This is a genomic window from Pseudomonas sp. MDT1-85 (assembly GCF_054898065.1).
The window spans coordinates 3,085,420-3,143,090 of sequence record NZ_CM142715.1; the positions used below are offsets into that span (position 1 = coordinate 3,085,420).

General features: G+C 58.9%; 43 protein-coding genes and 2 pseudogenes (2 of these 45 only partly in view). 17 read left to right on the top strand and 28 right to left on the bottom strand.

Annotation, left to right across the window (positions count from 1 at the left end; translation table 11 throughout):
• Positions 1-1,934: the 3' portion of a 1,4-alpha-glucan branching protein GlgB gene (gene glgB / locus ACYZT2_RS13920; protein ID WP_461972966.1), read on the top strand. 298 nt of this gene lie to the left of the window's left edge; 1,934 of the gene's 2,232 nt are visible here — the last part of the coding sequence; its start codon lies off the left edge, out of view; its stop codon occupies positions 1,932-1,934.
• Positions 1,935-2,065: 131 nt separating this feature from the next.
• Here glgB and ACYZT2_RS13925 read toward each other — a convergent pair whose 3' ends face one another.
• The 14 genes from ACYZT2_RS13925 to ACYZT2_RS13990 all read right to left on the bottom strand — a co-directional run bounded on the left by ACYZT2_RS13925 (position 2,066) and on the right by ACYZT2_RS13990 (position 22,589).
• Positions 2,066-3,133, bottom strand: a complete 1,068-nt coding sequence (locus tag ACYZT2_RS13925; RefSeq protein ID WP_461964762.1) for an autotransporter domain-containing protein — start codon at positions 3,131-3,133, stop codon at positions 2,066-2,068.
• 428 nt (positions 3,134-3,561) lie between these two features.
• Positions 3,562-4,362, bottom strand: a complete 801-nt coding sequence (locus ACYZT2_RS13930; RefSeq protein ID WP_461964764.1) for an endonuclease/exonuclease/phosphatase family protein — start codon at positions 4,360-4,362, stop codon at positions 3,562-3,564.
• 302 nt (positions 4,363-4,664) lie between these two features.
• The gene (locus ACYZT2_RS13935; protein ID WP_461964766.1) at positions 4,665-5,423 is read right to left on the bottom strand and encodes a PIG-L deacetylase family protein; all 759 of its coding nucleotides are present in this window, start codon (positions 5,421-5,423) and stop codon (positions 4,665-4,667) included.
• A 352-nt stretch (positions 5,424-5,775) separates the two neighbouring features.
• Positions 5,776-7,935, bottom strand: a complete 2,160-nt coding sequence (glgX, locus tag ACYZT2_RS13940) for a glycogen debranching protein GlgX (RefSeq protein WP_461964768.1) — start codon at positions 7,933-7,935, stop codon at positions 5,776-5,778.
• Between the two features lie 128 nt (positions 7,936-8,063).
• On the bottom strand, positions 8,064-8,393 hold the full coding sequence (locus tag ACYZT2_RS13945) for a DUF2934 domain-containing protein (protein WP_461964770.1): 330 nt from the start codon (positions 8,391-8,393) through the stop codon (positions 8,064-8,066).
• 21 nt (positions 8,394-8,414) lie between these two features.
• Positions 8,415-11,210: a malto-oligosyltrehalose synthase gene (locus ACYZT2_RS13950; RefSeq protein ID WP_461964772.1), complete on the bottom strand. Its 2,796-nt coding sequence runs from the start codon at positions 11,208-11,210 to the stop codon at positions 8,415-8,417.
• Positions 11,207-13,285, bottom strand: coding sequence for a 4-alpha-glucanotransferase (gene malQ / locus ACYZT2_RS13955; protein ID WP_461964774.1), 2,079 nt, complete (start codon positions 13,283-13,285; stop codon positions 11,207-11,209). Before malQ ends, ACYZT2_RS13950 begins: the two co-directional genes overlap by 4 nt.
• Positions 13,282-15,078 (bottom strand): malto-oligosyltrehalose trehalohydrolase, encoded by a 1,797-nt coding sequence (gene treZ / locus ACYZT2_RS13960; protein ID WP_461964776.1) that lies wholly within the window; start codon positions 15,076-15,078, stop codon positions 13,282-13,284. The genes malQ and treZ overlap by 4 nt, the downstream gene beginning before the upstream one ends.
• A 13-nt stretch (positions 15,079-15,091) precedes the next feature.
• Positions 15,092-16,678: a glycogen synthase GlgA gene (gene glgA / locus ACYZT2_RS13965; protein ID WP_461964778.1), complete on the bottom strand. Its 1,587-nt coding sequence runs from the start codon at positions 16,676-16,678 to the stop codon at positions 15,092-15,094.
• Positions 16,679-17,274: 596 nt separating this feature from the next.
• Complete coding sequence (locus ACYZT2_RS13970; protein ID WP_461964780.1) at positions 17,275-18,222, bottom strand: D-2-hydroxyacid dehydrogenase family protein; 948 nt, start codon at positions 18,220-18,222, stop codon at positions 17,275-17,277.
• 13 nt (positions 18,223-18,235) lie between these two features.
• Entirely contained in the window at positions 18,236-19,273 is a 1,038-nt protein-coding gene (locus tag ACYZT2_RS13975; RefSeq protein WP_461964782.1) for an alpha/beta fold hydrolase, read from the bottom strand.
• Positions 19,274-19,558: 285 nt separating this feature from the next.
• On the bottom strand, positions 19,559-19,993 hold the full coding sequence (locus tag ACYZT2_RS13980) for a YqaA family protein (RefSeq protein ID WP_461964784.1): 435 nt from the start codon (positions 19,991-19,993) through the stop codon (positions 19,559-19,561).
• Positions 19,993-20,439, bottom strand: coding sequence for a DUF411 domain-containing protein (locus ACYZT2_RS13985; RefSeq protein ID WP_461964786.1), 447 nt, complete (start codon positions 20,437-20,439; stop codon positions 19,993-19,995). Before ACYZT2_RS13985 ends, ACYZT2_RS13980 begins: the two co-directional genes overlap by 1 nt.
• 155 nt (positions 20,440-20,594) lie before the next feature.
• The gene (locus ACYZT2_RS13990; protein WP_461964788.1) at positions 20,595-22,589 is read right to left on the bottom strand and encodes a methyl-accepting chemotaxis protein; all 1,995 of its coding nucleotides are present in this window, start codon (positions 22,587-22,589) and stop codon (positions 20,595-20,597) included.
• A 436-nt stretch (positions 22,590-23,025) separates the two neighbouring features.
• Between ACYZT2_RS13990 and ACYZT2_RS13995 the strand changes: the two genes are divergently transcribed.
• Positions 23,026-23,553 (top strand): hypothetical protein, encoded by a 528-nt coding sequence (locus ACYZT2_RS13995; RefSeq protein ID WP_461964790.1) that lies wholly within the window; start codon positions 23,026-23,028, stop codon positions 23,551-23,553.
• A 48-nt stretch (positions 23,554-23,601) separates the two neighbouring features.
• On the opposite strand, the gene ACYZT2_RS14000 is transcribed toward ACYZT2_RS13995, so the two are convergent.
• Positions 23,602-24,597, bottom strand: coding sequence for an aldo/keto reductase (locus tag ACYZT2_RS14000; RefSeq protein ID WP_461964792.1), 996 nt, complete (start codon positions 24,595-24,597; stop codon positions 23,602-23,604).
• 117 nt (positions 24,598-24,714) lie between these two features.
• Here ACYZT2_RS14000 and ACYZT2_RS14005 point away from each other — a divergent pair, with 117 nt between their 5' ends.
• On the top strand, positions 24,715-25,641 hold the full coding sequence (locus ACYZT2_RS14005) for a LysR family transcriptional regulator (RefSeq protein WP_461964794.1): 927 nt from the start codon (positions 24,715-24,717) through the stop codon (positions 25,639-25,641).
• Here ACYZT2_RS14005 and ACYZT2_RS14010 read toward each other — a convergent pair.
• From ACYZT2_RS14010 to ACYZT2_RS14030, 5 genes are read right to left on the bottom strand one after another with little or no spacing between them, the layout of a single operon-like run.
• Positions 25,630-26,592, bottom strand: a complete 963-nt coding sequence (locus ACYZT2_RS14010; RefSeq protein ID WP_461964796.1) for a GNAT family N-acetyltransferase — start codon at positions 26,590-26,592, stop codon at positions 25,630-25,632. The two genes, ACYZT2_RS14005 and ACYZT2_RS14010, sit on opposite strands and share 12 nt — an antisense overlap.
• Positions 26,592-27,881 (bottom strand): phenylacetate--CoA ligase family protein, encoded by a 1,290-nt coding sequence (locus ACYZT2_RS14015; RefSeq protein WP_461964798.1) that lies wholly within the window; start codon positions 27,879-27,881, stop codon positions 26,592-26,594. The genes ACYZT2_RS14010 and ACYZT2_RS14015 overlap by 1 nt, the downstream gene beginning before the upstream one ends.
• Before the next feature lie 60 nt (positions 27,882-27,941).
• Positions 27,942-30,344 (bottom strand): aldehyde dehydrogenase family protein, encoded by a 2,403-nt coding sequence (locus ACYZT2_RS14020; protein WP_461964800.1) that lies wholly within the window; start codon positions 30,342-30,344, stop codon positions 27,942-27,944.
• A gap of 1 nt (position 30,345) precedes the next feature.
• Positions 30,346-31,476, bottom strand: a complete 1,131-nt coding sequence (locus tag ACYZT2_RS14025) for a LuxE/PaaK family acyltransferase (RefSeq protein WP_461964802.1) — start codon at positions 31,474-31,476, stop codon at positions 30,346-30,348.
• 21 nt (positions 31,477-31,497) lie between these two features.
• Positions 31,498-32,739 (bottom strand): MFS transporter, encoded by a 1,242-nt coding sequence (locus ACYZT2_RS14030; protein ID WP_461964804.1) that lies wholly within the window; start codon positions 32,737-32,739, stop codon positions 31,498-31,500.
• A gap of 601 nt (positions 32,740-33,340) precedes the next feature.
• Here ACYZT2_RS14030 and ACYZT2_RS14035 point away from each other — a divergent pair.
• The gene (locus ACYZT2_RS14035) at positions 33,341-33,529 is read left to right on the top strand and encodes a hypothetical protein (protein ID WP_461964806.1); all 189 of its coding nucleotides are present in this window, start codon (positions 33,341-33,343) and stop codon (positions 33,527-33,529) included.
• Here ACYZT2_RS14035 and ACYZT2_RS14040 read toward each other — a convergent pair.
• Positions 33,519-33,920, bottom strand: a complete 402-nt coding sequence (locus ACYZT2_RS14040; RefSeq protein WP_461964808.1) for a fe2+ zn2+ uptake regulation protein — start codon at positions 33,918-33,920, stop codon at positions 33,519-33,521. The two genes, ACYZT2_RS14035 and ACYZT2_RS14040, sit on opposite strands and share 11 nt — an antisense overlap.
• A gap of 234 nt (positions 33,921-34,154) precedes the next feature.
• On the opposite strand from ACYZT2_RS14040, the gene pvdQ reads away from it, so the two are divergent.
• Positions 34,155-36,500 (top strand): bifunctional acylase PvdQ, encoded by a 2,346-nt coding sequence (pvdQ, locus tag ACYZT2_RS14045; RefSeq protein ID WP_461964810.1) that lies wholly within the window; start codon positions 34,155-34,157, stop codon positions 36,498-36,500.
• 55 nt (positions 36,501-36,555) lie between these two features.
• On the opposite strand, the gene ACYZT2_RS14050 is transcribed toward pvdQ, so the two are convergent.
• The gene (locus ACYZT2_RS14050) at positions 36,556-37,557 is read right to left on the bottom strand and encodes a FecR family protein (protein WP_461964812.1); all 1,002 of its coding nucleotides are present in this window, start codon (positions 37,555-37,557) and stop codon (positions 36,556-36,558) included.
• 217 nt (positions 37,558-37,774) lie between these two features.
• Positions 37,775-42,583 carry a dermonecrotic toxin domain-containing protein gene (locus ACYZT2_RS14055; RefSeq protein WP_461964814.1) on the bottom strand — a complete coding sequence of 1,603 codons (4,809 nt, stop codon included), beginning with the start codon at positions 42,581-42,583 and terminating at the stop codon, positions 37,775-37,777.
• A 304-nt stretch (positions 42,584-42,887) separates the two neighbouring features.
• Between ACYZT2_RS14055 and ACYZT2_RS14060 the strand changes: the two genes are divergently transcribed.
• Positions 42,888-43,928, top strand: coding sequence for an Ldh family oxidoreductase (locus ACYZT2_RS14060; protein WP_461964816.1), 1,041 nt, complete (start codon positions 42,888-42,890; stop codon positions 43,926-43,928).
• Positions 43,929-44,033: 105 nt separating this feature from the next.
• Here the strand turns inward: ACYZT2_RS14060 and ACYZT2_RS14065 are convergent, their stop codons facing one another.
• Complete coding sequence (locus tag ACYZT2_RS14065; protein WP_461964818.1) at positions 44,034-44,351, bottom strand: ElaB/YgaM/YqjD family protein; 318 nt, start codon at positions 44,349-44,351, stop codon at positions 44,034-44,036.
• A 166-nt stretch (positions 44,352-44,517) separates the two neighbouring features.
• On the opposite strand from ACYZT2_RS14065, the gene ACYZT2_RS14070 reads away from it, so the two are divergent.
• The 3 genes and pseudogenes from ACYZT2_RS14070 to ACYZT2_RS14080 all read left to right on the top strand — a co-directional run bounded on the left by ACYZT2_RS14070 (position 44,518) and on the right by ACYZT2_RS14080 (position 46,930).
• Positions 44,518-44,769 (top strand): hypothetical protein, encoded by a 252-nt coding sequence (locus ACYZT2_RS14070; RefSeq protein ID WP_007897387.1) that lies wholly within the window; start codon positions 44,518-44,520, stop codon positions 44,767-44,769.
• 139 nt (positions 44,770-44,908) lie between these two features.
• A pseudogene (locus tag ACYZT2_RS14075) lies at positions 44,909-45,274 on the top strand (nitrilase-related carbon-nitrogen hydrolase); the annotation flags it as partial.
• Between the two features lie 78 nt (positions 45,275-45,352).
• Positions 45,353-46,930, top strand: a complete 1,578-nt coding sequence (locus ACYZT2_RS14080; RefSeq protein WP_461964821.1) for an alkaline phosphatase D family protein — start codon at positions 45,353-45,355, stop codon at positions 46,928-46,930.
• 3 nt (positions 46,931-46,933) lie between these two features.
• Here the strand turns inward: ACYZT2_RS14080 and ACYZT2_RS14085 are convergent, their stop codons facing one another.
• The 3 genes and pseudogenes from ACYZT2_RS14085 to ACYZT2_RS14095 all read right to left on the bottom strand — a co-directional run bounded on the left by ACYZT2_RS14085 (position 46,934) and on the right by ACYZT2_RS14095 (position 48,727).
• A complete protein-coding gene (locus tag ACYZT2_RS14085; protein ID WP_461964823.1) occupies positions 46,934-47,419 on the bottom strand; it encodes an LEA/WHy family protein in 486 nt (161 codons plus the stop codon).
• Positions 47,420-47,474: 55 nt separating this feature from the next.
• Positions 47,475-47,717 (bottom strand): annotated as a pseudogene (locus tag ACYZT2_RS14090) (xanthine permease XanP); the annotation flags it as partial.
• Between the two features lie 116 nt (positions 47,718-47,833).
• Positions 47,834-48,727, bottom strand: coding sequence for a LysR family transcriptional regulator (locus ACYZT2_RS14095; RefSeq protein WP_461964825.1), 894 nt, complete (start codon positions 48,725-48,727; stop codon positions 47,834-47,836).
• Between the two features lie 101 nt (positions 48,728-48,828).
• Here ACYZT2_RS14095 and ACYZT2_RS14100 point away from each other — a divergent pair, with 101 nt between their 5' ends.
• From ACYZT2_RS14100 to ACYZT2_RS14135, 8 genes are all read left to right on the top strand, one after another.
• Positions 48,829-49,920, top strand: a complete 1,092-nt coding sequence (locus ACYZT2_RS14100) for a polyamine ABC transporter substrate-binding protein (protein ID WP_461964827.1) — start codon at positions 48,829-48,831, stop codon at positions 49,918-49,920.
• A gap of 21 nt (positions 49,921-49,941) precedes the next feature.
• Positions 49,942-50,901 (top strand): agmatinase, encoded by a 960-nt coding sequence (gene speB / locus ACYZT2_RS14105; RefSeq protein WP_461964829.1) that lies wholly within the window; start codon positions 49,942-49,944, stop codon positions 50,899-50,901.
• 114 nt (positions 50,902-51,015) lie between these two features.
• The gene (locus tag ACYZT2_RS14110; protein ID WP_461964831.1) at positions 51,016-51,732 is read left to right on the top strand and encodes a helix-turn-helix transcriptional regulator; all 717 of its coding nucleotides are present in this window, start codon (positions 51,016-51,018) and stop codon (positions 51,730-51,732) included.
• Positions 51,733-51,784: 52 nt separating this feature from the next.
• Positions 51,785-52,126: a nuclear transport factor 2 family protein gene (locus ACYZT2_RS14115; protein WP_461964833.1), complete on the top strand. Its 342-nt coding sequence runs from the start codon at positions 51,785-51,787 to the stop codon at positions 52,124-52,126.
• A 152-nt stretch (positions 52,127-52,278) separates the two neighbouring features.
• On the top strand, positions 52,279-53,397 hold the full coding sequence (gene zapE / locus ACYZT2_RS14120) for a cell division protein ZapE (protein WP_461964835.1): 1,119 nt from the start codon (positions 52,279-52,281) through the stop codon (positions 53,395-53,397).
• A gap of 18 nt (positions 53,398-53,415) precedes the next feature.
• Positions 53,416-53,997: a DinB family protein gene (locus tag ACYZT2_RS14125; RefSeq protein WP_461964837.1), complete on the top strand. Its 582-nt coding sequence runs from the start codon at positions 53,416-53,418 to the stop codon at positions 53,995-53,997.
• A 116-nt stretch (positions 53,998-54,113) separates the two neighbouring features.
• Positions 54,114-54,605 carry a GNAT family N-acetyltransferase gene (locus ACYZT2_RS14130; RefSeq protein ID WP_461964839.1) on the top strand — a complete coding sequence of 164 codons (492 nt, stop codon included), beginning with the start codon at positions 54,114-54,116 and terminating at the stop codon, positions 54,603-54,605.
• A gap of 177 nt (positions 54,606-54,782) precedes the next feature.
• A complete protein-coding gene (locus ACYZT2_RS14135) occupies positions 54,783-55,841 on the top strand; it encodes an IS110 family RNA-guided transposase (protein WP_461973063.1) in 1,059 nt (352 codons plus the stop codon).
• A 420-nt stretch (positions 55,842-56,261) separates the two neighbouring features.
• On the opposite strand, the gene ACYZT2_RS14140 is transcribed toward ACYZT2_RS14135, so the two are convergent.
• Positions 56,262-57,671, bottom strand: the 3' portion of a protein-coding gene (locus ACYZT2_RS14140) for a phosphoethanolamine transferase CptA (RefSeq protein ID WP_461964841.1). The gene runs 336 nt beyond the window's last position; 1,410 of the gene's 1,746 nt are visible here — the last part of the coding sequence; the start codon falls outside the window, past its right edge — the gene reads right to left on this strand; the stop codon is at positions 56,262-56,264.

Consider the following 57,671-nt stretch of genomic DNA (forward strand, 5'->3'; position numbering starts at 1 on the left):
GTGGCGAGCAACTCGCCGAGGACCCTTACAGCTTTGGCCCGTTACTCGGCGAGATGGATTTGTACCTGTTCGCCGAGGGCAATCACCGGGACTTGAGCAGTTGCCTCGGCGCGCAGATGAAGACGGTCGATGGCGTCGAGGGTGTGCGCTTCGCCGTGTGGGCGCCGAATGCCAGAAGGGTCTCAGTGGTTGGCGATTTCAACGTTTGGGACGGTCGTCGGCATCCGATGCGTCTGCGTCACCCTACCGGTGTCTGGGAGTTGTTCATTCCGCGCCTGCAAGCGGGGGAGCTCTACAAATACGAAATCCTTGGCGCCCACGGTATTTTGCCGCTCAAGGCCGACCCGATGGCCCTCGCCACCGCTCTGCCGCCGGACACTGCATCGAAAGTCGCCTCACCGCTGAAGATAGAATGGCAGGACCACGCCTGGATGCGGTCGCGGGGCGAGCGTCAGCGAACCAGCGCACCGCTGTCGATTTACGAATTGCATGCCGGTTCCTGGCAATGTGAGCTGGATGACTTGGGCGAGGTCGCCCGTCAGTACACCTGGCATGAGTTGGGCGAGCGGCTGATTCCTTATGTGAAGGAACTGGGTTTCACCCACATCGAACTGATGCCGATCATGGAGCATCCGTTCGGTGGCTCCTGGGGTTATCAACTGCTGTCGCAATTCGCCCCGAGCGCTCGTTACGGCACGCCGGATGACTTCGCCGCGTTCGTCAATGCCTGTCACCAGGCCGAGATCGGCGTGATCCTCGATTGGGTGCCGGCGCATTTCCCCACCGATACTCACGGCCTGGCGCAGTTCGACGGCACCGCATTGTATGAGTACGGCAACCCGCAGGAAGGTTTTCACCAGGACTGGGACACGCTGATCTACAACCTGGGCCGCACCGAGGTGCATGGCTATATGCTGGCGTCGGCGCTGCACTGGCTCCGGCATTTCCACGTCGATGGCTTGCGCGTGGATGCGGTGGCGTCGATGCTGTATCGCGATTATTCGCGCAAGGCCGGCGAGTGGGTGCCCAACCGTCATGGCGGTCGGGAGAATCTGGAGGCCATTGATTTTCTGCGTCATCTCAATGACGTGGTGGCCCTGGAAACGCCGGGCGCGCTGGTCATTGCCGAAGAATCCACGGCGTGGCCAGGTGTCAGCCAGAGCACGCAGCAGGGTGGGCTGGGTTTTGCCTATAAGTGGAACATGGGCTGGATGCACGATTCGCTGCATTACATCCAGCAGGATCCGGTGTACCGCGCCCATCATCACAACGAGCTGAGTTTCGGCCTGATGTATGCCTGGTCCGAACGCTTCATCCTGCCGATTTCTCACGACGAAGTGGTGCATGGCAAGCATTCGCTGATCGACAAGATGCCCGGCGATCGCTGGCAGAAGTTTGCCAACCTGCGGGCTTATCTGAGTTTCATGTGGACGCATCCCGGCAAGAAGCTGTTGTTCATGGGCTGCGAATTTGGTCAGTGGCGTGAATGGAATCACGATCAGCAACTGGACTGGTATTTACTGCAATACCCGGAACACCAGGGTGTGCGCAAACTGGTCGGTGACCTGAATCGGTTGTATCGAGAAGAACCGGCGCTGCACGATCAGGACGATGCGCCGCAAGGCTTCCAGTGGTTGATCGGCGACGATGCGGTCAACAGCGTCTACGCCTGGCTGCGCTGGAGCAAGGACGGAAGGCCAGTGTTGGTGGTGGCCAACTTCACCCCGGTGCCGCGACAGGCCTACCGCATCGGCGTGCCGTTTGCCGGGCGTTGGGTCGAATTGATCAACAGCGATGCCGACACTTATGCCGGGTCCAACTACGGTAACGGCGGTGGAGTGTTCACCGACGAAGAACCGAGCCATGGGCAGGCCCTCTCCCTGGAATTGAATCTGCCGCCGTTGGCAGTGTTGATTCTGCGTCCGGAGGGCTGATCTAAAACCGCGTCGCTCCTATCGCGAGCAGGCTCGCTCCCACATTGGATTGTCGTCGTATACAAGACCAATGTGGGAGCGAGCCTGCTCGCGATGGCGTCAGAATTCACAACACATCCCTTCAGTCCTCGTTACCACCGCATCCGCACCCCAAGGCTGCCAATCAACCCGTTCAAATCATTGTCATCCACATCGCTGCTGTAATCGGCGCTGACATACAGGCTGACCAAAGGCGTCACTCTGGCCACCAAACCCAGACCCACGTCCACCGTCGAGGATTTGCGACTGCTGCTGATTTTGTCGACCTGATCCAGGCTCACGGTATTGCCGGTGTACACGGTGTGCCACACGTTGGTGCGCACATACGGTTCGACGGGCAGGCCGTTAATATCGTAGCTGCCTTTCAAGCGCGCACCGACCCGGCCGCTCCAGGACGACATGTCACTGGATGAGCCGTTGCCGGAGCCCGCATAGGGCGTATCCAGCGTAATGCGTTGATTGATCAACTGCGCCTGGGGTTCGATCACCCAGTTATTACCCAGACCAATCGGGAAACCACCTTCCACCGACAATATCACCGCGCTGCCTTCGGCGGCTTGTCGCGCGCCCTGGTCATTGCGGCTGTAACCGTTGACCCGGCCACCGCTGGCGCTCAAGTCTACGTGCCAGCCTTGTGGGCCGGTCAGGCTCCAGTAGGCGCCGAGACTCTGGCCTTCAAGGTTGAGCATGTCATGGCCGGGATCGGCGAGGGCGCGGCTGGTCAGCAGGCCGTTGTCATTGCCCTGCAGTTGGGTGGTGCCGCCGATCAGTCCGACCCGTTGGGTATGGCCGCTGTTGCTTTGTACGGTCAGCAACGCCGGGCCTTTGAATGCGCTGGCGCCGGGGATGGTAGAACCTTGGGCCAGATAGTCGGTTTGGGCCTGTCGGGAGGTCTTTCCATAGACGTGGTCCCATTCCGAAGGCGCGGCGTCTTCGACCGTCAGGTGTGAGTTTTGTAAGTCGGGATTAACGCGTGAACGGCCGGGATACGTGGCGGAGCCGGCGGGCAAGGTAAGGGTCGGCAGTGCCTGGTTGTACCAGAGTGTTGGTTCATCCTCGACAGACGAGGCCTGCACCTCCATGGATGAGCACAGCAGGAGTGAACTCGTGACCGTGCAAAAAGTGATTTTGATCTCGTGTGAGGTGAATGAAGTTCTCATGGGGGTCTACCTTGCAATCGCATGCGTATCTCGCTTTGGCGTCTCTCCTACCCCGAATGAGGGGCGACCGAATGGATTGAGGCAAGGTCAGACCCGCCCGTTTTTACAGGAGTCTGGGGGCTTGCCCCTGATGGATTTCCGGGGGTAGTAAGCACTAGCTAAGAAGACTGTTGGCGCTGCGTCAAGAAAGTGGCCGATAAGCGGTATGGCTATTTTACGTGCTGTAAGTGACTGAATTTTGGCGCGTATATAAGTCGTTGTTTGTGCGAAAAATCATCCCGAAAGGCGCGGGCCAGACGCGTTGGGTAGGGGGCTATCGGTTGGTTGACGGAGAATCCGGAGCAGGATAAACAAACGGCGTCGGTGCGCCATTGCTGTCATTTTTTCTGTCGGCGTTAGCAATTCTCGGCGACTGTCGCTTGACGGTGTTACAAGCGCACTTCCACCGCCAGCGGCAAATGGTCCGAGAGATGCGTCCAGGGTTTGTGGCCGAGTATTCGCGGTTCATGACTGCTGGCATTACGCAGGTAGATCCGGTCCAGGCGCAGCAGGGGAAAACGCGCCGGGTAAGTTTTCGCCGGCCGGCCATGATGGCGCTCGAAGGCTTCATGCAGGTAATGGCGCCGGGCGAGGGCGGCGTTACCTTGCAACTGCCAGTCGTTGAAATCGCCGGCAATAATCACCGGGGCGTCATCGGGCAGCGATTCGAGCAACAGGCAGAGCAACTGCAACTGCAGTTGTCGATGGCTTTCCAACAAGCTCAGGTGCACGCAAATGGCATGCACTTCGGCATGCCCCGGCACATCCAGCACGCAGTGCAACAACCCGCGTCGCTCGGGGCCGGTGATCGAGACATCGAGGTTGCGAAATTCGCGGATCGGGTATTTCGACAGCAGGGCATTGCCGTGGTGGCCGTCGGGGTAGACCGCGTTGCGACCGTAAGCGAAGTCGCTCCACATGCTGTCGGCCAGGAACTCGTATTGCGAAGTTTGGGGCCAATCGTTGTAACGGGAAGAATGCCGGTCGTGCTCACCAACCACTTCCTGCAGAAACACCAGGTCCGCCGACGTGCTGCGTACCGCTTCACGCAATTCCGGGAGGATGAAACGCCGGTTAAGGGCGGTGAAGCCTTTATGGGTATTGACCGTCAGCACTCTGAGTCGATGGATCGCCGGGGTCGTGTTCGATGGCATTGATTCGACGGCCTGTCGTTCGGCATCGCTGGTCACGTTCACTCCTCTGAATCAAGCTGATGTATGCATGCGACTGATGCATGGGCGAGCAGTTCAGCGTGATTCGTCTTGTAACAACACATTCACCGCAACTTGGTAGCAGCGTTCGGCTGTAGCAGCTGTCGAGCCTGCGAGGCTGCGTTCGGCTGCGCAGCAGTCGTAAAATCAGGCGACGCGGTGTGTCAGGCAAACCACAGATGCTAGATTGACGACTGCTGCGCAGCCGAACGCAGCCTCGCAGGCTCGACAGCTGCTACAGCGGTCTCGCAGGCAGTTGCTACTGAATGGTTGCCGGGGTTTCAGACAAACACAATTTCATACGGCAATCGCATGCGCTCCAGAATCACCGGGGGCAGCAGTGGGGCGATGCCGATTGCCGGCTCGCCGTCGAGTTGGCTGGCGTAGGCGTAGGTGGCGTGGCTTTTGCGCGCGACGGTCCAGGTGTCGAGGCGTACCTTGCGAGCGCGATGCCAAGGGATCAGCCCGTGATCACGTGCCGGCCAGTGCCAGGCCCAAACCGGTATTTCGTTGAGCGTCGCACCCACCAGGGCTGCTGCCTTGGCGCTGGCACGGCCGACGGCGTCGTGGTCGACGTTGCCGTCTTCGCGCCAGGTGGTGAACACCACGTCACCAGGGCGCAGGTAGCGGAGGATGAATTGGGTCAGTTCAGACTCCCGCTCGGCCAGACCGCTGTCGGTGAAGCCGGCGCGAATCCACTTCAGACTGTGCATCGGCAGTCCGAGCCGGCGCAAGGCTTCGACGCTTTCCTGGGGGCGGAATACGCTCAGGCGTTTCTCCGACCATTGTCGCGACCCCGGATGACTGGCGCTACCGTCGGTGATCGAGATCAATTGCAGAGGATGACCGAGGGCGCACAGCAACTGCAGCAGGCCGCCGCAGGTCACCACTTCATCGCCGGGATGCGGCGCGATGACGACTACGCGAGCGCTGGCCGGGACCAGCGTTTCGGTGTTGATGACAGGGATGTTGTCCCGCTGCGGGGCGTTGTTCCAGATTTGCGCGGGCAAACTGTTTTCACTGATGGAAACCGATTTCATAGGCGCTACTTCCTTGTTCTGTCTTGCCCTCAGTCATGTGCGTTACTTGCAGGGGAACAAGCCTGGCAGACCCGTAAAGGCGGGAGTAAATAGCAATTGCAGCGCTCCGAACCCTGGATTGCCGCGGGCAGAGTATTGCTCACGGATCGCTATTCGTCGCCTCAGCCTTTGGTCTGATACGGATTTTTTAATCCAAGCTGTGTCAGGTGTCGCAAATAGTCACCGAAACCTTCGAAGGCAAGCACAATCCCTGTAGGAGCGAGGCTTGCCCGCGAAGGCGGTGTGTCAGATAACGATGATGTCGACTGGCAAACCGCCTTCGCGGGCAAGCCTCGCTCCTACAGGGGGCCTTTCACTCGTCTTCTTCGCGCTGCAATTCGAACAGCAACAGCGAACGGCCGGTGACCGAATATTCGTGACCGAACTCGAAACGCTCCTGGCCACGAATCGAGGGTTGATTGGTATCGATCATGCACGTCCAGAAACCGCCGTCAGGCACTTCCGGCAGCAGGAAGTTGACGATGTCGTGGTGGGCGTTGACCACCAGCAGCAGGGTCGCGTCGGCGCCCTTGCGGCGAATACCGGTTTCCTGGGCGCGGCCATCGAGCAGCATGCCCAGGCAACGACCGTGGCCTTCCTCCCATTGTTCGGTAGACATTTCGCTGCCGTCCGGGGCCAGCCAGGTCACATCCTTGACGCCGATGTCTTCGTTGTAATTGCCCACCAGGAAGCGCCCTCGACGCAGAATCGGATAGGCCAGGCGCAATCTGATCAGGCGTTTGACGAACTTCAGCAGAGCCTTACCGTCTTCGCTCAAGTCCCAATTGACCCAACCGATCTCGCTGTCCTGACAGTAAGCATTGTTGTTGCCTTCCTGGGTGCGGGCGAACTCATCGCCGGCCACCAGCATCGGCGTGCCCTGGGACAGCAGCAACGTGGCGAAGAAGTTGCGCATCTGCCGCTGGCGCAGCGCATTGATCTCGGGATCGTCGGTGGGGCCTTCGACACCGTGGTTCCAGGACAGGTTGTTGTTGCTGCCGTCCTGATTATTCTCGTCATTGGCTTCGTTGTGCTTGTCGTTGTACGACACTAGATCGTTGAGGGTGAAACCGTCATGGGCGGTGATGAAGTTCAGCGAGGCATATGGTCGGCGCCCACGTTGGTTGAACATCTCGCCGGAGGCGGTCATGCGGCTGGCGAAGTCGGCGAGTTGGCCGTCGTCACCTTTCCAGAACGCGCGCACGGTGTCGCGGAATTTGTCGTTCCATTCGACCCAGCCCGGCGGGAAATTCCCGACTTGATAGCCGCCAGGGCCACAATCCCACGGTTCGGAAATCATCTTCACCTGGCGCAGCACCGGGTCTTGACGGCAGGCCACGAGAAAGCTGTGGCGCTCGTCGAAGCCATCGTGGTAGCGGCCGAGAATGGTCGCCAGATCAAAGCGGAAACCGTCTACGTGCATTTCCGTGGCCCAGTAACGCAGAGAGTCGGTGACCATTTGCAGCACACACGGGTGACTCAGGTCCAGAGTGTTGCCGGTCCCGGAGTCGTTGATGTAGTAGCGCTTGTCGTCGGGCATCAAGCGGTAGTAAGAGGCGTTGTCGATGCCGCGCATCGACAGGGTCGGGCCTTGTTCGTTGCCCTCGGCGGTGTGGTTGTAGACCACGTCGAGGATTACTTCCAGATTGGCCTCGTGCAGGTGCGCGACCATCTCCTTGAACTCGGCGATCTTGCCGCTGGCCAGGTAGCGCGGGTCCGGGGCAAAGAACGCGATGCTGTTGTAACCCCAGTAATTGGTCATGCCTTTGTGCAACAGATGCTGGTCATTGACGAAGGCATGAATCGGCAGCAATTCCACGGTCGACACGCCGAGCTTGCGGATGTGTTCGAGCACGTCATCGACCATTAACCCGGCGAAGGTGCCGCGCAGGTTCTCGGGAACGGCGGGGTGACGCATGCTGATACCGCGTACGTGAGTCTCATAAATGATGGTTTTGTCCCACGGCACACTGACCCGATGGTCATGACCCCAGGTGTGAGCCGGGTCGATCACTTTGCATTTGGGCACGAAGGGCGCGCTGTCCCGTTCATCGAAACTGAGGTCGGCGTCAGGGTGGCCGATGGTGTAGCCGAACAACGCTTCGGACCATTTCAATCGGCCGACCAATTGCTTGGCGTAAGGATCGATCAGCAGCTTGTTGGGGTTGAAACGATGACCGTTGGCCAGGTCGTAAGGACCGTACACACGATAGCCGTAGATCAACCCGGGATGGGCGTCGGGCAAGTAGCCGTGGTAGATCTCGTCGGTGTATTCCGGCAACTCGATACGCTCGAGTTCCACCTCGCCGGCATCGTCGAAGATGCACAGTTCGACCTTGGTTGCGTTAGCCGAAAACAGCGCGAAATTGACCCCCAGGCCATCCCAGGTCGCGCCTAGCGGGAAGGGCAAGCCTTCACGGATTCGCGAAGCCTCGGCACGAAGTTCGGGCGCGGTTTTCTTTGGACTGCTCATAGTTGCTCCTGCATGGGGTGACGGTACTCGACTGCGATGAACCGTGGCTCTGTTTTTTTTCGAGGGCGAGCGCGCCCTCGGTGGCGCGGGATACGCCACAAATCAAGCGAGGCAAGGCGATAAACGCGTCAGGTCGTTGGCGGTTTGCGCGCGGCGCGTGGCTTTTTCTCGACGTTTTTTTCGCCAAGCGGGGTCACTGTCGAAGCAGAGGGTTTGGCTTTGGCCCTGGTTTTGGGTTCGACGCCTTTGGCATTGAGCTTGCCGTCGGGCTTGCCGACCGCGGACTTGGCGCCGAGGCTTTTGCTGCCAGCTTTCGATGACTTGCCGGGCGCCAGTGCTTCGGCTTCGGCCAGTTTGCAGGCCATCTCCCAATGGCGTTTTTCCTGGCCCACGGGTTTTCCTTCGGATTCCCAGATCTGATAGGCAAATTCGCGGATGCGTTTATCGTCGGTACTCATCGCAATGCTCCTGAACTGAACTCAAGCTTGGGTCGTTTGGATAAAGAGATTGACCGGGAAATCCCCCAGCGCGGCGCTGATCATCAGCTCCCTGTGTTTTGTGACTATGACGCTCGCAAAAAGCCCCTTCAGATTTTCTTCAGGGGCGGCGAACGTCAATTTGATTCGGGTATCGCCCCAGAGCGGCGCGTCAACCTGTGGTTGGGCACTGTTTTCCAGCAGTTCGGCACAGCGTATCGGTACTATCACGATAGCCCGTTTTCCCTGCCATTCACGAGCAAACGCCAGTACCCGGTGAGCCTGGCTGCCGAGGACTTCAAGGGTTTGATAACTCCCTTGTTGAAACAGCCCGGCATGCTCGGCACGCCGGTGTAACGCCTTGGCGATCAGGCTTTGCTTGATGCGCCCGTCACGCCAGTTCGCCAACAGATCGGGCAGGTCCAACTGTATGTGCATGGCCTGCTGACGGCTGGCGTAATCCACCGGCCGGCGGTTGTCCGGATCGACCAGCGTGAAGTCCCAGAACTCGTTGCCCTGATAAAGATCCGGTACCCCCGGCACGGTCATTCGCAGCAAGCTTTGCGCCAAGCCATTCAACGCGCCGGGGGCGGCGATGCTCTGCGCCGCAGCACCGATGGCCGTGCGCAGTCGCTCGCCTTCGGGGCTGAGCAGCAGGCGTTCGAGAAACCCATGGGTCGCCTGTTCATACCCCTCGTTTGGCGCGCTCCAGCTGCTTTGCAACTTGGCTTCGCGCAGGGCTTTTTGTTGCCACTGCCAAAGGCGTTGGGCGTAGTCCTCGAGCGCCACCTGATCATCGCTGCGCAGCGCCATCGGCCAACTGCCGAGGATCGCTTGATAGAGAATCAGCTCGTCACCCGCCGAAGGCGCGCCGGGTTCAATGCGCAACTCAGCGGCCAGGGTTCGCCAGTGTTCGACCTGTTCGGCGTACCAGGCGCTACGCTCGCTCAACACCGCCAGCCGCGCGCGGGTGTCTTCGCCGCGTTTGTGGTCGTGGGTCGCGGTGGCCAGCAGGTTGTCGGGGAACTCGGCGAGGCGATTGACGCAGGCAGCATGGAAGTCAACCACCGGTGCGCTGAATTGCTCGGTGTTGTAGCCGACATCGTTGCGCGACAGCAGCACCGCCGAGCGATAAAGCGCGGTGTCTTCCACCGCTTTGGCCGCCGCCGGTGAGGTCAGTTGCTGGAAGCGCACGCAGGCATGCTTGAGCAGTTTGCGTGGACGGCCCACCGGGTGCTTGCGCCAGGGTTGGCCACCGAGCCAGCCGGACAGGCAATCGAGCACCGGCCAATCGGCCTCGCCAAGGGTTTGCCGGGCACCGTCCATGGCCTGCTGGAAAAACACTTCGTCTTGGGCGGCGCGGCCCAGCGGGCTGATGTAAGTGCGATACACCGGGAAATGTACGATCAGTTTCTGCAAGGCCCGACGGATCGCCCCGAGGGTCAGGTCCCGTGTCATCAAATCGTCCCGGGCCACTTGCAACAGGGCGTGCGCGACACTTTCGAAATCGCCGGCGAGGGAGCCGTTGAGAATCTGCTGGCGCGCCAGTTGCGCTTCCTGACGGAAATCAGCGGGCCGTTCGCTGTGCCGGCTCCAGAGTTCACCCAAGGTCTGGGCGCCCTCGGGGTCGTGTTGCAGCAACGACAACTGGTTCATGAATTCGTAACCGGTACTGCCATCGACGGACCAGTCGCGGTGCAGGGTTTCGCCTTCGCCGAGGATCTTCTCGACGTAGATCGGCAGGTGCCGCTGCGGTGCCAGGCTATCGACTCGGCGGCGCAATTTTCGGCAGTAACCGCGCGGGTCGGCGAGGCCATCGATGTGATCGATGCGCAGCCCGTCGACAAGACCTTCGGCCACCAGTTCGAAGATTTTTGCATGGGTCGCCTCGAACACCGCCGGGCGTTCGACCCGCAGGCCGCCCAGTTCATTGATATCGAAAAAGCGCCGCCAGTTGATGTCGTCCGCCGCGGTGCGCCAACTGGCCAGGCGATAACTCTGGCGTTCGAGCAAGTTATGCAGACGCTGGAAACCCTCGGGGGTGAGCGAGTCGTAGGTGCCGAGGGTGTGCTGGATCGCCTGAAGAATGGCCGGATCGCTGGCGAGTTCATGCAGCTCGGTTTTCAGTGGAATCGCCAGGCTGTGCGCGTCGGTCTGGTAACTCAAGGTACTGAAACGGTCTGCCAGGGATTTTAGCTGCTCGACCTGCTCGGCATTCAATTGATCACCGGCCTTGAGCAGTTCGCCGTAGTCTGTGGGGCAAATCGGGAAGTGATGTTCGTAGTGCTCGACATAAAAGGCGCCGCGCCGGGCATCGAAACGCAAGGGCAGGGTGCCGTCCTGCAAGGCGATACCGTAATCGCTGCCCAAAAAAGGCAGCAGCAATTGGCCTTCCATCAAGGGGTCGGGCGAGTGCCATTGAATGTCGAAGAACTCGCCGTAAGGGCTCAGCCGCCCCCATTCCAGCAAGTCGAGCCACCAGGGGTTGTCGCCACCGCCGACGGCCATGTGGTTGGAGACGATGTCGAGGATCAGCCCCATATTGTGTTCGCGCAATGCACCGACCAAACGGCGCAAGGCAGCTTCGCCGCCCAGTTCAGGGTTGACGGTGGTCGGGTCCACCACGTCGTAGCCATGCATGGAGCCTGCGCGGGCGGCGAGCAGCGGCGAGGCATAGACGTGGCTGATGCCCAGACTGGCGAAGTACGGCACCAGCGGCACCGCCTGATCCAGGGTGAAACCTTTATGAAATTGCAGCCGCAGAGTCGCCCGCAGCGGTTGGTTGAACGGTTGATTCATTGGTCACGCTCGGCCGCCTGAAGTCGCGCACAGGCGAGCAGTTCCAGGCGCCGGGCGGCGTCCGGATCATCGAGCAGGGCTTCGCTGGCGCCGGGTAGCCTGCGCGACCAGTTGGGATGGGTGTCGGTGGTGCCGGGCAGGTTGGCCTGCTGTTCGATACCCAAGGAATCTTCCATGGGCAGCAATACCAGCGGCGCGCGGGTATGACCAAGGAACCGGATGGCGGCGTCGAGCACCTGATCGGTTTCGTGGGACTCTTCGCGGAAATTCTGCGGGTCCTCGCTTAATACCCGACGCAAGCCTTCGCGCTCGCGCTCACGGTGTTGGCGCCATTCGATTTCCCCCGGGGCGTCGACCAGATTCAAGCGCGCGCTCCAGTCGATATCGCGGCCATGCCACCAGCCATTGAGCGTCGGCAGGTCATGGGTGCTGGTGGTTGCCAGGGCATTGTCCGGCCACTCGAGAATCGACTTGAAGTGAGTATTGTCCTGTTCGAACAGCAGCACGCGCATGCCGAGAATCGAGCGCGCGATGAGTTTTTCACGCAGACCCTCGGGCACGGTGCCGAGGTCTTCGCCAAGGACGATGGCCTGATGCCGATGGGATTCGAGGGTCAGCAGGCGCAGCAGGTCGTCCACCGGGTAATAAAGGTAGGCACCGTCGCTGGGCGGCGCGTCGTTGGGGATCACCCACAGTCGTTGCAGGCCCATGACGTGATCAATCCGCAGGCCGCCGGCATGGGCGAAATTGGCCCGCAGCATTTCGATGAACGCGCGAAAGCCATTACGCACCAGACCTTCGGGGGAGAACGCGGAAATGCCCCAGCCCTGGCCGGAACGGTTGAGGATGTCCGGTGGCGCACCCACGGTCAGTGAGGCGAGCAATTCGTCCTGACGACTCCAGGCCTGACTGCCGCCGCCGTCGGCGCCAACGGCCAGGTCGGCGATCAGGCCAATGCCCATGCCGGCACTGCGAGCGGCGGTCTGAGCGCGCTCCAGGCTGCGCGCAATCAGCCATTGGCAGAACGCGTAGTAGCCGATTCGGGTCGAGTTTTCTTCGGCAAAATGCGCCAGAGCGGTGCTGCGCGGGTCACGCCATTGTTCGGGCCACTCGCGCCAGTCGAGGCTTTCACCGCGCCGCGCACGGGCTTCCTGGATCGCTTCGAAGCGGCAATGATTTTCCAGCGCTTCGCCACCGGCATGGCGGAAACTGCTGAAGTCTGGGTGCAAGGGATGTTCACCGTGGGTGAACCCTTCGTACAAGGCTTCGAGCAAACGGTGCTTGGCTTCGGCGGCGGTGGGCCAGTCGATCAGCGGCAGTGCTTCGAGGTGCTTGAGCTCAGCGGCAAGACCGGTGGCATCGATCGCGGTGCGCAGGGCTCGTTCACCGAGAATCGCACCGGGCGCCGCGTACAGGCTATTGAGGAACAAACGGCTGGACGGCGAGTAAGGGCTGTAGCGCTGGGTGTCGCCGCTGAACATCGCATGCAGCGGGCTGATCGCCAATGCTTCGGCGCCCCGTTCGCCGGCCACCCGGGCCAGATCTTCGAGGGCCTGGGTATCGCCGAAACCGCCATCGCCGGGACGGCGCAGCGAGTACAACTGCACGCTCAGGCCCCAGGCGCGCGGGTTTTCACTGTCAACGGCGTCGCCGACGCTGTAGCAGCGCTGGGGTGCTACCGCCAGGGTGAAGGATTGATCGTCGATGCTGACGTGCTGATAACCCACCGGCACCAGGCCGGGCAACACAGCGTTGTCATCGAGCTTCAAGTTAATCCGTGAGCCGTCTTCGAGATGGATCTCACACGGGGTTTGCGGTTCGAAGTAGTGGGACAGATCAAGGCCAACGCCCACGTCGCAGGTCAGCAGCGGTGGCAGATGCCGGGTTTGTTGCACCTGCTGCAATTGCAGCAGGCTGGCGTCGATCTCCTGGGCGGTGCTGGCGGGATGGCCAAGTCCGCTGAGCACCGAGCGCAATACCGCCGGGGTCACTTTCTGTGGACGGCCATTGGCGTCGATCCAGTCGACGGCCAAGCCTGCTCGGCTGGCCAGTATTTCCAGTTGCGCATTGCTCATGGGCGCTCTCCATCCGGGGGTAGCAAAGGGGCTGCGGCCGTGAGGCTGACGAGCGCGCAATACGGGGCAAGTGTGCCCTGATTCAACAGACCGGCCGATTGTGGCGGGTGTTCGAACAGCAATGTCGCGTCGGCCTGTGGGGTGTGGACCACAGGCGCATCGCTGAGGTTCAGGTCAATGCGCAACTGACTGCCATCGCCCAGCCGCCAGCGCGCCGTCACCGCGCCCTCGGCCAGTACCTGCGCGCCCATCGGCTGGGCGCCGGGCAGGTGCGGGATGATGTGTTGATGGCGGATCTGCAGCAGTTGGCGATACAGGTCGTAAATCGGCGATTGGCGGCTGGCGGTCAGTGTTGGCCGTGAAGCTTCGAAGGTCTGCGTCGCGTTCGGGTCGGGAATCTGCTCGCGTTTGTGCGGATCGGCAAAGGCGCTGAACGCCGCGAATTCATTGCGTCGTCCTTCGCGCACCCGTTCCGCCAGTTCACCGTGGTGGCTGGTGAAAAACAGGAACGGTTGCTCGGCGGCGAATTCGTCGCCCATGAACATCAGCGGGATCATCGGCGACAACAGCAGCAACGCGGTGGCGGCGTAAAGGGCATCAGGATGGGCCAACTGATGCAGGCGCTCGCCAAAGGCGCGATTGCCGATCTGGTCATGGTTCTGCAGAAAAAGCACGAACGCCGTGGGCGGCAAGTGACCGCTCGGCTCACCGCGCGGCGTACCGTGGCGGGTGATGTGGCCCTGAAACACGAAGCCCTGACTCAGGCAGCGGGCGAGCTGTTCGGTGGGCTGCTCGGCATAGTCGGCGTAATAGGCGTCGGTTTCACCCGTGAGCAGAACGTGCAGGGCGTTATGGCCGTCGTCGTTCCACTGTGCGTCGAAACCTTGCCCCAGCAGGCTGGCCTGGTTGTGCTCGTTTTCCGCCATGAGCCACACGTGCCGCGCCGGATCGGTTTGCCGCCGCACCCGTTGCGCCAACTCTTGAAGAAAGTCCGGGTCTTCGATGGCATGCACCGCGTCCAGGCGCAGGCCGTCGAAGCGGTACTCCAGCAACCACATCAGCGCGTTGTCGATAAAGAAGTCGCGCACCTCGCGCCGCCGGAAGTCGATCGCCGCGCCCCATGGGGTGTGTTTGTCTTCGCGGAAAAAACCTTTGGCGTAGCGATGCAGGTAATTGCCGTCCGGGCCGAAGTGGTTGTAGACCACGTCGAGAATCACCGCCAAACCATGGCCGTGGGCCGTGTCGATCAGGTGTTTGAGTTGTTCGGGCGAGCCGTAGGAAGCTTGGGGCGCGTAAAGCAGAACCCCGTCATAGCCCCAGTTACGTTCGCCGGGGAACTGCGCCAGCGGCATCAGTTCGATGGCGGTAACACCCAGCTCGACCAGGTGCGCCAGGTGTTGCTCGACCTCGCTGAAGCCGCCGAGTGCACCGACGTGCAGTTCGTAGATCACCGCCTCATTCCACGGCCGACCCTGCCACGCGCTGTGTTGCCACCGATAGGCGAGGGGATCGACCACCACACTGTGGCTGTCGATATCGCCCGCCTGGGCGCGGGAGGCCGGGTCCGGCACCGTAAGCTCGCCATCGATGTTGTAGCGGTAGCGGGTACCCGCGCGGCAGCGGGTCTTGATCGCAAACCAGCCATCGGCCTGAGGCAGCAGTGGCAGGGATTGTCCATCTTCCAGTTCGAGACTGACGAAAAACGCATCTGGCGCCCACAAGGCAAAACGCGTGTGTTCTGCGTCCAGCATGATTGCGCCGTGGGGCCAGGTCTCAAGGGTCCGTAACGGCATCGTTGAAAGCCTCTTACTGTTTGCCCGATTTTCCCAGCGTTTTAGCCACCAGTTGTTCGTAGAGTTCGGCGTAGGGTTCGACGGCCTTGCACCAGTTGAAAGGCGCAGTCATGGCCCGGCAACGCATGGCGTTGAGCAGGCCGGGGAAGGCGAACACTTTGAATGCGCGGCTCAGGGCTTCGCGATAACTCTCTGCGGTGGATTCATCGAAGAGGAAACCGGTCACGCCATTTTCAATGGTGTCCGCCAAACCGCCGGTATTGCGGGCCACCGGCAATGAACCGAAGCGCTGGGCGTACATCTGGCTCAAGCCGCAAGGCTCATAACGCGAAGGCATCAGCAGGAAATCACTGCCGGCAAACATCCTGCGGGCGTCGGTTTCATTGAAGCCGATGCGCACGCCGATTTGCCCGGGGAAGCGCAACGCCAGTTCACGCATGGCTTGTTCTTCTTCCGGTTCGCCGCGGCCGATGATCGCGATCTGCCCGCCGTTGGCGACAATGTAATCGGCCACCGCTTCGGTCAAGTCCAGGCCTTTCTGGTAGACCAGGCGCGAAACCACGGCGAACAGCGGACCTTCAGAGTCTTCGAGGTCGAACAGCCTGCGAACGTGCGCGGCATTCACGGCTTTACCGTCCCAGTCGCCGATGCCGAACGGGTGGAACAGGTGCGGATCGGTGGCCGCGTCCCAGCTTTCATCGATGCCATTGGGAATCCCGCTGAGCAGACCTTGCTGGGTCTTGGCGGCGAGAAAACCGTCAAGGCCGCAGCCGAAGGCCGGTGTGGTGATTTCCTGGGCATAGGTCGCGCTGACCGTGGTGATGTGGCTTGCGTAGGCCATGCCGGCCTTGAGAAACGACATCTTGCCGTAAAATTCCATGCCTTCCTGTTGCAAGGCATGCATGGGGATACCGAGTTCCGGGCACGAGCCAAGGCTGGTAACACCTTGGTACGCCAGGTTGTGGATGGTGAACAGGGTCGGGGTGCGCTGGCCGCGCCAGTGCATATAGGCGGGGGCCAGGCCAGCCGGCCAGTCGTGGGCGTGCACCAGGTCCGGGCACCAGTGAATTTGGGCGAGGTTGGCGGCGATATCGGCTGCTGCGAGGCCCAGGCGGGCGAAACGAATATGGTTGTCCGGCCAGTCGCGGCCGTTGTTGGCGCCGTAGGGCGAACCCTCACGCTCGTACAATTCAGGGCAGATCAACACGTAAATGACCAAGCCGTCGGGCATGTCCATGCGCCCGATCTTGCAGGGCGGCAACGCTGCGTGCCCGCCCAGTTCACCGATGATATGAATCGGGTTTTCGCTGTTCATCACTTGCGAATAACCGGGGATCAGCACACGCACATCATGCAGGTGCGCCATGGCTCGCGGCAGTGCGGCGGAAACGTCGCCAAGACCTCCGGTCTTCACCAGATCGGCAATTTCCGAGGTAACGAACAGGACTTTCTTTTTGTTGGGGGTCTGGCTGGCTGCCGGTGTCGGCGTCTTGGGGATCGGCATATTGATTGATTTGGCATTGAGGACACCGACGGTGCTCGTTTCCCCGACCTGCTGATGAGCACGTTCTCCCTGGATATCTAAAGCCGCACTGATCATATGAATCTCCCGTGTTGTTGATCTAATTCTAGGTCTGGCACAAACGGTGTTCGTGGCCAAATCCTGTGGCCGGGCGCAAACGCGCTACGCATCGGTGAGCAAGTGCTGCCCATGCGCTGGAGCAGAATGGGTGAAGTGGCTGTTGCAAGGAATGCACCAGTCGCTGTGGCCCTACCTTTAACCTGACACGAGGCCCGCGCCAAAAGTTTCGATTATTTTCACCGAATGACCAGCCGGTTTTACTCCGCGAAAAGGAGTCTAGGCCAGAACTTAGAGCGGGGGCGGCCAACGGGTGAAATTGTTCGACAATCGGTCAAAAGAGGGTGCAGGCATGGGGTTTTGCGAGGAGGCGCACCGACGAAGGGCAGGTTTCGTTTTTGGGGTGGGTCAAATCGGGACCGGGAAGTCCCAATGATTGGGCGGAACGTGGATTGCACTATTTAGGTGCGCTGGGTTTCGGGAGTTGTAGTGGGGTTGAGGGCCTCATCGCGAGCAGGCTCGCTCCCACATTTGGACCTGCTTCGTCACACATCCTGTGTACACCCGAGATCCAATGTGGGAGCGAGGCTTGCTCGCGAAGAACGATAACGCGGTCTTTAGGTGAGAATCCGAATCGGCTCCCCAGCCGCCCAGGCCTGTATGTCCTCGATCATTTGCGAAAAGAACAATTGGTAGTTCTGCCGGCTGACATACCCGACATGAGGCGTGGCCAGCACATTGTCCAGCGTTCTGAAAGGATGATGGCGGGGCAACGGCTCGTGCTCGAACACATCCAGCGCCGCGCCCGCCAGGCGTTTTTTCTGAAGAGCCTTGATCAACGCCGACTCATCGACAATCGGCCCGCGGGCGGTATTGATCAGCCATGCCGTGGGTTTCATCCAGTCCAGTGCCTGAGCGTCCACCAGCCCTCGGCTGCGCTCGCTGAGCACCAGATGGACCGATAGCACATCGGCCTGCTCGAACAATTCCTGCTTGCTGACATAGGTGACGTCGACTTCGGCAGCCCGTTCGGCGGTCAGGTTTTCGCTCCAGGCAATCACCCGCATGCCGAATACCTGGCCGAACCGGGCAACCCGTTGACCGATGCTGCCCAGACCGAGGATCGCCAAGGTCTTGCCCTGCAGGTCGCCGCCCAACCCTTGTTGCCAAAAGCCTGCGCGCAAGGCATTGGCTTCGGCCACCAGGTTGCGGGTCGCGGCCATGATCAGCGCCCAGGTCAGTTCGGGGGCTGCATGTTTGTAACTGTCAGTGCCGCACACCTGAATGCCCAGCGCGGCGGCAGCTTTCAAGTCCAGGGCGGCGTTGCGCATACCGCCGGTGCCCAGCAGTTTGAGCGCGGGCAAGCGGCGCAGCAGGTCTTCGTCGAACCGGGTGCGCTCGCGCATCACGCAGATCACTTCGAATGCGCCAAGCCGTTCGGCCAGGGTTTCGTTGTCGGCCGGGTAGTCATGGATAAAACTCACTTGGCCGATGCTGTCCAGCACCGACCAGTCCGCCACGTCGCGAGCCACGTCCTGCCAGTCATCGATCACCGCAATCTGCATCAGCCTTACCTCATCAAGGAATGGGATTGGTTTTGTTCAGCCAGTCGAGCAACGCCTGATGGAATGTCGCCGGTTCCTCCATCTGCGGCGCGTGGCCAAGGCCCGGGAATTCGATCAGCGTCGACCGGGGAATCAGTTTCGCCACTTGCTTGCCGAGTACGTCGTAATGACCGATTTTCGCCTTGACCTCGGGCGGTGCGATGTTCTTGTTGATGGCCGTGGTGTCGGAAGTGCCGATCAGCAGCAGGGTCGGCACTTTCAGGTCCTTGAACTCGTAGTACACCGGTTGGGTGAAGATCATGTCGTAAATCAGCGCCGAGTTCCAAGCCACCGCTGTTTTACCCGGCCCTTTGGCCAAGCCTGCGTACATGTTCACCCAACGATCAAATTCCGGCTTCCAGCGGCCATCGTAATAGGTGCTGCGTTGGTAGTCATGGATGCCTTGCGCCGTGACTTTCAGCTCGCGCTCATACCATTGGTCAACCGTGAGATAGGGCACGCCAAGGGCTTTCCAGTCTTCCAGGCCGATGGGATTGACCAGCGCCAGTTGTTCGACTTGATCGGGGTATTGCAGTGCATAACGCGTGGCAAGCATGCCGCCGGTAGAGTGGCCGAGCAGGGTGGCTTTCTGGATGCCGAGGGCCTTGAGCAGTTGCTGGGTATTGAATGCCAGTTGCTGGAAACTGTATTGATAGTGGTCTGGTTTGCTGGAAGTGCAGAAGCCGATCTGGTCGGGGGCGATGACCCGGTAACCGGCCTCGCTCAGCGCCTTGATCGAACTGTCCCAAGTGGCGCCGCAGAAATTCTTGCCGTGCATCAGCACTACGCTGCGGCCATTGACCTTGCCTTGGGCGGCAACGTCCATGTAACCCATCTGCAGGGATTTGCCCTGGGACTCAAAGGCGAAGTGCTTGACCGTGTAGGGGTACTCGAAGCCCTGAAGCTCCGGGCCGTATTCCGGTGTCTCGGCCTGGGACGGGTCTTGGGCGAGGACGGGCAGAGCCGCTGTCAGCAGCAGGCCAGGTAACCAGCGGGAGAGGATGGGCGGCATGGGAAAACTCCACAGGAAATCCGCCGATGCTGGATCGGCATGATTAGGGGGACATTACCATGCCGGTCAGTAAAGCGATTTCAGCGACGACGCATTCTGTGTAGCAGCTGTCGAGCTTGCGAGGCTGCGTTCGGCTGCGAAGCAGTCGTCAAACCAGAAGATGCGGTGCATCAGGCAGACCGTGCCAGCCGCATTCACGACTGCTGCGCAGCCGAACGCAGCCTCGCAGGCTCGACAGCTGCTACAGCTGCTACAGCTGCTACCGCCATCGCCCTGCATGATCGTTCAACCCATCCACCCCAGCGTAGCAAGGGCCAACACACCGTAGCGGGCGCCCTTGGCGAGCGTCACGATCATCAGGAAACGCCCCAACGGCTCGCGCATGACGCCAGCCACCAGCGTCAGTGGATCGCCGATGATGGGCACCCAGCTTAGTAGCAACGACCAATGGCCGTAACGCTGATAGTGCTTTTGGGCTCGCTCGAGATGGCGAGGGCTGACCGGAAACCAGCGCCGGTCATGAAACCGCTCGATGCCGCGCCCCAGCCACCAGTTCAACAGCGACCCCAGCACGTTGCCCAGTGTTGCGACTGCCAGCAACGACCAGAGCCAATACTGGTCGCTGAGTAACAGGCCCACAAGCACCGCTTCGGATTGCAGGGGCAGCAGCGTCGCGGCACCGAACGCCGCCAGAAACAGCCCGATGTAGGCGCCGAACATCAATGGGCGGGGTAGTCCGCCACCACCACGTCAGTGCCATCCTTTTTCAGACCGATCACTTGATAGGCATCGCTCATGCCATCCGTTTCCATGCCGGGCGAGCCCATCGGCATGCCAGGAGCGGCAACACCCAACAGATCTTCCCGCTTGCTCAAGGCCAGTACTTGATCGGCCGGCACATGGCCTTCGACGAATTTGCCGTTGATCAAGGCAGTGTGACAGGACGCCAGGCGAGGTGGCACGCCGTGTTGTTGCTTGAATTGGCTCATGTCGGCTTCGACGTGGTCTTCAACTTTGAAACCGTTGGCTTCCAGATGACTGACCCATTTTTTGCAGCAGCCGCAGTTGGCGTCGCGGTGAACTTCGATGGGAATCAAGTCGGCGGCCTGGGCGAGGGAGGAGAGGAAGAGGGCGCTCAAAGCGACCAGACGCAGGTGGGTTCGCATGGGAATCTCGTCTTGGGTTGCGGCCAAAAAATGTATTTTGACCAATTTCTCTCGCGAAGAGGAGTCGGATTGTTTCGAAGTAATACAGCGTTAGGTAAACCATTGTGGCAAGGGGCAAGCTCCCTCGCCACGGGGGCCATCCCTTGCCGTTGCGATCAACGAACCTTGAAACGCCCCATGATCGTGCTCACCCGGCTGTTGGCTTCCAGCAGTTGCTGAGTGTTGAGTTCACTGGCCTGGCCGCTTTTTACCAGTTCGTCAACCATGTGGCGGATTTGCACCATGCTGCGATTGATCTCTTCGGTCACGGCGCTTTGCTGCTCGGCGGCGGTGGCGATCTGGGTACTCAGGCTATTGATGTGGCTGACGGAGCCGGCCATTTCATCCAGGCCGGAGTTGACTCGCGCCGTGGCATCGGCGGCCGACTGACAGCTGGCCTGGGTATTTTCCATGGCGCTGACCGACGAACTCACGCCTTGGGTCAGGCGGGTCAGCATTTCGTTGATTTCTGAAGTACTGGCCTGGGTGCGGGCGGCGAGGGCGCGGACTTCGTCGGCGACCACCGCGAACCCACGGCCTTGTTCACCGGCCCGGGCCGCCTCGATTGCGGCGTTGAGCGCCAGCAAGTTGGTTTGCCCGGCAATGGCGCCAATCACCCCGAGAATTTCGGTGATACGTTGGGCGTCCTGTTGCATGCTTTCGACTTTATGGGTGGCACTGGCTACTTCATCGATCAACGCCACCACGCTGCTCGACGCTTCGCCGACCACCACGCGGGAGCGATCCGCGTGTTCGTTGGCGCGTTGCGTGAAAGCAGCGGTTTCGGCCGCGTTCTGCGCGACGCTATCGGCGGTCGAACTCATCTCGGTGATGGCGGTGACGGTCTGATCGGTTTCCGAGGCGTGACGCACCAGAATCTGACTGGTGTGAGCGGAAGTCCGTTGCAGGTTCTCCAGGCTCGACGCCATCGCGCCTGTCGCCTGAGTGACTTCACCGATCATGTTCTGCAAGTAGGCGATAAAGGTGTTGATCGAATGACCGATAGCGCCGAGTTCGTCTTCGGCCCGGATGGTGATGCGCTTGGTCAGATCGGCATCGCCTGTGGACAAGGCGTCGATATTGGCTTTCAGGGCTTTCATGCGCTGGATCAGTTGACGGATGGCATAGACCTGCAGCAGCACCAGAAGAATCACCATCGGAATCTGCAACAGGCTCAATGTGTTGAGCACATCGTCACGCTGGGCCGTGATCAGTGTGGTTGGCAGGGCCGTGGCGAGGAACCATGGCGTACCTTCGATTGGGCGCATGAAGAAGGTACTGGCTTCGCCGTTGTTATCGAACTCGACCCGTTGCAGCGATTGGTCGCGCTGTGCCAGCCCGGCCTTGACCTGAGCGGCAAACGGCGACTGACCGGCCAGTTCTGCGATGTTTTTCAATACGATCGGCCCGCTGATCCGCGAGCTGTTGCTGATGATCTTGCCATCGGCCTCGACGATCAGCATCTCGGCCCCCAGGTCTTTTTCCTTGCGCGCTACAAGGTCGTTGAAGAAGCCCAGCGTCACGTCGATGGTCGAGACACCATACGCTGCGCCATTTTTTTGAATGGCCATGGCGCAGTTGGTGCGCGGTTCGGCACTGGCGTCATCTTTATAGGCAGCCGCCCAGGCGCATTGGCCACGCGGGGTTTGCATGCCGCCCTTGTGCCAGGCCTGGTCGTAGTAATTGGGCGCGGCGTCGCTGTTCCAGAATGTATTGACTGCCAGTTTGCCCGAGGCATCGCGGTGCCAGAAAGTGCTGAACTTGTTGCGCCCGGCTTCGCGCTGACCGGGCAACGGCCAGATCCCGCCACCGAAGACTTTCAGTTCACCGTACTGATCAACCAGGCCCGGCAGGACCGTGTCGATGGCGGCGCTGTCGAGCAGGGGAATGGTTTGGGTGATGCTGCGCTGCTGGGCTTGTACCTTGTTCAGTTCACCCTGGATGTGCTCGGCCACTTCGGCGATGCGATTGAGGGCCACTTGCTCCTCGGTGTGACGCAGTTTTGGCGCGACGAGTTGACTGATGCCGACCACGGTCAGGATGGATAACAGCAGAATGAACAGGACCAGAAACAGCGTGTAGCGAGCCTGAATGGTACGAAATGCGGGCATGGGGACCGGTCCTTGTGCAGCGTTTTTATTATTGAGGTATGGGTTCGAAAATCGAGGCATCGAGAGGGTATCGGCTCACCAAGGTGGAGCTTTAGGTACGATCGTACACGCGCCGCCTGAGGTGACGGACGGCGAGACAGTGAGAAGTGTCCTCATTGATACAAGCACTACTAACCAAAGAGTACAAAAGCCTGATTAGTTATCTGCACCCCTATCGAAAAGTTCATGTAGACCCATGAAACCTGGCGATTTTGGTTATGTGTCGCAAATGTACAAGAATTGTAAAAAACGGAAATATCTGTTGGTGACGTTAGAGCGCGCGTCGATACTCGCCCGCACTTTACTCGGTTAAACAAGGAACTTTTATGGTCGCCTCACAAGGACGTCTGTGTGTTTTGGATGATCAGCATTTCGTCACGCAGTCGGGAGCCCGGTCATGACAATTGGCTATACAGGTGCCTGGACGAGCAAGGCAGGTTTGCTGGTCAAAGATACCGGCAGCGGCAAGCCTGTCACCCACAGCGCCAGGGTCAAGCAGATGCTGGCACTGGTGGGGAACAATCCCAATGCGCTGAATACGGCGAAGATGGATGAGCAGAAACTGCACAGGAACATCAAAGGCTTCGATCCGGAAAATGTCTCCGCCAAGCAACTGGGCAATCTCAGTGCCTTCTTGAGAAGTAAAGGTCTGATTTCCGATATTACTTCGATGACCTTGCTTAATGCCGGTGACAAGTTTGATCGCTTTGGCGTACAGAAAGACCCCGATGCGAAGTTCAATGCGCTGGAGTATTTCGCCACGCAACTGGACACCATTCAGAACAACAGTATCAAGGGTGACAAGTACGCCGCTGGCCTGATCCCTGAATACAAGACGGCGATCTACGTATTGCAGAACTTGCAAACTTACGGCAAGGGCAACGGTACGACCCCGACTGACAAGGGTGTCCACGCCAAGGCGTGACGTTTGGCAGCGCTGGCCCGCTCGACCATCGAACGGGCCAGGCACCTGCTATCGGTCAAGCAACCTCATGACTTCTTCCGGATAACGCAGGCCTGCCGTGGCATTGGCCGGGAATATCGCTTCCAGGGCCTGCAACTCTTCGCGGCTCAGTTTCACATCCAGCGCGGCCACATTTTCTTCCAGGTATCTACGCTGTTTGGTGCCTGGAATCGGGATCAGGTAATCCCCTTGGGCCAAGACCCACGCCAACGCCAGTTGGCCCGCCGTCACACCTTTGTCAGCGGCCAAGGCCTGCACTTGCTGCACCAGCAACAGGTTTTTAGCGAAGTTTTCCCGTTGAAAACGTGGACTGAAGCGACGGTAGTCATCGGCTGCGAAATCATCCGGACTTCTCAGCGCTCCGGTCAAAAAGCCTCGTCCCAATGGGCTGTAAGGCACAAATGCAACACCCAGGCGTTGGCACGCGGCCAGGCAACCGTTCTCCTCTTGATCGCGGCTCCAGAGCGAGTATTCACTTTGCAGTGCGCTGATTGGATAAACCTTGTTCGCGCGCTCCAACGTGGCGACCGATGCTTCACTCAATCCCAGGTAACGCACCTTGCCGGCCTTCACCAGTTCTGCCATGGCGCCGACGGTTTCCTCAATGGCCACCTGCGGATCAATGCGGTGCTGGTAATACAAATCCAGCGTTTCCACGCCAAGGCGCTTGAGGGTCCCATCGATAGCATCGCGAATGTATTCCGGTCGACCGTTGACGCCCCGTGCACCGGGGTTGGATGGATCACGGACAATGCCGAACTTGCTGGCGAGAAACACCTCGTCACGCTTGCCGACAATGGCCTTGCCGATCAGCTCTTCATTGGTATGTGGGCCGTACATGTCTGCCGTATCGAGCAGGTTGATCCCCAGTTCCAGCGCGCGGTGCAAAGTGGCCGTGACTTCGCGGGTGTCCTCGCCCGTGGTGTAGAAATCGGTCATGCCCATGCAGCCCAGACCGATCGCGCTCACCTGCGGACCGTTTTTGCCCAGTTGACGTGTTTGCATGAAATCAGCTCCCTGTGAATTGAATCCCATTGTTGACCTCGACAGAAACAAGATAAACCGGCTAAAACTGCTATCACTATGTGTAATTTCTAAATAATCAGCCGGTAAGCCAAAGTAATGGACCGTTTCAACGCCATGCGCGTTTTCACCCGAATCGTCGAACTGGGCGGCTTCGCGAAAGCGGCGGACAGCCTGCAATTGCCCCGGGCTTCGGTGACCATTCTGATCAAGCAACTTGAGGCACATCTGGGCGTGCAACTGCTGCAACGCACCACCCGGCAGATCAGCCTGACGCTCGATGGCGCCGCCTATTACCCGCGTTGCGTGCGGCTGCTGGCGGATCTGGAGGAAACCGAAGCCGTATTTTCCGCTGCTCGCCATAATCCCAAGGGGCTGCTGCGAGTGGATATGCCAGCGGGAGTGGGGCGTTTGATCGTGATTCCGGCCTTGCCGCAATTCACTGCCCGGTATCCATTGATCGAACTGGAAATCGGTTTGAATGACCGGCCTGTGGATCTGATCCGCGAAGGTGTCGATTGCGTGTTGCGCGGTGGCTCGGCCCTGGACGATTCACTGGTGGCAAGGCCGCTGGTCATGATGGACCAGGTCACCTGCGCGAGTCCGCAATACTTGCAACGTTACGGGACGCCTCAGTGTCTGGCCGATCTCGACGGCCACCAGATGGTGGAGTATTTCTCCAGCAGCACCAGCAAGCGTTACGGGCTGGAGTTTGTGGTTGATGGTCAGGTGCAGCCGATCGATCTGCCCAAACAGGTTTCGGTCAACAGCGCCGATGGTTATCTGGCGGCTTGCGAAGCGGGCTATGGTCTGGTCCAGACCCCGTATTATCACGTCGCCCGACAACTCGACGAAGGCCGTTTGTGTGAAGTGCTGAAGGCAGCGCGGCCACCGGCGTTTCCGTTGACGGCGCTCTATCCACCGCACCGCCAGTTGTCTCGACGGGTGAGGGTGTTTGTCGATTGGCTGGTGGAGCTTTGCGCGCAGCCGGGCGGTGACTTTTATAGAAAACACTCAGGCGGCTGAGCGGGAACCGATAAGGGCGTCGACGTACCGGTGGGTTCTCGTGGAATTGGCGTTCTGCTGTAAGTCGTCATGCAACCGTTGCATGTGCGCGCAGTGCAGGTTGAGGGATCGAGACTGGACGCCTCGATGAAACAGGGCGAACCAGCCATTATCACCTGGCGTTGGCATCAAGCCGGTGAAGGCGAAGCCCAGAGCCGAAAAACGATGCATGTCCCGGGCGAAGTGCCGGGACAGTTCCAGTCGTGCCGAGATCAGCCAGTGCCTGGGTAATTGGCTGATCTGCTCAAGCAAGCGTCTGTTCAAACGCTGAATGACAATGTCGAATCGATGCTGCTGTTGCTTTATTTGCAAGGGCATCGCGGGCCGTGATGTCTTGTCTTGCCGGGTTCCAAACACCGAACACAAGTGCTGCATAAACGTCCGGCAGCTTGCGGGCCAAGGGAAGTCGGGGAGCGGGCGCGCGTGTCCGTCGATCAGGTGACAGCCCATCACGATGGTTTCCGGAAGCGGTTCAGCGAATGGCGAAGGGACAAAGTCGGGAAGCAGTCCAGTGCTGTGGAAACCGATTTTTCCTGCCATGCGTTGAGTGTAGGGATGGTGGGTCACTTGCTTGATCGAGATGCTCTTGAGCCCCAGAGCGTCCGATTGCATCAATAACTCGCGGCTCAGGCGGGTTGCGATGCTTTGTCCCTGCGCGACGGGATGCACCACGCTGAGGGCCAGTTCCGCGCTATTTGAAGGCGAGTCGCGGCACAGCGCGGCATGCCCGAGCACCCGCGCGTCATCCACGGCCAGTATCGATTGCCAGCGGCCTTCGGCGTTGTGCTGACTGATCATGTTTGGCAGGTAAACATCCGGCTGAGCGTAAAGATCGCCATAGACCTTTCGAAACAACTGGCTGACGGCATCTGCGTCGGAAGGACGGTAGGGGCGAAATATCAACCGGGTCATCACGCGGGCTCCTGTGGGGGGACGTCATACACTCGCAAATCTTGCACTCGCAGTTGTTTGCCCGAGCGAGGGTGAAGCTGCAGGTCAGTGGTTGCGCAGGACAGTACTCGAAACTCCAGCAGACCCTCGCGGCTCAGGTCGTCGATGGCGGGGTAGTGGGCAAGCAGCGCTTCACGCAATGCCTGGAGCACCGGCTCGACCGCTTGCAACTGAGGTTCGGGTACCCACTTCACGCTCAACAGATCCTTGGGGCCAGCCTGTTCGATCAGTAATTGCCATTGCTCGCTGTGCGCTACGCGCTGAACGATCTCGTGTATTTCTTCGGTAAACAGTGACAGCACACCTACTCGTACCCGGTGACTGTGGGCGCTGCGCCCCTTGAGGGCGAATTTACGCATCGGGGTTGCAGCCGGTTCACGCCAACACGCACGGTCGCCCACCGGGTAACGCAGCAGCGGCATGAGCCGGCGTGTCAGGTTGGTCAGTACCAACAACCCGATGCGATCGCATTCTTCAATCACTTCACCGGTGTGTTCGTCAATAATTTCCAGCAAGGTTTGCTGTTCGAATACACGATGCTCGCCCAATGCACAGTCGCGATCGCTGGCGCCTATGAGTCCGGCGTCCACACTGGCATAGCCGATAGAGGCGATACGAGCGTTGGGGAATACTTCGCCGAGGATTGCCAACTGCGGGGCAAACAGGCTTTCGCCGCCATACAGCAGCGTCTCGACCCCGCACAACACACGCCGATGCTGGGCCAGGTAGGCCGCGAATCGCAGTAACTGTGCTGGCACTCCGGCCAGAACGTTGATCCGATGTCGTGCGATGGCATCTGCCAGTACGTCCAGCTCGACCTCTCCGGTAAACGGAAACTCACAGATGGATCGCCCGACATGGGCCAGGGAGTCGTGGATAAACAGAAAACTGGCATAGAGATCCCCTGAAAAGAACAGATTGGCAACGCGGTCGCCATTGTTCAGTTGAGAAGAGAGGCTGTTTCCGAAGGTACTGACCAGTGTTTGCCATTCCTCGCAGGAGTAAACCGCAAGTCTGCCCTGACTGATCGAACCTCCAGTTTTAAACACCAGCGCGTCATTGACGTTTCCGGTCAGGACTGGCCAATGATTCAAATCGTTGCTGCCAGTCCAATAGTCGGATACATCAGTTAACGGCAGGTCTTTTAAAGTAATACCCTTCGAGGGCAAATGTTCCAGGTGTTTGCTGTAAAAATTTGAGTGTTGTCTTATATAAGGTACTAATTGTTCAAGCGAATAAGTTGGGTTCACTGAATTCTCTTTCTTATCAGGCGTTTTTGTCAGGAAGCAGCATCAATGAAGTGTCTGCTTTTATTTTCTTTGATCGATAATTAACGGTGTTTTGCCGCTGTGTTTGTTTCGGGTGAAGGCTTGTTCGGCGCACCGGGTCACTTCCACTATTAAAAGTGCAGCACTCACCGCATTGGCCACTGCTTCATGGGTCAGCAGTTTTTGGCGTACCCAGTCGGCATCCGCATCTGCTCGAACGTGCATGCGTTCGACTCCGCTGGCGGTGTGGTCCAGAACAACTTGAATGGGTACTCCTACGTTGTGTTCCAGCTGCGAAGGAGAAATGAATTCCGTGCCAATCCGCGCCAGCTTGCCGTGCCGCTGTAGCAGTTCGAATCGCGGTGTCTCCAGTCCGCAAGGGCAGGCCCCAGGTACCCAGCGACCGGTGTCGCCGAGGTCATATCGGTGAACGCGCTGACTTTGCCGGGCGCGGGAGGTAAATAGCAGGCGGCCGACCTCATTGGCTTGTACCGGCACATCCTGTTCAAACTGAACGATTTCCAGATGCTGGGTTTCGCTCATCAAGTGAAATATGCCGTTCGCGGTTGCCGAGCAGGCATGCCCCAGGGGACCTGCATCGACGGAGCCATAGATGGCAGAGCGAATCGTCGACACTGCGCAACTTTCCATCAGGCGCCGACTGGCCTCTCCCGGATGTTCGCCGCCAAGGAACACTTTGCCGATACCGGCATAGGCGCGAAGTCGGGCCTGCTCCTTTATAAACAGGCGATGCAGCGTACTGGGCATGCCGATCAGCACGGTGACTCGCTGCTCCACGATCAGTCGGGCAATTTCGCTGAAGTCATCGTCCTGGGGAGCCCCCATGGGCAAATGCACAACACCCATCTGTTCAAGAATGTTCGAGAAACTGAAAAAGCCGCCGTACAGGTTGCCGCCGTAGAACAGGTTCATCACCCGGTCTTGTGACGGATCGAGCCCGGCAGCGAACATGCCATCAGCCGCGGCGCGCATTTGTCGTTGGAAGTCTCGGTAGCTGAAACCGGCCAGGGCCGGAGTTCCGCTGCTACCGCCGGAGCGAAAATACAACTGTGCTTCGGGACCGATTGGCTGGGTCATGAATGTGTCTTTGTCCATGATGGGGCCATGGGCTGTGTCGGGGGCGGGCGGAAGCGGGTCGAGCGTTGCACGGCCAGTCGAGGCATCCGGGGGCAGAGTCACCGAGAGGCGGCGACTCAGGCGCGACAGCGCGTAGACGCCATCGTGGGGTTCACCGGGGTAGCCGTCATGAATCGACCCGCAAGGTGCAATACGAGTGACGCCGGCGTTGATCAATGTTCGAAGGAGCTCGGGCGTTTCTGCTGGGGAGGCGATCAGCGCGCAGCTTTGCAGGACGGTTCGCCAGGGCAACAGTGATTCGGCGAGCAGGTGCTGCGGGACTGGCTTGAGCAGCACTGTGCGAAAGAGCGGCGATGGCGCGAGCGTCTGATGATGCTCCCAGATGACACGCCACCCGGGGCCGGTCCACACCTGACCGGTCTGATGGATGAAGCACTGATCAAGCTGCGCCATGGCAGTGCGTGTGGTGATTTCCGAAGCTTCCTGGTCTGTCGGCACCAGCGCCGGCCACTGTTGGGCGCGACGTTTGAACGCTTCGGCCAGACGCTCTCCGAGGTCGTGCAGGACCGCCGGATCGTTGCTGTCTACCAACACCCATTGAGGGCTGGAGCACGCTTGTTGATCCAGTCGACAGACTTCATCTACCAAGGCATCGAGCGCAGCAGGATCCGCCGCTTCAGGTGACAGATAAGCGAAGCTGATCTTGTGCCCCCAATCGATCCACCGGCACCCCGCAGGAATCTGCTGGCGAATCGCCTTGAGCGCTGCTTCACCACCCCAGGCCGATACGCCGTCTGCCGTGGCGCAAAGTTGGGCTATCTGTGAGGTGCCAACCGGTAGCACTGCTACGAACTCGGCCAGTCTGCCGCTGCTGTCGCATTGCACAAAGGCGGCGAGCAACTGTGCGGTCAACCCCTGATCGCTGGCACTGGGGCGCAACCAGTTGATATTGCCGGCCAGCAGGCTTTCGAGTACTGCGCAGAACGCCAGTAACGGCGCATTGCCGGGGGTGATATGCACCACCAACCCTAATGGATGCCAGCTTTCGAAACATGGCTGTCGATAATTGATACGTCGCAGCGAACGCGGTTGCAGGCCCAGCTCTCGCTCAAGTTTTGTGTCCAGGTTGCTGCGCTGGCAAAAATCGATCAGCCCCTCATAGTGCTCATCGTCGAGGGACAGAGACAGGCCACGAGATTGCAACTTCGTGGCAAAGCGAGCGGCAGATTCGATAACGGTCTCACTATCGATCGGTGAAGAAAGCAGCCGAGGCAATGGTTTCTGAAGGAGTTCGAGGGCGCTTTGCGGGGTGACGTCATCACGCAACTGGCCATTGATCAGGTACATATCAAGCGCCTCCGATCAGTTCGGAAGCGGCCATGGCACAGCTGCGACTGGCGGAGGTGCCGGCACGGCCATGCAGCTCGAACCAATCGGTTGGCAGACCGCATCCGCAACTGGCGCCGGGTTGTAGTGTTGCCAGATCGCCCATGACCACCGCATGGGCAGGGCTCGACGAAATGTAGGGAGAGACGAATTCCAGCAAGCCGCGCTGGCCGTAGGGCTGGACAGTGAAATCGGATGGGTTACGCACGAAAACCTTCGAATAGATCGGCACATGAAAATGATGGTGCGCACACTGGATATAAGGCACTGCATGCTCTACGGCGCCATAGCCGTCCCGACATCGGGGCAGGTCGATACCCAATTGCCGATTGATTCGGGCATACAACTGATGCAGGGGAATTTCCTGTGCCTCCTGGGTTTTCCAGCCGCCCCCCAGAAACACCAATGACTGGGCAGGCAACTGCAAATCGGCCATACAGGTGTCTTCCATGCATTGGAGGGCGCGCGAAAGGAATGCCGGAAAACCGAGAATGCGAACGGGCAATCCTTCCTCGGCAAACTCTTGCAAGGCTCGAATCACACCAAAAAGATCGAACTCGTGACCTTTGCCGGTGAGGCGCAAGCCATAAGCGACACGATTGACAGGGGCGTAGCTGCAAAGAAACTGATCGGTGTAGGCAGTGCCCAAGGTGATGGCCGCCTCGGGCTCGTAGCTCAGGAGCAGATAATTGCAGGGGCTATGCGGTGTATCCCAGCCGTAATGCCGGAAAATGTGGCTCACCATGCCTTGTGCCGCGGCCATGCTGCGATGGTCGTAGCGCATGCGACTCTTTTGGCCGCTGGTGCCGGATGATGTCAGCTCCAGCGCGCCTTCGCCTGTGGGACCGAACACCAAATGACGTTTGAAGTAATTGGCGAAAATCGGCGGCAGCCTTGACCAGTCATTCAGTGTCTCGAGGGCGTTGGCGTCAAGACCATTGGCGTTCAGCCAGCGTTCGTATCCGGGCGTGTGATGACAATGAAACAGGCTGATTTCGCTCATGGCCCGGTCGAACAGGCCGTCCGGCACGCAATCCAGGCAATAGGGTTGCGTTAACGCACAAAGCGCATCGGTATGGGGTAGTTGGATCATCAAAAGACCTACTGGTTGGTGTCAGATCGCAAGCGGGATGTGAGAACGACGCAGAAACAGTCTCAAGGGCGCCAGGCACAATAGCCCCATGAGACAGGCCATCAGAGCGAAGGCCTCAAGGCTGTCACCGGCACCCAGGGCAGCGATAATCGAGCCCCCTCCACCCATGACAGCGATGGAAATCATGCCGATCGCGGCTGAGACCAGCCCTTTACTGTCATCGCTGGAAAACAGCGCGAGCCGGTACAGCGCGGCGTTGCTCATGCCAAGGCCGATGGCGTAAAGCGACAGGCAACTGACCAACAGGAGCGTCGTAGCACCGGTCAAAGTGATGGCGGCCAACGCGATAAGCCCACCGCAAAACGGCCAGAGCGCGTATCGAATCAGTAGGGGCAGTTCAGTGTTGGCAATCAGTCGGTTGAGTATCAGGTTACCGAGAATGACTGCCGCAAATACCGGGATCTGCCACAGGCCATAGTGCAGGGTAGAAAGCCCCTGATTCTGGACCAGCAAGAGTGGCGCCAGCCCGATCCAGGCAATCAACGGCAGACTCATCAGTCCCAAGGCGACGGTAGCGCGCAGAAATTGCGTGTTGGTGAGCAAAGCGGCGTAGCGGCGCACCGTGCCGCCCCATTCAAAGGGCACGGCAGCCAGTCGTTGACCGTCCTTACGCAAGGTGCCCACGGTTTCCGGCATGTACCAATAAAGCCCCAACCAGACCATCGCGCCGCCGACACCTAACAGTAGAAACAGCTCCCGCCAGGAGAGCCATTCCAGCATCAGGCTGCCGAGCAAGGGGCCTAGTAGCGGGGAGAGCAGCGCCACGTTGCCCAGCAATGCCATGATCTTTACCGCGTCGGCTTCACAGAAGACTTCTTGCAGGGCTGGATAACTGACGGCGATGACAAATCCCAATCCCATGCCTTGAATCAGGCGCAAACCATTGAAGACAAAGATGCTCTGCACGTAAAACGCTGTGGCACAGGCCAGAGCGAACCCCGCACAACCGATGAGTAACAGCCTGCGGCGACCGAAGTGATCAGACAGCGGACCGATAAGCCATTGCAGGAGAATGCCGCCAATCAAGTAAAGGTTGAAGGCATAAGGAACGTGGCTCGGACTGGCATCCAGTTGACGAGTTACAGTCAACATGGCGGGCATGATCATGTCGCTGCCCATATAAGTCAGCAATTCGAAAATAGTAATCGCAAGGCAGAAACCAAACAAATGATGTGGGCTGATATTGATTAAAGGCTTGAACATAACATCCCTGTTTTACTCGTGGTTTGAGGATTTATTTATTTGTGATGTATCGAGAATAGACATCGATAGCGAACAGCTCAAATGCATGATTGAGACTTAAAGCTTCAATGGTTTTCGCTATATTTCGAAGTGTGGGAGGAAGTCGGAAAGCGATAATTACAGTGGATTAAACTGACAGACTGATGAGAATAGCTATGTACGAAAAATGCCCGCTAGAGGGCGGGCATTTCTTCAATGGAGCAAAGAATGATTGTTTTCTTACAAGTGAACGGCTGAATAGTCGTTGGTTGCGTCAGTCAGTTAGATTATCGATGTTGATAATAACCAGGTCCGCCACGGTCCTAATGGTGGCCGTCATGCCAGCCGCCGTGGGGAAAAACGATGCAGCCACTCAGGGTCAGGAGAGCGAGCAGGGGAATCAGCAGTGTGATTCGACGGAACCTTTCGAAATCCTCATGGGTTATCGCCGCAATGAAGTCAAAACTCTTCATCGGCTGTAACATGAGACCCCGTTTGCAGCCCCCTCATTCCCGCAGAACGGTAGAGGCTTGGCATGCAATCGGATAGAAATCGGATACATTTTTTGGTTCAGGAACCCGCAATGACCCAGTCGCAACGTTTGAAATACTCGATACTGATTTCCCTGCTGGTACTGGGGATCATGTTCGGCCTCTCCTGGCTGCAAAATGCAGGGATCATCACAGAGCAGCTGTTCCAGTACATCGCCATTGGCGTGGCGGTGCTCGTGGTGGTGATCAATGGCGTGATGCGTCGCAAGGTCAAGCCTTGAGCGACGCCCCCTGGCCGGATTGCTCGCTATAAAGGACGGCGGCAGCCTGTGGATGCAGGCTGTAGCTTTTGTCCGGATTGAGGGTGATCACGCCTTCACCGCACAAGCGTTTCAACACTTCACGGACACTGAGAAAGGACAGTGGAATGTCCAGGTCCAGCAAGTGACTATGCACGCCACGCACCCCCAGGCTGCGGTCGCTTTGGGCGGCGGTCAGCAAGGCGTCGATGACTTTCAGGCGAATCAGACTGGTTCGCAGGCCAAAGCTCTTGAGCAGAAACCTGATCCGTTCGTTGCCGTGGCGTTCGGCTGGTTGATTGAAAGCGCGGGAGCCCAGAGTGCTGGCCTTTGGCGCATGGTTACCGTCCGTTGGCAGTTGCGGGTTGTACATGCAAAAACTCCTTTTCAGAGCCTGATCAGGAAAAATGTGATGGGTGCTCTCAATCAATAAGACGAACGAGCCCGGCAAATAATGAAGACCCGCCTGTAGAAAATTTGTCGCCGTTACGTCAGCTGCCCGTGAGCCGGGCGTGGGCGCGCCCTCGAAGGCTTAAATTTTTGCTGTTTGCTTCGTTTTAAGGGGAGGCGCATTGCGTGTCATACGTCTTTTCGATCAGGAGCGAGCGTGATTATTTCCAGGCAGTTAACCAGGTTGAGCCTTGCGGGTGTGTTTCTGGGGCTGAGTCTTGCGGCAAACGCGCGCAGCCAGCCAGAGCAGGCGACGGCCGAGATTCGTCGAACCAGTTTCGGCGTGCCGCATATTCGTGCCGACAACGAGCGAGGCCTCGGCTATGGCATTGGCTATGCCTACGCTCAGGACAATCTGTGCTTGCTGGCCAATGAGATCGTCACCGTCAATGGCGAGCGCTCACGGTATTTCGGCCCGGACCAGTTTACGGTCGAAGAGCGCGGAAACCTGGCCAGCGATGTGTTTTTCAACTGGCTGAACACTCCCCAGGCTGTCGCCGCTTTCTGGCAGGCGCAAACACCTGAAGTCCGCGAGCTCATCGATGGTTACGTGGCGGGTTACAACCGTTCGCTGACAGAGCGTCGAGCGCATGGCTTGCCGCAGCAGTGCCAGGGAGAATGGGTGCGCGCGATGACTGCGCAGGACTTGGTCAAGTTGACCCGACGTCTGTTGGTCGAAGGCGGCGTGGGGCAGTTTGCCGAAGCATTGGCCGGCGCTACCCCCCCTAAAACCGCTGCCCATGTGGCGGGCGAACAGGCGTCTTTCCAGCTGGCGGCTTCGCGCATGCAACGCTTTGCTCTGGATCGCGGCAGTAACGCCGTGGCGGTTGGCAGCGAGCGTTCGTTCAACGGTCGCGGGATGTTGCTGGCCAATCCGCACTTTCCTTGGGTGGGCGGGATGCGTTTCTATCAGATGCACCTGACCATTCCCGGCAAACTGGATGTCATGGGCGCCGCGTTGCCCGGCCTGCCCATGATCAATATTGGTTTCAACCAGCACCTGGCATGGACCCACACGGTGGATTCGTCCAAGCACTTCACGCTGTATCGTCTGCAACTCGATCCCAAGGATCCGACCCGTTACCTTCTGGATGGCAAGTCCCTGCCGATGAAAAAGCAGACGCTGGCGGTGAACGTGAAGCAAGCCGATGGCCAGACCCGGCAGATTTCCCATGTGGTCTACAGCTCGCAATTTGGCCCGATTGTGCAATGGCCCGGCAAGCTGGACTGGAACAACCAGTTCGCCTACAGCCTGCGCGATGCCAATCTGGAAAACGACCGGGTCTTGCAGCAGTGGTATGCGATGAACCGTGCCGCCAGCCTCAATGAATTGCAGGCATCGGTGCACAAGATTCAGGGGATTCCGTGGGTCAATACCCTTGCGGTAGACGATCAAGGGCAGACGCTTTACATGAACCTGTCGGTGGTGCCGAACGTCAATGCCGACAAACTGGCCAAGTGCAGCGATCCGCGGGCTGGATTACAGATGATCCTGCTCGACGGTTCCAACAGCGCCTGCGCCTGGGACATTGACCCGCACGCTGCGCAAAAAGGTATCTACGCAGCAGATAAACTGCCGCAACTGCTGCGCAAAGACTTTGTGCAGCATTCCAATGATTCGGCCTGGATGGCCAACCCGGCACAACCGCTCACCGGTTTCTCGCCGTTGATCAGTCAGGACAATCAGCCATTGGGGCTGCGTTCGCGCTTTGCGCTGGAGCGCCTGGGGACCTTGAACAAGGCCGGCCCTGTCGCTGCGGCGGATCTGCAACACATGGTGATGGACGATCAGGTGTATCAGGCGGCCCAAGTGATGCCGGATCTGCTGCAACTCTGCGCCGCGCATCTCGGCGCCGATGCGCCGACGCTTAGGCCGCTGTGTGCCAGCCTCAAGGCGTGGGATCGCCGGGTGAATCTGGACAGTGGACTGGGCTTTGTGCATTTTCAGAATGTCATGGAGCCGTTACAGCAAATCCCTGGCATCTGGCGTGTGGCGTTCGACCCGAAGGATCCGCAACACACACCGCGTGGCCTGGCAATTGAACGGCCAGACGTCGCCAAAGCGGTTCGGGCGGCGATGCTGGCCTCGGTCGAACAGGTAAAAACCCTTGGCCTGAAAGCCGATAGCCGCTGGGGTGATATCCAGGTAGTGAGCAGTGGCGGGCAGCAAACGCCAATCCACGGCGGGCCGGGCACGCTGGGTGTGTATAACGCGATCCAAAGCGTGCCGAGAACCGACGGCAAGCGCGAAGTTGTCAGTGGCACCAGTTATTTGCAGGTGGTGACGTTCGATGACAAAGGGCCGCAGGCTCAGGGCTTACTGGCATTCTCGTTGTCCAGTGACCCGGCGTCAAAGTACTCCCGGGACCAGACACTGGCCTTTTCGAAGAAGCAGTTAAGTGTGTTGCCGTTCACCGAGCAGCAGATCACGTCCGATCCGCAGTACCAGGCTCGGACGATCCGCGAGCAGGATGAAAAAGCAGAGAAGATCGCCGCGCAGTAATCGCGATAGCGTTTGAATCAAAAGTGAAGGCCGCACCCCGCAAGGGGCGCGGCCTTCAGCTTTTTGGGGTTTGTTGCGGGATCGAATTGAGGACCGGATTGCCGTCCTTGTTACGGGTCAGGTAGACCGGCAGCACCTTGGGCAACGAAGCCACCAGGCTATTGAGCTCTTTAATGTTGTAGATACCGCCGAGGCGAATCGAGCCGGTGCTGTGGTCCGCGATCATGACGGGCTTGTTCAAATAACGATTGATCAAGGGCAGGGCATCGGTCAGCGTCAGATCATCGAGCACCAGTTTGCCGCTGCGCCAGGCCAGCGAATGGTCGTTGGCAGAAGTCTGGCTGATTTGCGGCGTGAAGTCGCCGTGTCGGTAACGTGCCTGCATGGCAGGTTCGAGATGCAGACCCTCGCCGGGCAGAGCACCGTTGCTGGTCACCAGCACGGAACCTTCGATCAGGTTCACGCGTACCTGGTCTTCATACATCCAGACGTTGAATTGGGTTCCGGTGACGCGAATCCTGCCATCGGCTGCCCTGACAATGAACGGATGCTGCAGGTCATGACTGACGTTGAAAAAGGCTTCACCTTTTTTCAACGTGACACGACGCTGATCCTTGTAATTGCTGAACGTCAGTTCACTGCCCAGGTTGAGTTCCACCTGACTGCCGTCGCTCAGCGTGACCTGACGAACATTGTCGGTCGCCTCGAAATGCTGATAGGCATTGGGCAGCCAACCCAGGTTCCATCCGGTATAGGCCGCCAGTGGCAACGCCAAGGCGCAGACGGTGGCGGCAATGCCGAAAGTGCGCCAAGGCATTGTCGGTTTGCCGCGAACAGCCGGCGCGGGAGATTCGGGGCGAGGCAAATCACCCGCAACTTCCCAGATCTCCAGCATGGCTTCGTACTCGAAGGCGTGCAGAGGATGGGCATCACGCCATTGCTCGAACGCCAGACGCTCTTCGGCCGTGCAGTCGATGGCATGCAAACGCATGCACCAGTGCGCAGCGGCATCGGTGATGGCGTCGTATTGAGCTTGCGAGAGAGAGTGGTCGGTCATTGACTCATCCTGATTTCCTGCATTCTAACCTTGAGGAGAAGTCTGCGAGAACAACCGTCATGGCAATTGCCCATCAAAGTACGACTTATTTTTCACCCGGACACCCTTAAAACAGGGTGTCCGGGCAGTATCCATAAATGGAGTGAAAAAATGGTCAAGATCAGCAGGGTGGAATCAAGAATGTGTTGCGGCTGAAATTGCTTATCTGCGGTTCAAATCAAGGGGTCGTGACGGGTACCGGATCCAGCTGTCGGCCCATTTCACAGATCAAGTACGCAATCGAGTCGGCGTTGCGCAAAATGGTGTCGGTTCGCAGGCTCACATTCAGGGGATTCAGGAAGGCATCGCGCGCTTCATCCATCGTTTTGCACCCTGTCGTTTTGAGAATGTCCTTACCCACATGTTCTAACCCCTCAACCGAGTCCAGATCTATCCATTCGTCCAATACGCTGTTCCAGTGTGCAAACAGTTGCTCCCTGGGGGTCGCCAGGGACAGTGCGGCTCGCTGGAAGTCCAACTGATTCTGTTTGCTCTTTGCGCTATCAACGGTTATGTCCACGATAAGATCGGAGAACGGACGTCTTGACTCAAGCGTGGCAATATCCACGGTCTTTGAATAAAGGTGGGAGAACTCATGGATCAGGGTTGCAGCCTGGGCATGATTGTCAACGTTGAAAGGCTCACTCAAAAAGGAATTATACCAATCGAGTTGCGGGTCAAAAAACCTTTCTGTGAAATGCACATGCTTCTGTGCATCGTTATGTACAACAAAAGCGATTGTACTATCCCCCTGGTATTTGTTTGAGCCGACCACAAAACGATCGGTATTCATCAAATCCTCGTTTGGGTCCACCAGCGCTTTGCAAATGGGCACGATGACTTTTTTGATCTTGTCGAGGATACCGGCGTCGATGGTGCCAACATCAAAAAAGCGCTTAAGAAAGGTATCCAGCCGCGTCCCCGAGTTCAGGTTTCTGAGCTGAGCCAGGTTATGCAGACTGTTGAACGCGTAGTAGCGAGCCAGGTCTATGGCGTGCACGATCGTGCGTGCTCTTTCCGGGTAGGTCGCCCGAATATCTTCCATTCCCCGTGCTTCTATATTCAGAGCCTGTCTGGCCTGTCTAGCGGTGACATATTGATTGTGCATTTTCGACAGGGCTTTCCCATAGTGGACGGTATGGGTGTCTGGATCGAGCACCAGTTGTTTGTCCGGCGTAGTCCGTAGCGCAGGGCCCGCTTCCTTGTCTTTGACCATCCGCCAGATCGCCCCGGGTTTGGTCACGCGGTACACCTTGCCCGCGATGGGGGCATATGTTCGTTTGCTGGTCGCTTCCAGGTAAGTGCCATCAGCGCTGGTCTTCTTTAAATCCTTCAGTTCGACGGCGGTGGTTTCGAAAGGCTGCAGTGACGTGCGCGTCGGTGCAGTGGATTTCACTTGCGACCATTGCGGCGCGGCCACAGGAGTGGCCTTCGGTTCGGCGAGGGTGTCAGTTGTCGCCTGCGCAGTGCCGATCGACTCTTCCAGCGACAATCTGCCCAGTGACACCATTTGCACTGCACCGGCAATAAAGTCGAGCAATGCCCGTTTCCAGTGGTGGTCCTGCAGCCCTTCGGCCGAGTCCTTGAAGTCTTTGTAGGCTTGCCACAGAAACTGCACATAAGCGAGTTTGCCAGGTAACAGGCCCGAGATACGTTCGATGCCGGAGCTGAACAGGTTTTTGGCAGCCTCCCAGTCTGATAGGCCGGTGGCTTCGGACTGACTGCCGAGCATTTGCGATAACAGGAGGGTGTTGTCGCTGAACAACCGGATCAGCAGGTTGCCACCGATGGGGTTGGACGTGAAGGTGATTTCGCTCGTCTTGCCGATGGTGGACTTGAACAGGTTGCGGAACCCAGACTGCTCATTTTCCGGAAGGCGACGTATCAGCATGTCCTGCAATGCCCCCGGCACATTGAGCGCCGAGACAACGCTTGCCTCATTGTCGAATTCAATGAAGGGCGAAACGGCATGGTAGGGCGCATACAGAATTTGCGGGCCTTTCTGTCCCGTCCCGGGACCGATCAGGTACAAGCCCAGGGTTTTGACGGCTGAAGCGCCGGTTGTCTTGATCAGTTCCAGCGGGCGGAGGATGGCGTGGGCGCCTTTGACAGCCGCTCGGGCGATGGCGTCCGGCATGTCCATAACCTGTCGAATCAGGTCGAAGCCGCTGTCGGAAATACGTTGCTGCAGCTTCAGGGCATGGGCGTGTTGCATCAATTGCCAAGGCAGCTGCCGCATGAAGCGCAGCGCTCGAGCGTTGGCCTCGGTGCTTTTGTCCGACAAGCTGCCCGCCACCAGTTTTCTGTAGGCTTGCTGAATGTTCAATGACAGCAAGAGTTGCTGGACAGCCGCCTGGTCCAGGCCTTTCGGAAGAGATTGAGTGGTTTTCGAAGCGACCTTGAACCCTGTGCCCTGGGCGACGTTGACATGGTTCAAGGCAAATTCGGTGAGGGTTTGAGCGGGACCGACCAGGGTCAGGTTGGGGGTGATTTCGATGTCCTCGGGGGCCGGCAGTTTCCCGGTGAACCGGCTACCGAGCAGCGACACCAATGTGTCATGCACATACGACGTCAGGGTCTTTATGCCGTGCAGGTAGTCTTTGTCGTTGTCGTCGACGACGCTGTTGCGGTATTGCTCCAGCAATTCGATGTGCAATTGCTGGTCCTCGACGGGGGCCATTCCGAGCCAGGCTGGCAAGGACTGCTGTTGGGCAATCGCCTTGGCGATCAAGGTGGCTTTGCGCAAGTTGGTGTCGATCACCTTTTTTGTCAGGGCCTTAAGAGCATTGGTCTGTTTTGCATCGTCCAGCTTCAGAGATCGCAGGTGTTCACAACGTCCCAGGAAGTGTTCAATGGACGATTGTGATAACTGCTGGAGGACATGACCTTCAATCAGTCGCAACTCGCCGAGCGAATAAAGTCGGTGGAAGGTGTGTTGAGCAGGGGTGAGGTTTTCCAACAGCCCCAGACGTTTACGCGAATCAAGCAGACGTCGGTCCAGTTCCTGCTTTGCATGGCTGACGGTATCAAAGGCTTCCAGGCCCTGTGCAGGTGTCCATAGAATCGTTCGGCCCGAATGCTGAGGATCGAGCCCACCGCGCTCGGTCAACAGCATGCAATTGGCCAAGGGCAATACATTTGTCTGGCCGGAGCATTCAAGGGTCAACGAATAGGCGTCAGGCCGGAACCCCTTGTGTGAGAGGCGGTTTTTTCGATCGGACTGATCCGGATTGAAAATCGTATCGACAATGGCCCGATCCGTGGCGCGCAGTTTGGCATTGAGCACCCGAAGACTGGCTTCCCCGCGTATGCCTACGGATAGGGCATGAGCCAGACGTGGCTTCATGTTCTCCAGATGGACTTGCTGCAGCGCCAACGAAGTGACGGGTTGGGACGCGAAGTCCGCGCTGAGCAGCGCCTCGATGTCGCTGAAGGTTTTCACGAACGCCGCCGCCGTGTCCGCCAGCACCATGGAGGGTTGTTGATTGCCCGACAACACCGGCCGCGTACTCCAGCGCCCTTGGGCGTCGAGCGTCAGCAGGTGCTCGCTGATCATCGAGCGGATGTCCAGCGCCTTGTCGAACAAGGCATTGATGTGGACGACTCCGTCGCTGTGACGGAAAACATGCAGGGCATACTCCATGTTCTGTTGTTGTTTGGTGATGATCGCCTCAAACAGCTTTTTGAAGATCGAACCGGAAATGACTTTCCCGGTGACATTTGGCTTATCAAAACCGATGAAGCGCTTGCGTTCGTCCAGGCTCAGAAGGCCGTAGAGCTCATCCTCATGACCGGCCGCGCTGAATTTGCTCAGCAAGGTGTCTTTAAGGTCCTGATAGTTTTTCAGCACCTGCAGCCCTTGAGCGGGGGTATAGAGAAAAGCTTTGCTGCCACTGATCATCAGCGAGCCTGCCAGCTCCACATAGTTGGCCTCGTATTCCCAGAGACGAACGGTTTCGACGGTCAGTGTCTCGAACGTTCTGCTGGTCGTCTTGATCAGCGAATGCAAGTCCTGGCTTTGTTCAGGCGTGATGATCTCGGCTTCGCGCTTGAGCAGGAGTTGCGCTCGCGCCTTTTCGGCGATGACCTTGCTGAAAAACTCGCGACGTGAAGTGCCATGGACACTCGCGGCGTCCCAGTAGGCTTCCATTTTCCCGGAAAGCAGGTTGATCAGTTTTTTGGAAGCCGTCACTACAGCGGTTTCCCAGTGTGGCTGGTCGGTGCTTACCGGGTGTTTTTTCGGGTGGGAAAACTCATGTGATCCCGACGGCCAGCGTTGATTGCGGTAGTACAGCAGCACCGCATCACTCAGGGACATGGAGTTGATCCAGCGCCGCGCCGGGGTGCTTTCCTCATCGTGTTCATCGGCCGCTTCCGTCAAATAGAAACTGACCTGGGTCTGGCTCTGATCCAGACTGGGGAAGGTTGACTTCAGCAGTTCATTCAGTACCGCATCGAGCATTGAAACGAGCGTCGGCAGCGCTTTCAACTCGTCGAGCATGACCTGATCGTTCATCTGCTGATTTGCGGTGATGGTACTACTCTGGTCTTCGAACACCTCGCCTTCGACGGTTTGAAAGGTCACATCGATATCGGTGGCATTCACCAGCGTTTTGCGTCGAGACAACGACATGAATGCCAGCAGGTCGTCGTCCTCCGTTGCACTTTTCAGCTGGCTGGTTAGCTGTTCGGTCAAGGCCGTGCGGCTGTCGAACTTCTTTATGCCCGCGTACGGCGTGTAGAGAATCACGCCCTTGTCATCCGGTGTGGCACTCAGCACGAAGCTACCGGCCAGGGGGATGGGTTCCAGGTCCTTGGTCTTGAGCAGGATTTTTTCGGCGAGCATGGGCGGGGTCTGTTGACCGCGCAACGTCTGGCTGGCGAGTTCCAGGTGACTGAACCATTCGAAATCCTTTTGCGTCAGCCCATGGGTTTGGCCAAGTTTTCTCCAGAGACCACGAGACTTCAGGGCTTGGGGAAAAAACATCGGAGTAATTATCGGAGTAACTGTCGGAGTAACTGGTATAGGCATCGTCGAGTCTCGTTCAGGGCGCGATTGAAATGCGCGCCAATGGATTGAGCCTCGAGACTAAAAGTCAGTGGAGCCTGCAAGGTGGTAGATAGTTACCGCACAGCCTGCCGGTGATCGTGCAAGCCTGAAAAAAAGCCGAAGCCCGCGATACGGCATGCGTGAAATCAACTGAAAAGTTGACAGGTCGCTCGCCGCGCGTTGTTAATCGGCTGGTCTTCGTACGCTGTTGCCCCCTCCAATAATTACTCTGGAGCTTCAGATGTCTGTGCCACACGATCATGTGTCTACTGCGGTTTCGCAAAACCTGTCCTTTGAAGCGCTGACGGCGTTGCTCGAACAGATTTTCCTGCGCCACGGCACCTCAGCCGATGTCGCCAAAACCCTGGCCCTCAACTGTGCCGGTGCCGAGCGTGACGGGGCTCACAGTCACGGTGTTTTTCGCATTCCCGGTTATGTGTCGACGCTGCAAAGCGGCTGGGTCAATGGTCAGGCGGTGCCGGTGGTCGAGGACGTGGCCTCGGGTTTCGTCCGGGTTGACGCCGGTAATGGTTTTGCCCAACCGGCCCTCGCGGCGGCGCGGCCATTGCTGGTGGAGAAAGCACGCAGTGCCGGCATTGCGGTGCTGGCCATCCGCAATTCCCACCATTTCGCCGCCTTGTGGCCAGACGTCGAGCCGTTTGCCGATGAAGGTCTGGTGGCACTGAGTGTGGTCAACAGCATGACTTGCGTGGTGCCGCATGGCGCTGATCGGCCGTTGTTCGGGACCAACCCGATTGCCTTCGCCGCGCCTCGGGCCAACGGTGATCCGATCGTTTTCGACCTGGCGACCAGTGCCATTGCCCATGGCGATGTACAGATCGCTGCGCGTAAAGGCGAGCGTTTGCCGGCGGGCATGGGTGTGGACAGCCTCGGTCAGCCGACCCAGGACCCGAAAGCGATCCTTGAGGGCGGCGCCTTGCTGCCGTTTGGCGGGCACAAGGGCTCGGCGCTGTCGATGATGGTGGAGTTGTTGGCGGCGGCGTTGACCGGTGGCAATTTTTCTTTCGAGTTCGACTGGTCGAACCATCCGGGGGCGAAAACACCCTGGACCGGTCAACTGCTGATCGTGATCGATCCGAGCAAATCGGCGGGGCAGAACTTTGCCGAGCGCAGCCAGGAACTGGTTCGGCAAATGCACGGTGTGGGACTCAAGCGGTTACCGGGTGATCGACGTCACCGGCAGCGCGCCAAAGCCAAGGTCGAAGGCATTGCGCTCGATGCTCAGACCTTGGCGAATCTGCGGGAAATGGCGGGGCTCTGAGAGGGGCGATGTTTTTTGTAGGAGCCAGGCTTGCCGGCGAAGGCGGACGTGAGCGCTTTCGCCGGCAAGCCTGGCTCCTACAGGTGCAGGTCCAGTGCTTCCCGCTTAACGCCGGCCCAACAACAACCCCACCACCAAACCGAACCCGGCAGAGATGGCCACGGTTTGCCAGGGATGACCGCCAATGTAGATTTCGCTGGCCTGGACTGCGGGTCTGGTCCGGTCACGCATAGTGGAGACTGAGCCCCGGGCCTGCTGGAGCTTCTGGGCGATTTGCCCACGAAGGGTGTCCGCTTCTTCACCGACCAGTGAGGCACTGCTCTTGAGCAGTTTTTCCGACTCTTCGATCAGGGCCTGAAGTTCGCTGAAGACCTGATCCTTGATTTGATCCTCGGCGACTTGATCGATGATTTTGCGGGCCATTAGAGTACTCCTTGCAGGTAAATGGGCAGTGAACAATGGAGTCTGGCGCCATGGCAAAAGTTGCAGCCATTTTACGTGGCGACTCCACCCTGAAGAAAAATCCAGGGCAGGACATTTCCTCCTACAGTGTAAGATGTCGCCTATTTTACGCAGCAGGTAATCTTCCATGAGCTTCAATCTGGCCGACAAACCCCTTGCCGAACGCGCGGCGCTTGAAGATGAAAAATCCCGTCTGTTCGAACTTTGGCAAAACAACCTGGGTAAGTCCAAGGGCGAAGCCGCACGGTTGTTCGGTGAGCGCGCCAAGCGCAAAGGCAAATGGGCCGAGTGGGTCCGCGCCGAACTCGACGGCATGTCGCCCCCGGAATTCGCGAACATGGTGCGCAGCGAAGTCAATCGCCTGATGGCCGCTAAATAATCTCGACTCTAATCCTCTGTAGGAGCTGCCGAAGGCTGCGATCTTTTGTTTTGGCGGTTTCGACATTGCCGAAGATCAAAAGATCGCAGGCTGCGCCAGCTCCTACACCGACCGCGTATACCCGTGATTTTGCGATGGCGCGCCGACCGTGGACGAGCGGGAAATGTGGCAGGTCAGCATGCGCCACATCGCCCATGAAGGACGCTGCTTTGTGGTCAGCGCCTGTCAGGTCCAGGCCTCACCGCAAGCCTTGGGCGTGGAAATCGCCAACTGGCCGACGGAGCGCCCGTTGATTGCCGGCGGCAGCGTGATTGTCGGACCCATGGGCGACATTCTCGCCGGGCCGCTGCGTGACGAGGCCGGTTTGCTCTGCGCCGAAATCGACACCGACAACCTGATCCGCGCTCGTTACGACTACGACGTGGTCGGGCACTACGCGCGCCCGGACGTGTTTGAGTTGACGGTGGATGAACGGGCCAAACCGGGTGTGCGGTTCAACGCATGACTGATGTGGGAGCTGCGCAGCGCCGATTGTCCGTCTAGTCTCTAGGCGTCAACACCCCTGTCAACGGATGGACTGTCCATGAGTTTGTTACTCGGCCCGATTCTGCAATTTCGTGGCATCAACAGTAATGTCTATAACGTGTCGGCTCTAGTGGTTTTACCCTTGGGCGCGTCATCACCCAGCGTAAAAGTACCCGGCGGTGTCACTGCCGGCAAACCGTTGGCCACCGCCGATATCCCGCTGCTCAATCCTCAGTACCGCGTCTGGCGCGTCGATTTCAAAGCGCTGCAAGACCAGGCTGTTGCCAGCACTTACACGATCAAGATCGAGGGCACGGAGGCCAACTTCGTCGTTCCGGCCGAGGGCCAGTCGCCGCGCATGGCCTATGTGTCGTGCAACGGTTTTTCGGACCCCAAGGACATGGAGAAGGTGGACAGGAACCATGAGCGCTGGGAGCACATGTGGGGGGCTCATCAAAGTAAGCCCTATCACCTGTTGTTGATGGGCGGCGATCAGGTTTACAGCGACGATATGCGCAGCAATGTGTCGTCGATGAAAACATGGTTCGCCAAACCCTTCGCCGAGCGTCGAAAGGCGGTCTACAGCAAGGTGATCGAAGCCGATCTGGACAAGTTCTTCGCCAGGCTCTATCTGGAGCGCTGGAAACAGCCCGAGGTCGCGAAGCTGCTCAGCGCCGTTCCGACGGTGATGATGTGGGATGACCACGACATCATCGATGGCTGGGGTTCCTACGATGAGATTCTGCATTCAAGCCCGGTGTTCCAGGGGCTATTTGCCACGGCCAAGCGCTATTTCAGGATTTTCCAGCAGCAACTGATCCAGACTCATCCGCACCTCAAACCGTCCGCCGATACTCATCCCTGCGCGATTCCCGACACCGCTGACGGCTTTCACCTGGGGTTCACCGGCCTGGGCGAATTGGCATTGCTGGTTCCCGACTTGCGCAGCGAACGTGCGCCGGATTTGACGACCCCGCCAGCTCGGCGAACCCGGATCATTTCGCCCGTCAGTTGGGATGGGATTTATGCCTGGCTGGGCAAGGTCAAGGCGCATAAGCACTTGCTGCTGATGTCGAGTATTCCGGTGGGCTATCTTGATTTGCAGGCGGCCGAAAAAGCGCTGGACCTGATTTCGGGGCAACAGGAACTCGAGGATGATTTGCGCGACCATTGGCGAAGCCTGCCCCACCGGGCTGAACGCAAGCGGCTGATCATGCGGCTGCTGGATTTTGCTCAGGCCGAGTCATGCAAGGTCACGCTGGTGTCCGGTGATGTTCATGTGGCAGGGGCTTGCGTGATCGAATCGACGTTGTCCCGGCATCGCAACGATGGTTCAGGATTGATCTACCAATTGATCTCGACCGGGGTCGTGCATCCGTCGCCGCCGGTGTTGGCGGTGCAGTTTCTGGAATCCATTGGCAAGCATCAGGAGCAGATCGACTACGGCATCACCGGAACCATGTTGCCCATTGGTGCACGGGGACGTTACCTGATCGCCGCTCGAAACTGGCTGGCGATAGAGCCGGATGAAGACTGCACCGGCAAAAGTCGGCTGTGGGCCAACTGGCACGTAGAAGGTCTCAAACATTGCGTGACCCAGGTGATCGATCCGGTTAAACCGCGGGCCGAACCGTGAGCATTACCACGTGTCGGTTGTCGGTCTCGGCAGGCTGAGTTTGCCGCGATCAACGAAACGCATCGTGCCGAACACGCCGCTGGCCAGTTTGCCCCGAAGCACGTAAGGCAGATTGTTGAGTGTCTGCGTCTGACCCAGCCAGAGGGTCTGACGCAGTACCGAGAAGGCTGAAACGCTCACCGGCACCACAATCACCGCTTCGGAAAAGCGCGGGATCGAGCCCGATTGGTCGCTGACACCGGAGGCGAGTGATTGCCCGTTCACCTCTAGGTCCAGGGCTACACCGTTGTAGTCGATCGCCGTTTCATTGGGGTTTTGCACGCGCAGTTTTACCGCGAAACGCACTTCCAGTTCCTGGCTTGGCAGCGGCTCGATACCGACCACGTTGATGTTCAGCGGATCGCGATGAGGGAACAGGGAGCAGGCGCTCAGCGAGAGCAGCAGGAGGGAGAGAGGCAGGTATAGAGAAAGTGCGAACAATCTGCGCATGGACAGGCTCTCGTAAAGAAAAAGGCCGAGCCGTTCGTGGCTCGGCTCTTGAGCATTACGCACGGTTCAACTGTGCGACAGCCGCAGGTGAAGCGGGTTCACCCTTGGCCGCAATATCCGGGTTCTGCATCACCTGAAGCATCGAGGCTTGCGGGTCGAACTCGTCTTCTTCCAGCTCGATGAATTCTTCAGGCAGAAAGATATTCAGCACGATAGCGCACAACGCACCGACGGTGATCGGCGATTCGAAGATGTTGTGCAGCGTCTTCGGCAACTCGCGCAACACTTCAGGCACTGCCGGAGGCGCAGAATGCCAGAACGGTCTGGCCACGGCAAAAGCAAGGTCAAAAGATCGCAGCCTCGTTTCACTCGACAGCTCCTACAGAGTGAAACGAGGCTGCGATCTTTTGTTCTTCAAATAAACGCCGCAAGCAGATCCTCTTCAAAGGCCTTCTGCGCATCCCCCGGCACCTGAGCGCGATGGCGGGCCAGATGAAACGCCACCTCAAAACTCATATCGACCTGGCGCACGGCGCGCAGCAACCCTTTGTCTTCCCAGCTGCGGGCGAAGTGATCGGGCAAGTAGCCGACATGCTTGCCGGAAAGAATGAAGGCGAGGGTGCCTTCGACCTGCTCGGAACGCGCCGAACACATCTTCCCCTGAAATGGCTCGTCACTGCGCAGGAAGCGGTAGGGGTGATCGACCCGGTCGCAGGCCTGAAGCGCTTGATCGTCAGGCGCCTCATCGGTAAACAGCGGATGCCCCGGGGCGCAATACAGGTGCTGGGTTTCCGTGAACAGTTCGCGGTAGTCAAAAGCGCTCTGCGCCTGTGAGAAATAACCGATCGCCAGGTCCAGCCGTTGTTGCAGCAACAGCCGCTCCATTTCGCCGGGCATGGCGCTGATCAACTCGATCCGCACCGATTCATCTCGTCCGCGAAAACGCCGGATCGCCTCGGCAACCCGTTGCAGTACCGATTGATCAAGCGCTTCGGACAAGCCCAGGCGCACTTCGCCGATCAAGCGTCCGGCCACGCCGTTGGATTGATGACGGAACGCTTCGATGGATTCGAACAAGGCGCGAATGGCAAGGAGCAGCTGTTCGCCCTTGGGGGTGATTTTGAACCCGCCCTTGCCGCGACTGCACAGCCGATAACCAAGCCGGGTTTCGAGCCTGGCCATCTGCTGGCTGATGCTCGATTGGCTCAGCCCCAACTCACCCTGAGCCGCGCTGAAGCCACCGCTTTCCACCACGCTGACAAACAGGCGCAGCAGGTGCAGGTCCAGATCATGGAGTTGACCGAGCATCAAACATTACTCCGCAATAAAGTCAGGATAACTAACTTGGTATTTTTCCAATGTAACTGACCGCGCATCCTGCAACCACTTCTTCCGGTCAGGTGTTCGTCATGGCTCCGCTCTTCAAGCTGTGTTTACCCGCGCTGTTCCTCGCCATGGCCGTGCCGGCCCAGGCTGAGGAAAAAGTCCTCAATCTCTACAGCTGGGCCGATTACGTGGCGCCCGAGACCTTGCAACGGTTCGAAAAGGAAACCGGCATCCATGTGCGCTACGACACGTTCGATGCGCCGGAAGTCCTGGAAACCAAGCTGCTCACTGGCGGCAGCGGCTACGACGTGGTGGTGCCGTCGTCCAGTGTGCTGGCGCGTGGGCTGGCGGCGGGCGCGCTGAAGGAGATTCCCCATGAGGGTCTGAAGGGTTACGCCAACCTGGATCCGGACATGCTGGAAAAACTGGCGGCGGTCGACCCCGGCAATCGTTATGGCGTGCCTTACACCTGGGGCACATTGGGATTGGGAATGAATGTCGAAGCAGTGCAGCAGCGCTTGCCCAACGTACCGCTTAACAGCCTGGACCTGCTGTTCAAACCCGAGTACGCCAGCAAGCTGAAAGATTGCGGCATCGCGATTCTCGATTCGCCGCAAGAGGTGATCGGCCTGGCGCTGCACTATCTGGGTAAAGATCCCTACAGCACCGACAAGGCTGATCTGACAGCCGCCGACGCTCTGTTGCGTCAGTTACAGCCGTCGGTGCTGTACGTCGCCACCGGGCGGCAAATCAACGATCTGGCCAATGGCAGCGTCTGCCTGGCATTGACCTACAACGGTGACGCGAGCATGGCCGCCGATCAGGCGCGCAAGGCCAACAAGCCGTTCGAAGTGGCGTACCGCATTCCCCGGGAGGGCACGCTGGTGTGGCAGGACAACCTGGCGATTCCCAAGGACGCGCCACACCCCGAAGCCGCCCGGGCCTTCATCGAGTTCATGTTGCGCCCCGAATCCGTGGCCGCGCTGACCAATACGTTGTTCTTCGCCACGGCCAATCGGGCGGCGACGCCATTGGTGGATGAGGCGGTGCGCAGCGATCCCGACATCTACCCGCACAGCGAGGTGCGTGAGCGGCTGTATGCCGACCGCAGCATGAGCCTCAAGGACATGCGTCAGCGCACCCGCTTGTGGACCACTTTCCGTAGCCGCCAATAAGCCAATAACAAGGAATACACCATGGACGTCCCTGCACAGAACGATCAGGCCATGACCCGCGACAGTCTTTACGGGACTGCCGCCGAAAGCACCTACGCCGGTATCACCAGTTTCATGCGCCGTCGCTACAGCCGCGACTTGCGTGGCGTCGATGTGGTGGTCAGCGGTGTGCCGTTCGACACTGCCACCAGCAACCGCCCCGGCGCGCGTTTCGGACCGCGCGGCATTCGGGCTGCATCCACCGGGATCGCCTGGGAACGCCACTGGCCGTGGACGTTTGACCCGTTCGATCACTTGGCGGTGATTGACTACGGCGATTGCGCCTTCGATTACGGTACACCGCAGTCGGTGCCGGACCGCATCGAAGCCCATGCCGAGCACATCCTGAGCGGCGGTTGCGCGATGCTGACGTTTGGCGGCGATCACTTCATCAGTTATCCGCTGCTCAAGGCCCATGCCCGTCAGCATGGCCGGTTGTCATTGATTCACTTCGACGCCCACAGCGACACCTGGCCCGATGAGGAGGGCAAGCGCGTCGACCACGGCACGATGTTCTGGCACGCGGCCAAGGAAGGGTTGGTGGATCCGTCGCGCTCGGTGCAGATCGGGCTGCGCACCACCAATGATGATCATCAGGGCTTTGAAGTGTTGGATGCGCGGCAGGTGCATCGGCAAGGGTGTGAAGCGATCGTCGAGGCGATTCGTGCACGGGTCGGTGATCACCCGGTGTATCTGACCTTCGACATCGACTGCCTCGACCCGGCTTTCGCGCCGGGCACCGGAACGCCCGTGTGCGGTGGCTTGAGCACGGTGCAGGCGCTGGAGATTCTCGGCGGTTTGCGCGGGATCAACCTGGTGGGAATGGACGTGGTGGAAGTGGCGCCGGCCTACGACAGCGCGGACATTACCTCACTGGCAGCGGCGACATTGGCCATGGAGATGCTGTGTTTGTATGCGGCCAGGCATAAGGTCGATCGGTAATTTGGATTTGGGGTGCCTGTTATGACGCCTTCGCGGGCAAGCCTCGCTCCTGCCAGTTTCTGACAGCAGCCTCTGCTAAGCTCCGACGACTTTTCAGGAAAGAGCCTGCCGACCGTGTCGCGAACCAGCCGTTTACTGACCTTGTTACAAGTGCTGCGGGGCAAAAGTCGTCCGGTGACTGCCGCGACATTGGCCAGCGAGCTGGAGATTTCCGAACGCACGCTGTACCGCGACATCGCGGAACTCACCGCGCTTGGCGCGCCGATCTTTGGCGAGGCAGGGATCGGCTATGTGTTGCGCAGCGGCCTGTTTCTGCCGCCCTTGATGCTCAATGCCGATGAGACCGAAGCCATCGTGCTCGGCTTGCGTTACGTCGATCAGCGTGGCGATGAAGTCTTGGGCAAAGCCGCGGCCGATGCCTTGGCAAAAATCGCCGCGGTACTCGACCCTGCGGCTCAGGAAGCCTTGCGCAACCCGACGGTGCTGCCGGGCCCGCCGGGTTATGGCTATCCGCAAAATGCCGTGCCTTTGAACGTGTTTCGCCAATCCATCCGCGATCAGGCCAAGCTGCACATCGATTACGCGGACGCCAATCAGGTGCCGAGTCAGCGGCTGATCTGGCCACTGGCCTTGGGCTTTCTCAACGAGGTGCGGATCATCGTTGCCTGGTGTGAATTGCGCAGTGCGTATCGCACCTTTCGCACCGACCGGATCTCGGCCGCCAGCGAGCAGGGTGAACGCTATCCGGGGCGGCGCAGCGATCTCTTGCGCACCTGGCGCAAGCAGATGCAACTCGACGAAGCAGGGCGCTTCACTCCTGACAAGAACTGACACAGGCTTGTTTTAGCATGGCTCCAGAATCAACTCACAAGGAGCCGTAAACATGTCCAATCCAGCCTCTTCACTGGCCCCCGCCATCGCCGCCTACATTGCCGCTGCCAATGCTCGCGACACGTCCAGGGTTGCCAGTTTTTTCGCTGAGGATGCCAACGTGTTCGATGAGGGTCAGCATCAGGTCGGCACGCAAGCCATTGCCCAATGGATGCAAGACACCGCACAACGTTATGAGCCCCGGGTCGAGGTGCTCGACGTTCAGCTGCGCACCGGCAAAGTGTTGGTGCACAACCTGATCTCCGGCACATTTCCCGGCAGCCCGCTGGAACTGCGCTACATGTTCCGCCTCAATGAGCAGGGCAAGATTGCCCGGCTGGATATCTCGCTGTAACCCGGGCTATGTCGCGCTGCTTAACCTGTGGGAGCGAGCCTGCTCGCGATGACGGCGGTACATTCAGCATCAATATTGACTGACCCGCCGCTATCGCGAGCAGGCTCGCTCCCACAGGGATAGAGCTTCGCTGCTGCTATATACTGCCGCGCATGAATGTCGACTCTCCCTTAAGCGCCTGGCAACACGCCATCGAACAAAAGGGCTTCGTCCAGGACGAAGCCCAGGAACATGCCGTGTGGGCGCTGCAAAAATGCCACGAAGCCTTGCATGAAGATCGCACGCCCATCACCGGCGTGTACCTCTGGGGCCCGGTCGGGCGGGGCAAGACCTGGTTGATGGATCAGTTTTACCAAAACCTGCGCGTCCCGGCCCGGCGTCAACACTTTCATCACTTCATGGGCTGGGTGCATCAGCGCTCCTTTCAATTGACCGGCACCGCCGACCCATTGAAAGCGCTGGCCCGCGAGCTGAGCCAGGAAGTGCGCGTGCTGTGTTTCGATGAACTGTTCGTCAACGATATCGGTGATGCGATCATTCTCGGGCGTTTGTTTCAGGTGATGTTCGAACAGGGCGTGGTGGTGGTCTGCACCTCCAATCAGCCGCCGGACCAGCTGTACGCGGATGGTTTCAACCGCGACCGGTTCGTGCCCGCCATTGCCGCAATCAAGCAGCACATGCAAGTGATTGCGGTGGATGGTGGGGAAGATCATCGCCAGCACCCTGGCGCCGGTCTGCAGCGTTATTGGGTGAACGTACCGGGTCAGCCCGGCGCGCTGAGCGAGGTGTTCAAAGCCTTGACCATCGGCCAGTCGCTGTCCGGCGATCCGGTCAAGATTGGCTACCGTTCGGTCAATGTCATGCAGGCCAGTCAAACCGTGCTTTGGTGCCGGTATTCTGAACTCTGCGAGCAGCCATTTGCCGCCATGGACTTCATGGCCCTGTGCGACACCTTCAGCGCTATTCTGTTGAGTGACGTACCCAACCTCAGCGCGCAAAAACGCGAAGGACGCATCGCTCGCGGCACTGAAGACGGTGTCGAGCGGGTGGCGGCAGGGGATCGCGAGTTGCCGCAGTTGTCGGTGCATGACGACGGCGTGCGCCGGTTCATCGCCCTGGTGGATGAATGCTATGACCGCAAGGTGCCGCTGTACCTCGAAGCGCAGGTGTCGATGGAGGCGTTGTACACCGAGGGCTATCTGGAATTTCCGTTTCGCCGCACCCTTAGTCGTCTTCAGGAAATGCAGCTACAACGTTTCGCCGAGGCTTGATATCCGGGAGGAGTGAACATGAATCAGCCCTTGTCCCACCATTTGCTGACCATGGCTTATCAGAACGCCTGGGCCAATCACCGACTGGCAAAGGCCTGGCTTCAGTTAAGCTCGGCCGAGCTGGTGGCGCCGCGAGTCAGTTTCTTTCCCGGCCTCAGCGCGACCCTCAACCACATCCTGACCTGCGACTGGTTTTATGTGGATGCACTGGAGCGGGAGTTGCGCGGTGACGAACCGCATCCCGATTGCTACGTGTTTTTCAATGAAGACGAACCGTTTACCCACGGCAGCGATCTCAAGCGTGAGCAAGCCCTGGTGGACCGTCGGCTGATCGCCTATTGCGAACACCAGCGCGATGCAGATCTGGGACGGCTCGTGACTATCGCGCGCGATACCCCGCAACATGACAGCCGTTTGCGCATGCTGTCCCATTTGTTCGAGCATCAGATTCATCATCGCGGGCAGGTTCACGCGATGCTCAGTGGCACCTCGGTCAAGCCGCCGCAACTGGACGAGTTTTTCTGTGCCGGTGAGGCAAAACTGAGGGCCGAGGACTTTGCCGAGTTGGGATGGACCGAGGCATTGATCTGGGGCGATTGAGAGGGAACGATCACAACAGGATCCGGTTGTCGGCACCCCGGTACTCGCGATAAGGTCGCGGGACCTTTCAGTGCGCAAGAGGCGAACTGGGGCAACTTGTGTGATTGAGGGTGGAAATGGAATCCGCAGAAATTCTTGTGCTTCAGGCCAGCTACACCAACCCGGTGCATGCCGAGGCCATTTGTCTTGTATTGAACCACTACGCCGAAGACCCGATGGGCGGCGGGCATTCGTTACCCGCCGATAGGTTGCAACAACTCCCTGGGGAACTGGCCAAACGTCCCCATGCCTTCAGCGTACTGGCGTTTGTCGGCGGCGAGCCGGCGGGGCTGGTCAACTGCTTTGAAGGTTTTTCGACCTTTGCCTGCCGGCCGCTGGTCAACGTGCATGACGTGGCAGTGGTGTCGAAGTTTCGCGGGTTGGGGCTGAGCCAGAAGATGCTGCATAAAGTCGAGGACATCGCACGCCAGCGCGGTTGCTGCAAAATCACCCTGGAAGTACTGGAAGGCAACGCGGTGGCTCAGGCGTCTTACGGCAAATTCGGTTTTTCGCCAGGCATGTTCGACCCGGCGCATGGCCGGATGCTGTTCTGGACCAAAGAGCTTTAATCCGCCGGGGCATAAAAAAGGGCATCCATCAGGACGCCCTTAAGCCTGTGTAATTGGATGGACTCGCCCAAGCCGAGGCGTCAATGCGCCACGGTGGCAGTCTAATCAGCCAACGACAGCGAGGGCGAGTCCATGAAAAAGCATACTTCGATTGATCAATCCCTGTCTTCTTCCGATTTGTCGGCCTGCACAACCGTGGCGGTCGATCTGGCCAAGCAGGTCTTTCAGGTCGCCGGTGAAGACGTCCTCGGCCAGGTGCACTACGAGCAGCGGATCAAGTCGCGCGAGGCGTTTTATGAGTTTCTCCGCCAGTTGCCGCCTCATGTCGTGGTTCTGATGGAGACCGGTCCGGGTGCTCAAGCTTGGGCCCGGCAGTTGCAAGACCAAGGCAATCTGGCGCGGATTCTTCCAGCCGGTTTGGTGGCCACACATCGCAGCGGGCCTAAAAATGATCGCAACGATGCGCTGGCGATTCTGCGGGCTGGTCGCGATGAAAAGATCTACGCAGTGCCGGTCAAAAGCGTTGCGGCGCTGGCAATGCAGGCGTTGCATCGCGCCCGCCAAGGCTATGTGCGTCGACGCACGGCGGTGAGTAATCAGATGCGCGGCCTGCTGCTCGAGCACGGCGTGGCCTTGGCGCAGGGCGATGTTGCGATCAGCCAGAAAATTCCGCGGGTACTGGAAGATGCCACCCAGCCGGTGCCGGGCCTGCTGCGTGAACTGATCGACGAACTGTTGGCCGAGTGGCGCCATTTGGGCGAACGCATCAGCGTGCTGACGGGGCGCCTGGAAGTGGCCGCCAGCGCCGACATGACGGCGAAGCGACTGATGACTGTGCGCGGCATCGGCCCAGTCACTGCCACGGCACTGGTGGCCAAGGAAACCAAGCCTGAGCGATTTCCCAATGCCCGCAAGTTTGCCGCGTACTTTGGCATGGTGCCTGACCAGCACAGCAGCGGGCAGACGGTCCGGCTGGGGGACATGACCAAGCGAGGTGATGTTTATTTACGCAGCCTGATGATCCAGGGAGCCCATGCGGTGCTGCAACAACTACGACCTGATTCCCAGCAACCCGATGACCGCCGCTTGTTGCGCTGGATGAGCCGGCTGGGTCGTAAGGAGGCTGCGATCAGGCTAGCCAACCGCAACCTGCGAATCGTCTGGGTGCTTCTACAGAGTGACCAGACTTATCGTCGCCACGCTGGTGATGGCCAGCAAGCGACGATGAGCCACTGAGCGACAGAGTTCTGCCACCGAGGTACTGACTGTCCGACCCTTTGCTGAAGAAAAATTGACCCCAGGTAAGACCGGCGTGGATTGATGCCTAAGCTGCTACTGGCCTTCGAGGCCTGACTGTAATCGGCATACCACGAGCTTTTCCAATTTTGGCCAGAAGCCGAAGACGGCTTCCACGAATAGGCCTAATACATAGATGCAACAGGGCGACGGTTTTTTCAAAAGCGGGTAGACAGTGGGGGCGAGTCCATACATAGCAGCTGTCGAGCACCGCGAGGCAGCGTTCGGCGGCGAAGCCGTCGTAAAATCGAGCGCTGCGGTCCCTCAGGCACACTGTGCATTCAGGATTTACGACTGCTTTGCAGCCGAACGCAGCCACGCAAGCTCGACAGCTGCTACAGGTCGCGGGTCCCTCAAAAACTACTGCTGAACGACCGCCGGCGTGACAGGCGCGCCTTTGGGTTTCATCAGGCTGAAGTCGATCAATGGCCGCTGCTCACGCTCATAAGGGTTGCCGATCATCAATGGCCGAGGCTTGAAGCTGTCGCTGACCAGGCTTTTACTGCGGTCCAGTTCATCGAAACTCAGGTCTGCCAGATCTGCCCAGGTGTGAATCAGCTGAGAACTGCTGTACGGCCGGCTCAGATCTGCGGCAAAACTCCAGTCATGGGTTTCGCGCCATTTCGGCGAAGCCCAGGCCATGAACGGAATGGTGTACATCGGCGCCGTCGGTTTGCTCTCGTTGCGCCCCAGGGTTTTATGGCCAACCGAGTCGAAGACGTCTTCGCCATGGTCAGAGAGGTACAGCAGGAAGCCGTTCGGATCAGACTTGGCGTAGTCCTTGATCAGGCTCGATACCACGAAGTCGTTGTACAGCACCGCGTTGTCGTAGCTGTTGTACGTGGGCACCTGGTCGTCACGCACGCCGTCCGGAACACCTTTGCGATCAGTGAACTTGTTGAAGGTCGGCGGGTAACGGTACTGGTAGCTCATGTGCGTGCCGAGCAAATGCACAACGATCAGCTTGCGCGGCGCCACGTCGGCCAGCGCCTTGTTGAACGGCTCGATCACATCGCCATCGTACTGGGCGGCGTTCTGGTTGCGGTTGTTGTTCAGGTACACCTGCTCGTCGGCCTGCTGGGAGAAGGTCGTGAGCATGGTGTTGCGCTTGGTCATGGTCTGCTGGTTGGTGATCCAGAAGGTCTTGTAACCCGCCTGTTTCATCATACTGACCAGCGACGGTGTCGACAGGTAGAGGTCGGGGTTTTCTTCGTCGGCGAACGTCAGTACCTGCTGCAACGCTTCGATGGTGTAAGGGCGCGGGGTAATGACATTATCGAAAACCGCCAGTTGATCCTTCAGCTTGTCCAGTTCCGGGGTAGTTTCCCGAGGGTAGCCATACAGGCTCATGCGCTGACGGTTGGTGGACTCGCCGATCACCAGCACCAGGGTCGCCGGCTGATTGGCCATTGAGTCGGTAAGGTTCTTGAGCGGAGCGATTTTGCTGGCGCTGTCGAGCATGGCTTGCATGCCGGCCAGGGTGTCGAGGTAACGGTGATAAGCCACGGCCATCTGCCACGGCACCGCGGGCTCGATGCGGGTTTCGAATTTCTCGAAGCCGCCCGCCAGGCTGCCGGTGCGCAACGTCTGCTTGATCAGCGGGTAACCGACCACCGCCAGCAGAATCGCCGTCGCCGCGACCAGCGCCTGGCCACGTGGCAGGTACACCGGACGCAAGCGGGTCCAGAGGAAATACGCGAACGCGGTATGGGCGAGGAACGCCGCCACCATCCACCAGGCAAAATACTGGGTCATGTATTCGCCGGCTTC

What these genes read in the sequence shown, in the direction of transcription:
- ACYZT2_RS13925 (WP_461964762.1), bottom strand. Translation starts at nt 3,133, where the DNA reads ATGAGAACTTCATTCACCTCACACGAGATCAAAATCACTTTTTGCACG.
- ACYZT2_RS13935 (WP_461964766.1), bottom strand. Translation starts at nt 5,423, where the DNA reads ATGAAATCGGTTTCCATCAGTGAAAACAGTTTGCCCGCGCAAATCTGG.
- glgX (WP_461964768.1), bottom strand. Translation starts at nt 7,935, where the DNA reads ATGAGCAGTCCAAAGAAAACCGCGCCCGAACTTCGTGCCGAGGCTTCG.
- ACYZT2_RS13945 (WP_461964770.1), bottom strand. Translation starts at nt 8,393, where the DNA reads ATGAGTACCGACGATAAACGCATCCGCGAATTTGCCTATCAGATCTGG.
- ACYZT2_RS13950 (WP_461964772.1), bottom strand. Translation starts at nt 11,210, where the DNA reads ATGAATCAACCGTTCAACCAACCGCTGCGGGCGACTCTGCGGCTGCAA.
- malQ (WP_461964774.1), bottom strand. Translation starts at nt 13,285, where the DNA reads ATGAGCAATGCGCAACTGGAAATACTGGCCAGCCGAGCAGGCTTGGCC.
- treZ (WP_461964776.1), bottom strand. Translation starts at nt 15,078, where the DNA reads ATGCCGTTACGGACCCTTGAGACCTGGCCCCACGGCGCAATCATGCTG.
- glgA (WP_461964778.1), bottom strand. Translation starts at nt 16,678, where the DNA reads ATGATCAGTGCGGCTTTAGATATCCAGGGAGAACGTGCTCATCAGCAG.
- ACYZT2_RS13970 (WP_461964780.1), bottom strand. Translation starts at nt 18,222, where the DNA reads ATGCAGATTGCGGTGATCGATGACTGGCAGGACGTGGCTCGCGACGTG.
- ACYZT2_RS13975 (WP_461964782.1), bottom strand. Translation starts at nt 19,273, where the DNA reads ATGCCGCCCATCCTCTCCCGCTGGTTACCTGGCCTGCTGCTGACAGCG.
- ACYZT2_RS13980 (WP_461964784.1), bottom strand. Translation starts at nt 19,993, where the DNA reads ATGTTCGGCGCCTACATCGGGCTGTTTCTGGCGGCGTTCGGTGCCGCG.
- ACYZT2_RS13985 (WP_461964786.1), bottom strand. Translation starts at nt 20,439, where the DNA reads ATGCGAACCCACCTGCGTCTGGTCGCTTTGAGCGCCCTCTTCCTCTCC.
- ACYZT2_RS13990 (WP_461964788.1), bottom strand. Translation starts at nt 22,589, where the DNA reads ATGCCCGCATTTCGTACCATTCAGGCTCGCTACACGCTGTTTCTGGTC.
- ACYZT2_RS13995 (WP_461964790.1), top strand. Translation starts at nt 23,026, where the DNA reads ATGACAATTGGCTATACAGGTGCCTGGACGAGCAAGGCAGGTTTGCTG.
- ACYZT2_RS14000 (WP_461964792.1), bottom strand. Translation starts at nt 24,597, where the DNA reads ATGCAAACACGTCAACTGGGCAAAAACGGTCCGCAGGTGAGCGCGATC.
- ACYZT2_RS14005 (WP_461964794.1), top strand. Translation starts at nt 24,715, where the DNA reads ATGGACCGTTTCAACGCCATGCGCGTTTTCACCCGAATCGTCGAACTG.
- ACYZT2_RS14010 (WP_461964796.1), bottom strand. Translation starts at nt 26,592, where the DNA reads ATGACCCGGTTGATATTTCGCCCCTACCGTCCTTCCGACGCAGATGCC.
- ACYZT2_RS14020 (WP_461964800.1), bottom strand. Translation starts at nt 30,344, where the DNA reads ATGTACCTGATCAATGGCCAGTTGCGTGATGACGTCACCCCGCAAAGC.
- ACYZT2_RS14025 (WP_461964802.1), bottom strand. Translation starts at nt 31,476, where the DNA reads ATGATCCAACTACCCCATACCGATGCGCTTTGTGCGTTAACGCAACCC.
- ACYZT2_RS14030 (WP_461964804.1), bottom strand. Translation starts at nt 32,739, where the DNA reads ATGTTCAAGCCTTTAATCAATATCAGCCCACATCATTTGTTTGGTTTC.
- ACYZT2_RS14035 (WP_461964806.1), top strand. Translation starts at nt 33,341, where the DNA reads ATGACCCAGTCGCAACGTTTGAAATACTCGATACTGATTTCCCTGCTG.
- ACYZT2_RS14040 (WP_461964808.1), bottom strand. Translation starts at nt 33,920, where the DNA reads ATGTACAACCCGCAACTGCCAACGGACGGTAACCATGCGCCAAAGGCC.
- ACYZT2_RS14050 (WP_461964812.1), bottom strand. Translation starts at nt 37,557, where the DNA reads ATGACCGACCACTCTCTCTCGCAAGCTCAATACGACGCCATCACCGAT.
- ACYZT2_RS14055 (WP_461964814.1), bottom strand. Translation starts at nt 42,583, where the DNA reads ATGTTTTTTCCCCAAGCCCTGAAGTCTCGTGGTCTCTGGAGAAAACTT.
- ACYZT2_RS14060 (WP_461964816.1), top strand. Translation starts at nt 42,888, where the DNA reads ATGTCTGTGCCACACGATCATGTGTCTACTGCGGTTTCGCAAAACCTG.
- ACYZT2_RS14065 (WP_461964818.1), bottom strand. Translation starts at nt 44,351, where the DNA reads ATGGCCCGCAAAATCATCGATCAAGTCGCCGAGGATCAAATCAAGGAT.
- ACYZT2_RS14070 (WP_007897387.1), top strand. Translation starts at nt 44,518, where the DNA reads ATGAGCTTCAATCTGGCCGACAAACCCCTTGCCGAACGCGCGGCGCTT.
- ACYZT2_RS14080 (WP_461964821.1), top strand. Translation starts at nt 45,353, where the DNA reads ATGAGTTTGTTACTCGGCCCGATTCTGCAATTTCGTGGCATCAACAGT.
- ACYZT2_RS14085 (WP_461964823.1), bottom strand. Translation starts at nt 47,419, where the DNA reads ATGCGCAGATTGTTCGCACTTTCTCTATACCTGCCTCTCTCCCTCCTG.
- ACYZT2_RS14095 (WP_461964825.1), bottom strand. Translation starts at nt 48,727, where the DNA reads ATGCTCGGTCAACTCCATGATCTGGACCTGCACCTGCTGCGCCTGTTT.
- ACYZT2_RS14100 (WP_461964827.1), top strand. Translation starts at nt 48,829, where the DNA reads ATGGCTCCGCTCTTCAAGCTGTGTTTACCCGCGCTGTTCCTCGCCATG.
- speB (WP_461964829.1), top strand. Translation starts at nt 49,942, where the DNA reads ATGGACGTCCCTGCACAGAACGATCAGGCCATGACCCGCGACAGTCTT.
- ACYZT2_RS14115 (WP_461964833.1), top strand. Translation starts at nt 51,785, where the DNA reads ATGTCCAATCCAGCCTCTTCACTGGCCCCCGCCATCGCCGCCTACATT.
- zapE (WP_461964835.1), top strand. Translation starts at nt 52,279, where the DNA reads ATGAATGTCGACTCTCCCTTAAGCGCCTGGCAACACGCCATCGAACAA.
- ACYZT2_RS14125 (WP_461964837.1), top strand. Translation starts at nt 53,416, where the DNA reads ATGAATCAGCCCTTGTCCCACCATTTGCTGACCATGGCTTATCAGAAC.
- ACYZT2_RS14130 (WP_461964839.1), top strand. Translation starts at nt 54,114, where the DNA reads ATGGAATCCGCAGAAATTCTTGTGCTTCAGGCCAGCTACACCAACCCG.